This window comes from Streptantibioticus ferralitis, from assembly GCF_029223525.1.
Classification (GTDB): Bacteria; Actinomycetota; Actinomycetes; order Streptomycetales; family Streptomycetaceae; genus Streptantibioticus_A; species Streptantibioticus_A ferralitis.
Map to the genome: position 1 here is coordinate 1 of NZ_JARHTQ010000044.1, position 49445 is coordinate 49445.

The 49445-nt window shown below is 69.1% G+C and carries 48 protein-coding genes; 23 read left to right on the plus strand and 25 right to left on the minus strand.

From position 1 onward, the window contains the following. Nucleotides 1-95: 95 nt before the first annotated feature. The 3 genes from P2L57_RS36100 to P2L57_RS36110 are packed head-to-tail and all read right to left on the minus strand — an operon-like array spanning nt 96 to nt 1349. Nucleotides 96-311 carry a DUF397 domain-containing protein gene (locus P2L57_RS36100; RefSeq protein ID WP_275822068.1) on the minus strand — a complete coding sequence of 72 codons (216 nt, stop codon included), beginning with the start codon at nt 309-311 and terminating at the stop codon, nt 96-98. Beyond that, nucleotides 308-445, minus strand: a complete 138-nt coding sequence (locus P2L57_RS36105) for a DUF397 domain-containing protein (protein WP_275822154.1) — start codon at nt 443-445, stop codon at nt 308-310. The genes P2L57_RS36100 and P2L57_RS36105 overlap by 4 nt, the downstream gene beginning before the upstream one ends. After that, nucleotides 396-1349: a helix-turn-helix domain-containing protein gene (locus P2L57_RS36110; RefSeq protein ID WP_275822070.1), complete on the minus strand. Its 954-nt coding sequence runs from the start codon at nt 1347-1349 to the stop codon at nt 396-398. Before P2L57_RS36110 ends, P2L57_RS36105 begins: the two co-directional genes overlap by 50 nt. 260 nt (nt 1350-1609) lie before the next feature. Between P2L57_RS36110 and P2L57_RS36115 the strand changes: the two genes are divergently transcribed. After that, on the plus strand, nt 1610-1783 hold the full coding sequence (locus tag P2L57_RS36115) for a hypothetical protein (RefSeq protein ID WP_275822072.1): 174 nt from the start codon (nt 1610-1612) through the stop codon (nt 1781-1783). 543 nt (nt 1784-2326) lie between these two features. On the opposite strand, the gene P2L57_RS36120 is transcribed toward P2L57_RS36115, so the two are convergent. Then, a complete protein-coding gene (locus P2L57_RS36120) occupies nt 2327-3421 on the minus strand; it encodes a methyltransferase domain-containing protein (protein WP_275822156.1) in 1095 nt (364 codons plus the stop codon). Nucleotides 3422-4319: 898 nt separating this feature from the next. Between P2L57_RS36120 and P2L57_RS36125 the strand changes: the two genes are divergently transcribed. The 4 genes from P2L57_RS36125 to P2L57_RS36140 all read left to right on the plus strand — a co-directional run bounded on the left by P2L57_RS36125 (nt 4320) and on the right by P2L57_RS36140 (nt 6727). Further along, nucleotides 4320-4727 carry a hypothetical protein gene (locus P2L57_RS36125; RefSeq protein ID WP_275822074.1) on the plus strand — a complete coding sequence of 136 codons (408 nt, stop codon included), beginning with the start codon at nt 4320-4322 and terminating at the stop codon, nt 4725-4727. Then, complete coding sequence (locus tag P2L57_RS36130) at nt 4699-5223, plus strand: DUF6879 family protein (protein ID WP_275822076.1); 525 nt, start codon at nt 4699-4701, stop codon at nt 5221-5223. Before P2L57_RS36125 ends, P2L57_RS36130 begins: the two co-directional genes overlap by 29 nt. 40 nt (nt 5224-5263) lie before the next feature. Next, complete coding sequence (locus P2L57_RS36135) at nt 5264-6085, plus strand: helix-turn-helix domain-containing protein (protein WP_275822078.1); 822 nt, start codon at nt 5264-5266, stop codon at nt 6083-6085. A 285-nt stretch (nt 6086-6370) separates the two neighbouring features. Next, a complete protein-coding gene (locus P2L57_RS36140; RefSeq protein WP_275822080.1) occupies nt 6371-6727 on the plus strand; it encodes a hypothetical protein in 357 nt (118 codons plus the stop codon). Between the two features lie 248 nt (nt 6728-6975). On the opposite strand, the gene P2L57_RS36145 is transcribed toward P2L57_RS36140, so the two are convergent. Continuing rightward, on the minus strand, nt 6976-7569 hold the full coding sequence (locus tag P2L57_RS36145) for a CGNR zinc finger domain-containing protein (RefSeq protein WP_275822082.1): 594 nt from the start codon (nt 7567-7569) through the stop codon (nt 6976-6978). A 249-nt stretch (nt 7570-7818) separates the two neighbouring features. Here P2L57_RS36145 and P2L57_RS36150 point away from each other — a divergent pair, with 249 nt between their 5' ends. Next, nucleotides 7819-8535, plus strand: coding sequence for an alpha/beta fold hydrolase (locus P2L57_RS36150; RefSeq protein WP_275822084.1), 717 nt, complete (start codon nt 7819-7821; stop codon nt 8533-8535). Between the two features lie 80 nt (nt 8536-8615). Beyond that, entirely contained in the window at nt 8616-9470 is an 855-nt protein-coding gene (locus tag P2L57_RS36155) for an alpha/beta fold hydrolase (RefSeq protein ID WP_275822086.1), read from the plus strand. A 159-nt stretch (nt 9471-9629) separates the two neighbouring features. Here the strand turns inward: P2L57_RS36155 and P2L57_RS36160 are convergent, their stop codons facing one another. Continuing rightward, nucleotides 9630-10799: a steroid 3-ketoacyl-CoA thiolase gene (locus tag P2L57_RS36160; RefSeq protein ID WP_275822088.1), complete on the minus strand. Its 1170-nt coding sequence runs from the start codon at nt 10797-10799 to the stop codon at nt 9630-9632. A gap of 236 nt (nt 10800-11035) precedes the next feature. Here P2L57_RS36160 and P2L57_RS36165 point away from each other — a divergent pair, with 236 nt between their 5' ends. Together P2L57_RS36165 and P2L57_RS36170 are read left to right on the plus strand one after the other, a co-directional pair. Next, complete coding sequence (locus P2L57_RS36165; RefSeq protein WP_275822090.1) at nt 11036-12271, plus strand: cytochrome P450; 1236 nt, start codon at nt 11036-11038, stop codon at nt 12269-12271. Nucleotides 12272-12478: 207 nt separating this feature from the next. After that, on the plus strand, nt 12479-13618 hold the full coding sequence (locus P2L57_RS36170) for an acyltransferase family protein (protein ID WP_275822092.1): 1140 nt from the start codon (nt 12479-12481) through the stop codon (nt 13616-13618). Nucleotides 13619-13733: 115 nt separating this feature from the next. Here P2L57_RS36170 and P2L57_RS36175 read toward each other — a convergent pair whose 3' ends face one another. Further along, on the minus strand, nt 13734-15803 hold the full coding sequence (locus P2L57_RS36175) for an MDR family MFS transporter (RefSeq protein WP_275822094.1): 2070 nt from the start codon (nt 15801-15803) through the stop codon (nt 13734-13736). A 177-nt stretch (nt 15804-15980) separates the two neighbouring features. On the opposite strand from P2L57_RS36175, the gene P2L57_RS36180 reads away from it, so the two are divergent. From P2L57_RS36180 to P2L57_RS36190, 3 genes are all read left to right on the plus strand, one after another. Beyond that, complete coding sequence (locus P2L57_RS36180; RefSeq protein WP_275822158.1) at nt 15981-16496, plus strand: hypothetical protein; 516 nt, start codon at nt 15981-15983, stop codon at nt 16494-16496. 39 nt (nt 16497-16535) lie between these two features. Beyond that, the gene (locus P2L57_RS36185; protein ID WP_275822096.1) at nt 16536-16760 is read left to right on the plus strand and encodes a hypothetical protein; all 225 of its coding nucleotides are present in this window, start codon (nt 16536-16538) and stop codon (nt 16758-16760) included. A 263-nt stretch (nt 16761-17023) separates the two neighbouring features. After that, the gene (locus tag P2L57_RS36190) at nt 17024-17686 is read left to right on the plus strand and encodes an HAD-IA family hydrolase (protein ID WP_275822098.1); all 663 of its coding nucleotides are present in this window, start codon (nt 17024-17026) and stop codon (nt 17684-17686) included. A gap of 72 nt (nt 17687-17758) precedes the next feature. Here the strand turns inward: P2L57_RS36190 and P2L57_RS36195 are convergent, their stop codons facing one another. Further along, the gene (locus P2L57_RS36195) at nt 17759-18343 is read right to left on the minus strand and encodes a TMEM165/GDT1 family protein (RefSeq protein ID WP_275822100.1); all 585 of its coding nucleotides are present in this window, start codon (nt 18341-18343) and stop codon (nt 17759-17761) included. 224 nt (nt 18344-18567) lie between these two features. Next, nucleotides 18568-19353: an ABC transporter permease gene (locus P2L57_RS36200; protein WP_275822102.1), complete on the minus strand. Its 786-nt coding sequence runs from the start codon at nt 19351-19353 to the stop codon at nt 18568-18570. Nucleotides 19354-19472: 119 nt separating this feature from the next. Here P2L57_RS36200 and P2L57_RS36205 point away from each other — a divergent pair, with 119 nt between their 5' ends. Continuing rightward, complete coding sequence (locus P2L57_RS36205) at nt 19473-19907, plus strand: DoxX family protein (RefSeq protein ID WP_275822104.1); 435 nt, start codon at nt 19473-19475, stop codon at nt 19905-19907. 173 nt (nt 19908-20080) lie between these two features. Further along, nucleotides 20081-20704, plus strand: coding sequence for a DedA family protein (locus P2L57_RS36210; protein WP_275822106.1), 624 nt, complete (start codon nt 20081-20083; stop codon nt 20702-20704). Nucleotides 20705-20873: 169 nt separating this feature from the next. On the opposite strand, the gene P2L57_RS36215 is transcribed toward P2L57_RS36210, so the two are convergent. From P2L57_RS36215 to P2L57_RS36235, 5 genes are all read right to left on the minus strand, one after another. Then, entirely contained in the window at nt 20874-21668 is a 795-nt protein-coding gene (locus P2L57_RS36215) for a DUF6227 family protein (protein WP_275822108.1), read from the minus strand. A 282-nt stretch (nt 21669-21950) separates the two neighbouring features. Beyond that, nucleotides 21951-22610 carry a response regulator gene (locus tag P2L57_RS36220; protein ID WP_275822110.1) on the minus strand — a complete coding sequence of 220 codons (660 nt, stop codon included), beginning with the start codon at nt 22608-22610 and terminating at the stop codon, nt 21951-21953. Then, complete coding sequence (locus P2L57_RS36225; protein ID WP_275822112.1) at nt 22607-23830, minus strand: sensor histidine kinase; 1224 nt, start codon at nt 23828-23830, stop codon at nt 22607-22609. The genes P2L57_RS36220 and P2L57_RS36225 overlap by 4 nt, the downstream gene beginning before the upstream one ends. Further along, entirely contained in the window at nt 23827-24699 is an 873-nt protein-coding gene (locus P2L57_RS36230) for an ABC transporter permease (RefSeq protein WP_275822114.1), read from the minus strand. Before P2L57_RS36230 ends, P2L57_RS36225 begins: the two co-directional genes overlap by 4 nt. Further along, nucleotides 24696-25640 (minus strand): ABC transporter ATP-binding protein, encoded by a 945-nt coding sequence (locus tag P2L57_RS36235; protein ID WP_275822116.1) that lies wholly within the window; start codon nt 25638-25640, stop codon nt 24696-24698. Before P2L57_RS36235 ends, P2L57_RS36230 begins: the two co-directional genes overlap by 4 nt. Nucleotides 25641-25959: 319 nt before the next feature. Here P2L57_RS36235 and P2L57_RS36240 point away from each other — a divergent pair, with 319 nt between their 5' ends. Continuing rightward, entirely contained in the window at nt 25960-26415 is a 456-nt protein-coding gene (locus tag P2L57_RS36240; protein WP_275822118.1) for an ArsR/SmtB family transcription factor, read from the plus strand. 39 nt (nt 26416-26454) lie between these two features. Here P2L57_RS36240 and P2L57_RS36245 read toward each other — a convergent pair whose 3' ends face one another. From P2L57_RS36245 to pabB, 5 genes are all read right to left on the minus strand, one after another. Further along, nucleotides 26455-27804 (minus strand): ABC transporter ATP-binding protein, encoded by a 1350-nt coding sequence (locus P2L57_RS36245; protein ID WP_275822120.1) that lies wholly within the window; start codon nt 27802-27804, stop codon nt 26455-26457. 31 nt (nt 27805-27835) lie between these two features. Beyond that, nucleotides 27836-29590, minus strand: a complete 1755-nt coding sequence (locus tag P2L57_RS36250; protein ID WP_275822122.1) for an ABC transporter permease — start codon at nt 29588-29590, stop codon at nt 27836-27838. 49 nt (nt 29591-29639) lie between these two features. Next, nucleotides 29640-30503 carry a polysaccharide deacetylase family protein gene (locus tag P2L57_RS36255; RefSeq protein WP_275822124.1) on the minus strand — a complete coding sequence of 288 codons (864 nt, stop codon included), beginning with the start codon at nt 30501-30503 and terminating at the stop codon, nt 29640-29642. 63 nt (nt 30504-30566) lie between these two features. Next, a complete protein-coding gene (locus P2L57_RS36260; protein ID WP_275822126.1) occupies nt 30567-32306 on the minus strand; it encodes a pyruvate dehydrogenase in 1740 nt (579 codons plus the stop codon). A 98-nt stretch (nt 32307-32404) separates the two neighbouring features. Next, complete coding sequence (gene pabB / locus P2L57_RS36265) at nt 32405-34519, minus strand: aminodeoxychorismate synthase component I (RefSeq protein ID WP_275822128.1); 2115 nt, start codon at nt 34517-34519, stop codon at nt 32405-32407. A 472-nt stretch (nt 34520-34991) separates the two neighbouring features. Here pabB and P2L57_RS36270 point away from each other — a divergent pair, with 472 nt between their 5' ends. Further along, nucleotides 34992-35630, plus strand: a complete 639-nt coding sequence (locus P2L57_RS36270; RefSeq protein WP_275822130.1) for an HAD family hydrolase — start codon at nt 34992-34994, stop codon at nt 35628-35630. A gap of 270 nt (nt 35631-35900) precedes the next feature. Continuing rightward, nucleotides 35901-36734, plus strand: coding sequence for a pentapeptide repeat-containing protein (locus P2L57_RS36275; RefSeq protein WP_275822132.1), 834 nt, complete (start codon nt 35901-35903; stop codon nt 36732-36734). 70 nt (nt 36735-36804) lie between these two features. On the opposite strand, the gene P2L57_RS36280 is transcribed toward P2L57_RS36275, so the two are convergent. After that, nucleotides 36805-37701, minus strand: a complete 897-nt coding sequence (locus P2L57_RS36280) for a helix-turn-helix transcriptional regulator (protein ID WP_275822134.1) — start codon at nt 37699-37701, stop codon at nt 36805-36807. Between the two features lie 176 nt (nt 37702-37877). On the opposite strand from P2L57_RS36280, the gene P2L57_RS36285 reads away from it, so the two are divergent. Continuing rightward, on the plus strand, nt 37878-38843 hold the full coding sequence (locus P2L57_RS36285) for an SDR family NAD(P)-dependent oxidoreductase (protein WP_275822136.1): 966 nt from the start codon (nt 37878-37880) through the stop codon (nt 38841-38843). Nucleotides 38844-38941: 98 nt separating this feature from the next. Here the strand turns inward: P2L57_RS36285 and P2L57_RS36290 are convergent, their stop codons facing one another. Both P2L57_RS36290 and P2L57_RS36295 read right to left on the minus strand, forming a co-directional pair. After that, entirely contained in the window at nt 38942-39364 is a 423-nt protein-coding gene (locus tag P2L57_RS36290) for an NUDIX hydrolase (RefSeq protein ID WP_275822160.1), read from the minus strand. A gap of 142 nt (nt 39365-39506) precedes the next feature. After that, the gene (locus P2L57_RS36295; RefSeq protein WP_308292555.1) at nt 39507-39791 is read right to left on the minus strand and encodes a hypothetical protein; all 285 of its coding nucleotides are present in this window, start codon (nt 39789-39791) and stop codon (nt 39507-39509) included. A 311-nt stretch (nt 39792-40102) separates the two neighbouring features. On the opposite strand from P2L57_RS36295, the gene P2L57_RS36300 reads away from it, so the two are divergent. Continuing rightward, nucleotides 40103-40537: an OsmC family peroxiredoxin gene (locus P2L57_RS36300; RefSeq protein ID WP_275822138.1), complete on the plus strand. Its 435-nt coding sequence runs from the start codon at nt 40103-40105 to the stop codon at nt 40535-40537. A 149-nt stretch (nt 40538-40686) separates the two neighbouring features. Then, the gene (locus tag P2L57_RS36305; RefSeq protein ID WP_308292556.1) at nt 40687-41472 is read left to right on the plus strand and encodes a maleylpyruvate isomerase family mycothiol-dependent enzyme; all 786 of its coding nucleotides are present in this window, start codon (nt 40687-40689) and stop codon (nt 41470-41472) included. Nucleotides 41473-41973: 501 nt separating this feature from the next. On the opposite strand, the gene P2L57_RS36310 is transcribed toward P2L57_RS36305, so the two are convergent. Continuing rightward, the gene (locus tag P2L57_RS36310; RefSeq protein ID WP_275822142.1) at nt 41974-42600 is read right to left on the minus strand and encodes a TetR/AcrR family transcriptional regulator; all 627 of its coding nucleotides are present in this window, start codon (nt 42598-42600) and stop codon (nt 41974-41976) included. 228 nt (nt 42601-42828) lie between these two features. Here P2L57_RS36310 and P2L57_RS36315 point away from each other — a divergent pair, with 228 nt between their 5' ends. Both P2L57_RS36315 and P2L57_RS36320 read left to right on the plus strand, forming a co-directional pair. Continuing rightward, nucleotides 42829-43761: a zinc-dependent alcohol dehydrogenase gene (locus P2L57_RS36315; protein WP_275822144.1), complete on the plus strand. Its 933-nt coding sequence runs from the start codon at nt 42829-42831 to the stop codon at nt 43759-43761. 296 nt (nt 43762-44057) lie between these two features. Next, nucleotides 44058-45146 carry an RDD family protein gene (locus P2L57_RS36320; protein ID WP_275822146.1) on the plus strand — a complete coding sequence of 363 codons (1089 nt, stop codon included), beginning with the start codon at nt 44058-44060 and terminating at the stop codon, nt 45144-45146. A 242-nt stretch (nt 45147-45388) separates the two neighbouring features. Here P2L57_RS36320 and P2L57_RS36325 read toward each other — a convergent pair whose 3' ends face one another. Beyond that, nucleotides 45389-46018 (minus strand): cysteine hydrolase family protein, encoded by a 630-nt coding sequence (locus tag P2L57_RS36325; RefSeq protein WP_275822149.1) that lies wholly within the window; start codon nt 46016-46018, stop codon nt 45389-45391. A gap of 67 nt (nt 46019-46085) precedes the next feature. Continuing rightward, complete coding sequence (secY, locus tag P2L57_RS36330; protein WP_275822151.1) at nt 46086-47405, minus strand: preprotein translocase subunit SecY; 1320 nt, start codon at nt 47403-47405, stop codon at nt 46086-46088. Between the two features lie 1029 nt (nt 47406-48434). Here secY and P2L57_RS36335 point away from each other — a divergent pair. Continuing rightward, entirely contained in the window at nt 48435-49103 is a 669-nt protein-coding gene (locus tag P2L57_RS36335; protein WP_275822153.1) for a hypothetical protein, read from the plus strand. Nucleotides 49104-49445: the final 342 nt, after the last annotated feature.

Consider the following 49445-nt stretch of genomic DNA (forward strand, 5'->3'; position numbering starts at 1 on the left):
TGCTTCGCAGGGTCGCTGCGGGGACACCCCGGCACACCCCCTTGCGTGGCGCCCTGCGAAAAGGGTGGGTGGGTGGGTGGGGAAAATGCTGAACCTCAGCGGGCGGGCGGGAAGTCGCCTGCCTTGACCCCGGCCACAAACGCCGACCACGCATCGACGCCGAATATCAGGGCCGGGCCGCCCGGGTCCTTACTGTCCCGAACGGGGACGACGCCGGGGAAACCAGGGGCCACCTCGATGCAGTCGCCGCCGTTGTTGTCGCTGTAGCTGCTCTTGCGCCAAGTCGCCGCGCGGAGATCATAGTTGGTCATCGCCGGAAGTCCCCCGCCTTGACCCCCGCCACGAACGCCGACCACGCGTCAGCACCGAATATCAAGGCGGGGCCGTGCGGGTCCTTACTGTCTCGGACGGGGACGACGCCGGGGAAACCGGGGGCTATTTCGATGCAGTCCCCGCCGTTGTTGCCGCTGTGGCTGGACTTGCGCCAAGTCGCCGCGCGGAGATCGTGGTTCGTCATTATCGGCGTACCCTTCCATCGCATCGCTGATCAAGGTGGCAGAGTCACGGGCCGAGAGCGCGTCCGCCCTCAGGAGATCATAAGTGCGCGCATGCCGCGCGATCGCTGCCGGATCATCGCTGAAGTGCCCACGGTCCAAGGACTCCGAGTAGACCCACTCGTGGCCGTCGGGCAACGTGATCAGCGACATCGACGTGTTCGGTGGGACCAGGTGGGCGAGACTGAACGGCGCCACCTGGATCCGGATGTTGGGCCGCTCGCCGATCGCCAGCAGGTGAGCGCACTGCTTTCGCATCACGTCGGGTCCGCCCACCTCCCGCCGGATAGAGCTCTCGTCCAGCACCGCGACCAGGAGCGGTCCTTGGTCGCTGAGGAAGCGCTGTTGTCGGCTCATGCGAGCAGCAACGCGTTCCTCCAGCAGTTCTTCCTCGGACTCGACCTGAGCGAACAATGCGCGCGCGTAGACCTCTGTCTGTAACAGCCCCGGAATGAAGTGTTCTTGAAACACCCGCAACGCCACCGCCACCGCGTCCATCGACGCCCGCCGCCTGAACCAGTCGGGATGCTCCACGGCCGGATACCAGTCGATCCGGCGCCACAGCCGGAGAAGCAGCCCATCGGTGCCCAGCAGCTCGTCACACGCCTTCGCGAAGTCCTCCTGCGGCACCCGCGCACCCGTCTCAACCCGGGTGATCAACGACCGGTCGCACGGGATCTTCCCGGCCAGATCACCCTGGCTCCAGCCTGCCCGTTCGCGGGCATCCCGCAGCACTTCCCCGAAGACGGCTCCCGACGTGGCAGCTGGTCCACCCGCGCCGTTGCGACGGCCCATGGCAACTCCCCTTGGTGACAGATCTCCTGTGGCACCAGCTAAACCCTTTTCAGAGTACGCGCGCAGGGGAACGCTGTGGAAGCACACGATCACCGAGTGCATATCACGCGCAAAGACCCCGGCGGCCGCTGACACGGCCCCGGGGCATGGTCAACGCCGCACAGGAGCGTCAACATGCTTGAGTTTACCGTCCGTTGGTGTGTATGGGTCAGGGCGTGGTGTACGCCCCGGTCCACGGGGCAGCCCTCGGGGGTGGCGCGGTGAGCACTCCGCCCCTGCCGTACCAGGAAGCGTGCCAGGAGTGCGCACGGCTGCGCGCCGCCGAGAGGGCGGCGCGGTTGGACCGGAACCCGAGCAAGGAGGTGGACTACCGGGTGATGGCCCGGCGCCACCTGCGGGTGATCCACCGGGTGGTTTCGGTGGTGCGTGCATGACCGCCGAGCCCGAAGCGCCGAAGCGGGAGGACGGGCCGCCGTCGGCGGTGGTCGACCGTTCGCACGTCCCGTACCTGCCCCCGGGAGCCAAGGTCCCGCCGTGCCCGTTCCCGTGCTCCATCTGTCGGGCCAAGGGACGGCAGTGAGCCATCCGCGCCGCCCGTGAGGCCATGAGCACCCGCCCTGGTCGCCGCGGAGCAACATCCGGTGACCGGGGCGGGCCGATGCGGAGCGCTGCCGCGCCTGCGGCCATCCGGAATCGAACGCGCTTGATTCCAGACGACGTTGCGGCCCGGCATCCCACGGGGAGTGAGCACGGCCCTCCGGAGTCATCGGGCATGGATCTTGATACCGGTTGGCAGAAAGAGGACTTGTGCAAGGGGGCTGGCCCGCGAGTGCGGGGGCCAGCCCGATAGGACCGGTGCGCTACCTGGCGCTGTCGGCGCGATAGATCGACACGTCGCATGCGTCGGTGACGAATGCGCTGATCGGTGAGAGCAGCGCCCGGTTGGTGCGCAGGCTGCGGGTCACCGGCTCACCGGCTCACCGGCTCACCGTGGGTACGGGATGGTCTGGGGAGTCCAGCCATACCTGTTGGCCGTGCTGGTCGACGGTGAGGCCGAACCGGCCGCGCTCGGGCTGACCTTGTGATTCCCACCAGCGCCATGTCGCCTCTACCTCTTCCCAGAGGCGTCGCGGCCCGTACTGCTCGACCTCGAACTCCGACCGGCCCGGGACGTACTCGGCGGTCGCCCACGACTTCCCGTCGTCGGCAGTGATCCACAGGGTCGCCTCGTCGCTTCCGTCCTGTGCGAGGCCCAGGGTCGGCCAGGCGTCCCTCACCTGGGTGCCGATTGCGAACATCCCATCAGGGGAGTCGTCGATGTCGCGCGGGTCGATCCGGGTTGTGGACTTCTCGCCTTCCTCTCCGTGGTAAGCGTCATGGATGTTGCCGCTGCGTCCTCTTTGGGAGCGGCACCACATGAACGCCGGGCTTCCGGTGAACCGGCCGGTCGCGCTGCCGTCGCCCACGTCCAGGGTGGCGAAAGAATAGAAGTGGAAGGAGCCTCCCCAGGGGGTGACGATCCGGCCGCCGGGCGCCTGTTCCACCCACGCGTAGGGGATGTCCCGCACGGTGCAGGTGCATATGATCCGGTCGAACGGAGCAGCCTCGGGGATCCCCTTAGTGCCGTCACCGGTAAGAACCTTCACCTGGAGTCCGGCCGCTTTGAGGTTCGCTCGCGCCTGTTCGGCAATGGCGGGGTCTACGTCGATCGTGATGACGTTGCGAGTGCCGAGGCGTTTGCCGATCCATGCTGCGTTCAGACCGGTTCCGGCACCGATCTCGGCGACGGTGTAGTCCTCGCGTACGTCCAGGAGACCGAGCATCTGAAGCATCATCGACGGCATGGAGCTGGACGAGGTAGGCGTCCCCGAGCCGTCGCCGCCGTCATCGGTCTGGGTGACGACCGGAAGATCTCCGTACACCTTCTGTGCCCACCGTTGGTAGTCGCGGTCCTTGTCCCGGTCCTCGAAGACCGCGGGGCAGAACAGACCTCGGTCGACGCTGGCAACGGCATCAGCCCATTCGGGCAGGAGGGCACCCTTGTTGGTCAGGATCTCAACCAACCGTTTCATCGTGGTCAAGGCACATCACTTCTTCGGGTTGCTGATGGGCTTGTCCCACTTGCCGTCCGATTCCTTCGGCGACTGCTTCTTGTCGCCCTCGCTGCCACCCTTGCCATCTCCGTGTTTGGCCATCAGCTGTTCCTCCGTTGTGGAAGTGGCTGTCAGTTCGAGGTCTCATCGAGCGGGATCGGCGCCGGATCAGGACCGGGGCGTGGACCGGAGGGGCGCGGAGGACTTGGATTGCTCGGCGGTGTCGGCTTCCCGGGACTGAGGCCCAGTGCAGCCCGTATGAGGAGGTGGCCGAGCTTCGGGCTCTTGAGATCGGTCATGTGGCATCTGCCCTTCATTGGTGGGTGGCATCGCAAGGCCCCCCTTGCGGGTCGCCGCAAACCACACGCCGCGGCCCAGGGGCGCTCCGCTTCATCCCGGGCCGTGGGGCGGCCCGTGGTCACCGGAACTCTTCGATCGAATCTGGGTCAGTGGTCCAGTCCAGCCCGCCCTGCTCAGGCGCAAGCCATGCCAGTAGAGGGCCTTCGAAAGCACGATGACTGCGCCCACCCGTGCGCCGGTCGATGTCCAGAGCGATGGCCCCGCAGCACACCAACCCGGCCGCCGTGAGCGAGGTCCACGACGCGGCGCCCCAACCACGGATGCTCCAGGTGACGCAGCCCAAGATCGCGCCTGCTCATGCGGATCGGTGTCTGCTTCATCTGGGGCATGTGCATCGGTGGCTCCTCGTCACTCGTTGCTGTTTCACGTCGATGCGCAGACGACCGTAAGCGGCAGGTGCACCAAGTCCCAAGCAGATTGCGCGAGTTTGCAGCAAGTTGATTGACGGGCTCGGATGCCTCCCCGACGATCGACGTGTCGTGCAAACCCGCGCAAACGAGCAGACGGGAAAGCCGCCATGAAGTTACGGTTCCTTGGCAAGAACAGCACGCCGGGCGACAGCCCTACCCTGTATGCCAGCGACAAGGACAGCTACGTCATCCAAGGCTGGAAGATCTACGCCCAAGACATACTCAGCCAGCTCGGCGTGCCGACTGGTCAGACCGCCGTCGAGGTACCGACCGAACTGTTCGAGCACCTGACGAAGGACGGTCACACGTCCGGTGCAATCGCTAACTTCTCCGCCCCGATCATGCTCGTCACCGAGCACGGCACGTGCATCCTGCAAGGCCCCGAGATGGATGACCCCGAGGCCCTGAGCCAGATGCGCATGCCCGACTACGAGACCTGCATCGAGGTCCCCAAGTCCTCGATCACGGCCCTGCTGGAGGGAAACAGTGGACCTGATCACCCCGGCCGAGCGTGACGAGCTGTTCAACAGCTTCGAACGAGACGCCTTCCACATGGAGTTGAGGGACGACTACGGGTCACCCATCGAAGACACCCCCTATGCCCGGTGGCAGAGTGGCGAGCCCGACGACTACGCGTGGTTGGAGCCCTGGAAGACGCTGATGCGGCGTGTCACCAGCGAGGGAAAGACCGTCCGACGAGTGCGCGTCGTCACGCAACCCCACTCCCAGTACGTCGGCTGGGAGCACTCGCTGACCCACATCAACCTGGAGGTCGGCGAGGACATTCGATGGCTACCGCGGCACCGGCTGCCCGGGAACGTGGTCTTCCCCGTGAACGGCAACGACTGGTGGCTGTACGACGATCGCCTGCTAGCCGTCGGCCACTTCGATCCCGAGGGTAGCGTTCTGGGGTCAGAGATCATCGAGGACCCCGGCATCGTGTCCGAGTGCATCAAGGTGCGCGACCTGCTCTGGGGTGCCGCCATCCCACACTCCGAGTACAAGCCCTGACCCATCAGTGAGCAATCAAGCACAAGAAGCACGAGAGGCGTTGGGTGCCCGGCTTCGCGCGTTCCGCAAGGATGCGGGATTCGCGAGCGGCCGGGCATTCGCCATGGCCACAGGGTGGGCCGAGTCAAAGGTCTCTCGGATCGAAAACGGCAAGCAGAACGCCAGCGAAGAAGACATCCTCCTCTGGTGCATCAAGACCAACAACCAAGTACACACACAGGACCTGATCGCGACAGCCCGCCATATCGATGAGCTGTGGCTTGAGTGGCGCCGTCAGCTTCAGACGGGGGCCGAGAAGCGGCAGAGCAAGGCCCTACAGGTCTACGCCAAGACCAAGGTCTTCCGTATCTGGCACCCCACGGTCGTGTGGGGCACACTCCAGACGGCCGAGTACGCAGCGGAGACGTTCAAACAGGTCGTCGACTACTACGAGATCCCCAACGACACTGAAGCCGCCGTCGCCAAGCGACTTGAACGACAGCGATACCTGTACGAGGGCAACCGCATCTTCAACGTGCTCCTCGGCGAGCAGGCCCTCTACTCCAACTTCGGCGGCCCGGACGTGATGAAGGGACAACTCGACCGACTCTTGGCGGTGATGCGACTCCCACGACTGAGCCTGGGAATCATCCCGAGATCAGCACCGGTCAAGATCTGGCCCGGCAACTCGTTTTCCATGTTCGATGACAGGCTCGTCCTCGTTGAGACGTACTCGGCAGAATTTTCGGTCACCCAACCCCGAGAGGTCGATCTCTACGCCAAAGCATTCGTCCTTCTCAAACAGTCAGCCGTGTACGGGCGCGGAGCCAGAGAACTACTCCTGTCCGCAAGCCATCACTTTGACAGGCAGTCACGCAAGTAGAGGCGGCATCCTGCCCAGGCAGAACTGACGTGCCGTCGGCGGTGGTCGACCGTTCGCACGTCCCGTACCTGCCCCCGGGAGCCAAGGTCCCGCCGTGCCCGTTCCCGTGCTCCATCTGTCGGGCCAAAGGGCGGCAGTGAGCCATCCGCGCCGCCCGTGAGGCCATGAGCACCCGCCCTGGTCACCGTGGAGGGACAGCCGGTGACCGGGGCGGGCAGACGCCGTTTGACCTGTGGCCAGAGACAAGGCATCTCGGCTTCCATACGAGGACAGAGGGAGAACGAGATGACGGCGCACCCTGCTGACCACGACGGGCCGACCATTCCCAGACCCGAAAAGACGTTCACCGCGCTGCACGCCGCCCTCGCACAGGTAGCGCCTTCCAGGCTGCCGGAGATGACAGCCGAGCGTGACACCGTGTTCACGATGGCCACCCAGCACAACAGCTTCGGGTCGATCGCCATGTTCCAGCTCAAATGGGCCACTGTGATCGAGGTCGAGCGTCTTCCGGCCGTGGCCCGGCGCCTGCACGCCGCGGAGCAGGCCGCGCAGAATGCAGAAGACCGCGAGGCCCTTGATCACGCGATGCGTGAGATCCGGGAGATCATGGACCACGCGCGGGCACAGGTGGCCGGCGAGTGACTGGGCGTCTGGGAGTAACTCCCGGACGCGCACCATGTCATCGGCGATACCCCGAACCTCGCCCTCATTGCCCAGATCGAGGAGCGCGCGGACGAACTCGTTCGCGCGGCGGCGGTCGAATACCCGGACGGAACCGCCTACCAAGGCCACTCCCCCGGCCAGCGTGACGAAATCGTGCCCAATGGCATGTTCGAGTACCTGACGATCGTCAGGCACGAACGGATCCACATCACCCAGATCACGGCGTACTAGGCCCCGCGTGTGCGCTCGTAGTGGCGGGCGACCCTGACCCGGTTGCCGCACACGTTGGCCGCGCACCACGTCCGCCGCTTGGTCGCGGCGAGAAACAGCATCGAGCAGGACGGATTCGCGCATCGCCGCAGGGTGGCCAATCGCGCGGGCGAGGCGAGCAGTTCGATGGTCTCGTGGGCGACGGCGGCGAGGGCGGCGTTGCCGCCGTGCTCCGTGTGCCAGCGGGTCTGCGTGGTGGTGCCGGTCCCGGTCCTGACGATGCGCGGGCTCGTGGGCACGGCCGCCGCAGCCGCGTTGATGTCCTCGATGGAGGTGTCCTGAGGGGGCCGGCCGGCCAGGTGGGCGTCGAGTACGTCACGGATCGCGGCCCGAAGCGCTCGGGTGGCCTCAGGGCTGGGGGTGGGCCCTTCGGGTAGCCCTGGCGCCTGCAACTTCCACCAGGTCACGCTGGTCGCCAGCGAGTCGATCAGGTCGACCGGCGGTTGGGCAGCGAGCATCAGGGTGTCCGCAAGGTCCAGGGCGGCCAAGGGTTCGCCCCCCATCGGAAAGCCGGCGCGCTGCATGTCCTCAAGCCGAGGCCGTTTCGTCATGCACTCCATGTTACCCATTAGTTCCCTCCTCCTCGCCTTGAACCAGGCACGCCAGGAACCGCAGACCTAACAGGTAGAGACGACTGGTTGCCATTAGGCAGCTAACGCGTATAGCCTTTCGTTAGGCGTTAGCCAACGGCCAGAGCCATCAGTGGCGACCGGACCGCGTCCGGCGGGAGACCTCCGCCCGCCATCGATCAGGCCCGATGAAACGGCTCATCCGGGATGGCAAGAGCAAAGGAACGAAACATGTCCACCAACCGCGTCGACGTCGTACTCGTGCATGGCGCCTGGGCCGACGGATCGAGCTGGAGGAAGGTGATCGGACCGTTGAAGGCCGACGGCATCAACGTCGTCGCGGCGCCCTTGCCGCTTACCTCCCTGACCGACGACGTCGCGGCACTCGACCGCGTTCTAGAGCGGCTCGACGGCCCGGTCGTCCTGGTCGGCCACGCTTATGCCGGCGCAGTCATCGCGGCGACACGCGACCCGAAGGTCGCCTCGCTGGTCTACGTCGCAGCGCTTGCTCCCGACGAGGGAGAGTCCGCCGGCGACGTGTTCCACCGCGGTCAGCCGCACCCGAAGTCACCGAAGCTTGCGCCCGACCCCCACGGGATGGTCTGGCTGCCCGACGAGGTCTTCGCCAACGCCTTCGCGCAGCACGCCTCTTCCGAGGAACTGGCGATCCTGGCCGCTGCGCAGCGCCCCATCGCCGTGGCCTGTATCGGCGCCCCGATCGAGCGGCCGTTGTGGAAGGACCGCCCGAGCTGGTTCCTGATCGCCGAGGACGACCGCATGATCGCCCCGGAAACCCAGCACTTCACGGCCGAGCGGATGGGCGCCCGCGCCTGCACCCGCCCGGTCGACCACACGCCGCAGGTCACCGCGCCCCAAGACGTCGTGAACATCGTCCTCGACGCCGTGCGTGACGTGGTGACGACCGCGCACCCAGCCCGCAGAAGCTGACCAACAACCCGTGGGCGGGTACGAGGTGGCGACAACCAATCAGCTGCCCGCCTTGAACCGACACACAGGAGAGGCACACCATGACCCCGATTGCCTACCGCACCACCGAGGTGAACGGACTGAAGGTCTTCTACCGTGAAGCAGGGCCCTCGGACGCCCCGAAGCTACTGCTGCTGCACGGTTTCCCCAGCGCCGGCCACATGTTCCGGGACCTCATCCCGCAACTGGCCGACCGCTTCCACGTCGTCGCACCCGACCTGCCCGGCTTCGGGCAGTCCGACATGCCGGACCGTGACAGTTTCACCTACACCTTCGAAGCCATCACCGACGTCATCGAGGGCTTCACCGACGCAGTGGGCTTCGACCGGTACGCACTCTACGTGTTCGACTACGGCGCCCCCACCGGATTCCGGCTGGCCGTGCGGCGACCGGAACGGATCACCGCCATCGTCACCCAGAACGGAAACGCCTACGAGGAAGGGCTCAGCGACGGCTGGAACCCCATCCGCGCCTACTGGGAGCAACCCACCCAGGCCAACCGCGACGCGATCCGCACCCTGCTCCAGCCCGAGACGACGGTGTGGCAGTACACCCATGGAGTCGCCGACCCGTCGTCGGTCTCACCCGACGGCTACACACTCGACAACCACTACCTCGCCCGTCCGGGCGCGGACGAGATCCAACTGGACCTCTTCCTCGACTACGCGAGCAACGTGCAGCTCTATCCCGCCTTCCAGGAGTACTTCCGAACCCACCGGCCGCCGCTGCTCGCCACCTGGGGCCGCAACGACCCGTTCTTCCTTCCCGCCGGAGCCGAGGCGTTCAAGCGCGACATCCCCGACGCCGACGTCCGACTCCTGGACACAGGCCACTTCGCGCTCGAAACGCACGCGGGTGAAATCGCCGCCGCCATCCGCGGATTCCTCAAGGACTGAAGCGCGGTCCGGGCCGGGCCGGTGGCTACGGGCGGACCCAGGGACCACCGACGCGGGGCGCCGCCACTCCAAGGTCGCGCCCCGGTCACCGTGAAGGGACAGCCGGTGACCGGGGCGGGCAGATGCCATGGGGGGATTTGGGGGCAAGCCCCCAAACACCTACAGCCGCTGGATGATCGTCCCCGTCGCCAGCGCGCCGCCCGCGCACATGGTGAGCAGGGCGAACTCCCGGTCCGTGCGCTCCAGTTCGTGGAGCGCGGTGGTGATCAACCGCGCTCCCGTGGCGCCCACCGGGTGGCCCAGGGCGATCGCGCCGCCGTTCACGTTCACCTTGTCCAGGTCGGCGTCGAAGACCTGGGCCCAGGACAACACCACTGATGCGAAGGCCTCGTTGATCTCGACCAGGTCGATGTCCTTCAGCGACATCCCCGCCTTGCCCAGCACCGCCCGGGTCGCGTCGATCGGGCCGTCCAGGTGGAAGTGCGGATCGGCGCCGACCAGGGCCTGGGCCACGATCCGGGCCCGGGGCTTGAGCCGCAGTGCCCGGGCCATCCGCTTGCTCGCCCACAGCACCGCCGCCGCGCCGTCCGAGATCTGCGAGGAGTTGCCCGCCGTGTGCACGGCGGTCGGCATGATCGGCTTCAGGCCCGCCAGCGCCTCCGCACTGGTGTCGCGCAGGCCCTCGTCACGGTCGACCAGCCGCCACATACCGCTGCCCGCGAGCTGTTCCTCCTCCGTCGTCGGGACCTGGACCGGATAGGTCTCGCGCTTGAAGCGCTCCTCCGCCCAAGCGGTGGCCGCCCTCTCCTGGGACAGCAGACCCAGCGCGTCGACTCGCTCGCGGGTCAACCCGCGCCGTTTGGCGATGCGTTCGGCCGCCTGGAACTGGTTGGGCAGGTCGACGTTCCACTCGTCGGGGAACGGCCTGCCGGGTCCGTGCTTGGAGGCGCTGCCCAGCGGTACCCGGGACATCGCCTCGACCCCGCAGCCGATGCCGATGTCGATGACACCGCTCGTGATCATGTTGGCGACCATGTGGTTGGCCTGCTGGGAGGAGCCGCACTGGCAGTCCACGGTGGTGGCCGCCGTCTCGTACGGCAGGCCCATCGCCAACCAGGCGTTGCGGGCCGGGTTCATCGACTGCTCTCCGGCGTGGGTGACGGTTCCGCCGACGATCTGCTCCACGCAGTCGGGCTGGATGCCGGTACGCGCCAGGAGTTCGCGGTAGGTCTCGCCCAGCAGGTAGGCGGGATGGAGGTTGCTCAGCGCGCCGCCGCGCTTGCCTATGGGGGTGCGTACTGCCTCGACGATGACGGGTTCAGCGGCCATGAATCTCGTCCTCTCCTCGGCTCCGGGCGTCCCGGCGCCCGGAACCCACGGCGGAACTAGTACGCGTTCTAGTTCTCCTCGCAGTTGTATTACCCGCGGTACGGGTGCGCAAGGGGCGGTGCACGGCCAACGGGACGGTACGTAACGGAAAGCGCTGAATCCCTTGCCAGTTACAGAAGCCGTTACTAGCTTCAGCAGTCCCCACGCCTGACGAGCCGTCAGCTACGGAGTCGCCGATGTCCTGCCCAGCGCTGCCCGATGGCTTCGACTTCACCGATCCCGACCTGTACCACCAGCGGGTCCCGCTGCCGGAACTCGCCGCACTGCGGGGCACCGCCCCGGTGTGGTGGAACGCCCAGCCGCACAACATCGCGGGCTTCGACGACGACGGCTACTGGGTCGTCACCCGCCACCAGGACGTCAGGGAGGTCTCCACCAAACCCGAGGTCTTCTCCTCCAACCTCAACACCGCGATCATCCGCTTCAACGAGTCGATCACCCGCGAACAGATCGACGTCCAGAGGCTGATCATGCTGAACATGGATCCGCCGGAGCACACCCGGGTCCGCCAGATCGTCCAGCGGGGCTTCACCCCCCGCTCGATACGCGCCCTGGAGGACGCGCTGCGCGAGCGCGCACACCGGATCGTCGCCAGAGCCGGCGAGGCGGGCAGCGGCGACTTCGTCACCGACATCGCCGTGGAACTGCCGCTCCAGGCCATCGCCGAACTCATCGGCGTACCGCAGGACGAACGGGCCAGGATCTTCGACTGGTCGAACAAGATGATCGGCTACGACGACCCCGAACTGGCCATCACCGAGCAGATCGGCGCCGATTCGGCGATGGAGCTGATCTCGTACTCGATGAACCTCGCCGCCGCTCGCAAGGAGTGCCCGGCCAAGGACATCGTCAGCGCACTGGTGGCCGCCGAGGACGAGGGCAATCTGGCCACCGACGAGTTCGGCTTCTTCGTGCTGCTGCTGGCAGTGGCCGGAAACGAGACCACCCGCAACGCCATCACCCACGGCATGCACGCCCTGCTCACCCACCCCGAGCAGTGGGAGCTCTACAAGAGCGATCGGCCGAAAACCGCCGCCGACGAGATCGTCCGCTGGGCCACGCCGGTCGTCTCCTTCCAGCGCACCGCCGCCCACGACACCGTGCTCGGCGGCCAGCGGATCAGACAGGGCCAGCGCGTCGGCATCTTCTACTCGTCCGCCAACAACGACCCCGAGGTGTTCGACGCGCCCGAGACGTTCGACATCACCCGCGACCCGAATCCGCACCTGGGCTTCGGCGGCGGAGGCCCGCACTTCTGCCTGGGCGCCAACCTCGCCCGCCTGGAGATCGACCTGATCTTCAACGCCATCGCGGACGTCCTTCCGGACATCCGACTGACCGGTGCGCCACGCCGGTTGCGCTCCCCCTGGCTGAACGGGGTCAAGGAGCTTCGGGTTACCTACACTCCGTAACTTGTCTGCGCACCCCACCGCAACTCCCGCGCAGCGAAGCCGCTCCCGCGCAGGGACCCGCAACCCCGGGGTGGGGGCCCGCCGCAGGCGCGGGGGACAGTGGCGCGGAAACCCTGATGTGACCCCAAAGCATCACTGCTGGTAGCGTCCCGCAGGCCGTACGAGGTCCCCCACAGCCAGTACACAGCCACCCCGGAGCACGATGCCATGGGCACCGCCATGCCTGCCGCCGCCCCTACGGGCCGCCCGCTGCCCTTCACCGGCGCGGCACCGAAAGCGTCGCCGGTGCGGCGCCCGCGCCTCCACGTACTCGACGGACTGCGGCTGATCGCCGCACTGTACGTGGTCGCTTACCACTACACGGCGTTCGCCGAGCATGACCCGCGCCCATGGGGCAAACCCGTCCATGAGGTCTTTCCCGCCTTCGGACGGTTCAGCGCCTATGGCTACCTCGGGGTTCAACTCTTCTTTCTGATCAGCGGGTTCGTCATCTGCATGACGGCCTGGGGGCGCACCCCGAAGGAGTTCCTGATCTCCCGGGTGACCCGGCTGTTCCCCGCCTACTGGTTCGCCATCGCGGCAACCAGCATCGCCGTACTGCTGCTCGGCGGCCACTGGCTGCGCTTCGGCCGCAGCATCGACCAGGCGCTCACCAACCTGACGATGCTTCAGGATCCGCTCGGCGTCTCGGACGTCGACGGCGTGTACTGGACGCTGTGGTGCGAACTCGTCTTCTACCTGCTCTTCCTCGCGGTGGTGGCCAAGGGGCTGACCTACAAGCGGGTGGTCTCGTTCTGCGGCCTGTGGCTGATCGCCGGAGTGGTCACCGCCAACAGCGGTGACGGCGTGCTGAACACCATCACCATGCCCACCCAGGCCCCGTACTTCGCGGGCGGTGTGGCGATCTACCTGATCTACCGGTACGGGCCCGACCTGACGCTGGTCGGGCTGACCGGCCTCAGCTGGCTGCTCGCGCTGCACCAGACCGCCGGGCAGATGTCCGCGGTGAGCGGGCACGTCGGACACCGCCTGCACTGGGAGTACGCGGCAGGATTCGTCACCGCCTGCTACGCCGTGCTGATCGCGGCCGCCCTGGGCCGACTCGACTGGGTCCGCTGGGGAGGTCTGACGACGCTCGGCGCACTGACGTATCCGCTGTATCTGCTGCACGAGGACATCGGCTGGGCGGTGATCCTGCATCTGCACGGCGCGGTGCCGCCGTGGCCGCTGATCGGCGGGCTCACCGCGCTGTTCCTGTGCGCGGCCTGGCTGGTGCACCGGTTCGTCGAACGGCCGATGTCGCGGTACCTCAAGCGCGAACTGGGCAGGGCACGGGTCCTCGCCTAGGGCCTGCGCCCGACAGAACGTCCCGCCGCGACGGCAGGCATTCCCCCGCGGCGCGGACCGGCCGTGTCGAACCGCCACAACCGACCACGATCCGACGACCGGCCCCGAGGGGAGTTCAGGGCGCCCGTTCCGCTTCCGGTGGACGGCCCGCTGGTCGGTCGTGGTCGTCGCCGCACAGTTGGCCGCTCAACTTCCTGAGCAGGGCGTGCAGATCGTCCGTGGTGTGGCGGGGATCCCACCAGTCGCCGAGGAGTTCGGCCAGCACCTGGGTACGGGCCTCCACCAGCCCTTCCACGACCCGGCGCCCCTCCTCGGTCAGGAGCAGGAGCAGCCCTTCGCGGTGGGTCAGACCGCGCAACTCGGTCTCGGCGGCGGCCTGGTAGACGATGTGCCCCGGAACGGTGGTGCGTTCGGCCAGCAGTCGCGGCGCGGCGGACCCGTAGCGGTTGATCCGCAACAGCAGCCAGCTGGAGGCCGGGTGCAGATCCAGTCCGGCGAGGTCGGTGATCTTCTGGTAGAGGTTCCGGCGGCCTTCGCGGGTGCCCAGGGTGGACAGGGCGCGCGCCACCTCCTCGCGTGAGGAGCGCTCGACCGGGTTGGAGGCGTAGGTCTCGCTGCCGTCCGGAGCCCTGACCGAGCCGCGCAGCGGCTGTTCCCTGAGGAACCAGGACAGTACGAAGGCCACCGCGGCCACCGGCACCGCGTACAGGAACACATCGGTGATGGCCCCGGAGTACGCGTGCAGCACGGCGGCTCTGGTGGCCGGTGGCAGCGCGGCGATGCTGTGCGGACTGGACTGCAGCAGCCTGGGGTTGAATCCGGGCGGCAACGGCTTGCCGACCAGCGCCGATGTCATCTTGCCTGCCAGTTCGTTGGCGAAGATGGTGCCGAAGACCGCCACTCCGAACGAGGCGCCGATGGAGCGGAAGAAGGTCGCACCGGAGGTCGCCACGCCCAGGTCCTCGTAGCCGACCGCGTTCTGCACCACCAGCACCAGTACCTGCATCACCAGGCCGAGCCCGAAGCCGAAGACGAAGAAGTCCACGCTCATCGTCAGGGTGCCGGTGAACTCGTCGAGCCGGTGCAGCAGGAGCAGACCGACGATGATGACGGCGGTGCCGGTTATCGGAAACACCTTGTAGCGGCCGGTACGGCTGACGATCTGGCCGGAGGCGGTCGAGGACAGCAGCAGGCCGAAGACCATCGGCAGCATGTGGACACCGGACAGCGTCGGCGTGACGCCGTGCACCACCTGGAGGAACGTCGGCAGATAGGTCATGGCACCGAACATCGCGAAGCCGATGACGAAGCTGATGACCGAGCAGAGCGTGAAGGTCTGGATGTGGAACAGTCGCAGCGGGAGCACGGGTTCCGCGGCCCTGCGCTCGATCTCGACGAACACGGCCAGCAGTACGGCGCCGAGCACCGCGAGCCCGATGATCTGCGGCGAGCCCCATGCCCAGGTGGTGCCGCCGAGCGAGGCGACCAGCACCAGGCAGGTCGCCACTCCCGCGATGACGGCGGTGCCCGCGTAGTCGATGATGTGCTTGGTGCGGTGCCGCGGGATGTGCAGCGCGGCGGCGATGACGGCGAGCGCGACGACGCCGACCGGCAGGTTGATGTAGAAGACCCAGCGCCAGGACAGATGGTCCACGAACAGCCCGCCGAGCAGCGGCCCGAGCACGCTGCTGGCCCCGAACACCGCACCGAACAGCCCCTGGTAGCGACCGCGGTCCCGGGGCGGCACGATGTCGCCGACGATCGCCATCGACAGCACTATCAATCCGCCGCCGCCCAGCCCCTGGAGAGCCCGGAACCCGATCAACTCGCCCATGTTCCGGGACAGTCCGCACAGTGCGGAACCCACCAGGAAGATGACGATCGCCGTCTGGAACAGCTTCTTGCGCCCGTACTGGTCGCCGAGTTTGCCCCACAGCGGGGTCGCGGCGGTCGAGGCGAGCAGGTATGCGGTGACCACCCACGACAGATGCCGCATACCGCCCAGATCGCTGACGATGGTCGGCAGCGCGGTGGAGACGATGGTCTGGTCGAGCGCGGCGAGCAGCAGGCCCATGAGCAGGGCGCTCATCGCCACGAGGATGGTCCGCCGGGACTGGCCCTCGCCCGGTCCTTCGGCCGGGTGGGCGGCGGCGTCGTTGGAGGTTGTCGCGTCGTCCTGCGCCATCGACGCCTCCCCGGATCTCATCGGCTGCGTACGGCACGCTCTGGGCGCTTTGCCCATACTCACCCCACCGGCCGCCCGGCGCCTGTTGAAACCGCTACCAGGCGGCCGTGGCAAGCTGGCCGGGTGGCGATCGCGGACTTCGGCCCCGAGCAGTTCCAGCTCGTACTGCTGCGGCGGATGGCGGACCACCGGCCGGAACTGGTGGAGGAGGCGCTGCGCACGCTCGCCGCGACGCGCGCCGACCTGCGCGAAGCGCACCGCCGCTGGCAGGCCATGATCCGCTCGCGCACCTTTCCGCACGGTGAGCGCCGCTATCTGATGGTCCTCGGTCAGCCCGAGTCGGTCACCGAACGGCGGATCGGCGATCTGACCTGCCGGGCCCTGGGGTGGCGGCTGCCGCTCTGGCCGGATCTGCGGTTCGAGGTGATGGTGGCGCCGAACGGCAGGGTGTGGAACGAGTGGCTGGTACGGGCGCCCGGCGCCCAATGCCCCGCGCCGCGCACCCTGGAGGACCTCACGCCGTGGTGCTGCACGGTCGACGAGGTGGCGCGCGCCTTCCCGTCCGTTCAGCCGCTGGAGGGCGACGCCCCCACCCGTTGGCGGCTCGCCTTCACGGATCCGGCAACCGGCGGTCGCCATGTCGCGCACTTTACGTACGGGCTGTTGCAGTACGTGGACGAGTCAGCCTCGTAACTCTTCCGCCGGTGCCGGTCGAGGGCACACCGTGGGCCTATGGACCGAACCAGAAGACCGTGGTTACTGCTCGTTGTGCCGGTGCTCCCGCTGCTCGTACTGGTCCGGCTGCTGGCCCGCCGACGGGCTCGGCCCAGGCTGGGCGGCGGTCCGGGTGGCCCGCCCCCGGCGGGCGTACGGGAGCCGCGCCGTCCCAAGCCGTCACCGCCCGCCATCGTGCTCGCGCTGTCCGAGCCCGGCCGCAACGGCAACGGACCGCACTGACCTGCGCTGTTGGCAGGAGCCCGGAAGGTTTTGTATCGTTGAGAAACAAAGTGGCTCCACCCGCTTCCCCTGACCGGCGGGTGGGGCCACTGCCTTTTGCCGCCGACACCTCGGGCGGCGCTACGGCCAGACCGCCGCGACCTGGGCGTTTGGCGAGGCGGGGTCTGCTTTGTATCGTAGGGAAACAAAGTGGCTCCGTCCGCAACCCCCTGACCTTCGGACGGAGCCGCTTGCCTCGCCCGCCCGACTCCAGGAGTGCAGCTATGCGCAGGTCCACGACCGTAGGTGTGTTCAAGGCCGCGCTCCTCGACATGGACGGCACCCTGGTGAACTCCGATGCGGTGGTGGAGCGTTGCTGGCGGCGCTGGGCCGACGGACACGGGCTTGACCCGGCCGAGGTGCTGAAGGTCGTGCACGGCCGCCAGGGGTACGCGACCATGGCCGTGCTCCTCCCCGACCGGCCGATGGCCGAGAACCACGCGGAGAACGCCCGCATGCTGGCGGAGGAGACCGCCGACACCGACGGCGTGGTCCCGATCGCAGGGGCGCCCGCGTTCCTGGCCTCGCTCGCCGAACTGCCGCACGCCCTGGTCACCTCCGCCGACGAGGCCCTGGCCCAGGCCCGGATGACCGCCGCCGGGCTGCCGATGCCCGAGGTGCGGGTCACCGCGGAACGGGTGAGCGCCAGCAAGCCCGACCCCGAGGGCTTCTTGAAGGGCGCCGCCGAACTGGGATTCGCCCCCGAGGACTGCGTGGTCTTCGAGGACTCCGAGGCGGGCATCACGGCCGGCCTCGCCGCGGGTATGCGGGTGGTCGGCGTGGGGCCGCGGGCCGCCGCGCTGAACCCGACCGCGCACATCGACACCCTGGACCAGATACGGGTGGAGGCCGCCTCGGACGGCGGCTTCACCCTCCAGATCGGCTGAGTCGGCGCATCTCGGCCGAATGGCGGCGGCACACCCGTCCGTGTGCCGCCGCCGCAGCACAGCAGCCGGACGTCAGCCGGCGATCGCCTCGTACAGGCTGAATCCGGCCATCACCACCATCACCGCCGCCGCGATCTTCGTGATCAGCGGCAGCGGCACCCGCCGCATCAGCGCCCGTCCGCCGACGATGCCGATCGCGGCGACCGCCCACAGCGCCAGCACCGCGCCGACGCCGACGGAGAGCGGACTGCCGTAGCGGGCAGCGAGGTTGGCGGTCATGATCTGGGTCAGATCGCCGAACTCGGCGACCAGGATGAGCATGAAGCCGCTGCCCGCAACCCGCCAGAAGCTCTGGTCCTTCGGTGCGCTGACCGTCTCGTCATCGTCCCCGTCGTGGTGCCAGAGGATCATGGCCGCGCCCGCGAGGAAGAGCAGGCCCACCACGCCCTGCACCCACCGGTGCGGCAGCAGCGTCAGCAGGCTGCCCGCCGCGATGGCGATCACGACATGGACCGCGAAGGCGGCGGCGATGCCGCAGAAGACGTAGCTCGCCCGGAAGCGGGTGCCGAGCATCAGGCTGGCGAGTGCGGTCTTGTCGGGCAGCTCGGCGATGAAGATGACACCGAAGACGATCGCGGCGACGGTGAGGCTGAACACGGGGTGGGGCTCCTTGGGCGCTCAGGCGCCGCGCCGCAGTTCCTCCGGGAGAGAGGGGTCGCTTCGGCACGGCAGCGTCGGACACTGCGGCCGAAGGTCTCGCTGGCGAGATACGGGACGATCCGTACCAGCCTCCGGGCGCCGGCCGGTTCCGCGAGGTTCCGGCAGTATGTCGACGATCCGGCGTTGAGCTACTCCCCTTCTGCTGGGGACAGCCTAACGGCTCACCCGGTCGGGCTGTCCCGGGTGATCCGGCCGCGCGCCACCAGTTCCAGCACCACCGTGACCGCCACGGCCTGCACCGCGAGCAGCGCGATCAGCACGAAGAGCTGGACCACCCCCGCCTTCAACGGCGACGCGCCGCCGATGAGCATGCCGACGAAGGCGCCGGGCAACGTGACCAAGCCCACGGTCCTGGTCTGGTCGAGTCCCGGGACGAGCGCGGTCGCGGCGGCGGGCCTGGCGATCTCCAGCCGTGCGTCCCGGTCCAGCAGCCCGATCGCCAGCCCCGCCTCCACCTCGCCGTGCCGGGTGCGCAGTTCGTCCAGCGCGCGCTGCCCGGCCAGTACGGTCGCGGTGAGCGCGCCGCCGATCAGGATCCCGGCGATCGGGATCAGGGCCACGCCCTTCAGCGGCACCAGCCCCACGACGACGAGCAGCGCGACGACCGGCAGCGCGCCAGCAGCCACCGGCACGGCCGCCCACCACCAGGTGCGGTTCTTGGTGATACGGCGCCCGGCGGTATGTGAGGCGACGGCGTACATCACGAAGACGAAGCCGAGCAGCGCGGGCAGATAGTGCACCACCCAGCCGATGACCAGGGAGACCGCGGCCAGTTGGACGACCGCGCGCAGCCCGGCGAACACGATGGCGCGCGGATAGTTCTCCCGGTCGTCCATGAAGCGGGCGTGGAACGCAACGACGGTGGCCGCGATGAGCAGCGCGGCCAGTACGACGCCCAGCGTGTAGTTCACCGGGAGCAGCGTGGTGGACGAGGCGGCGGCGGACACCGGCCCACCGTATGGCAGTTGGCGCTTTGGCGACATACTTGAAACTTGCAGAATTTAGTTAGCGGGACCTAATCTCGGTATCCGTTCGGGTCCGTCCCCCACCGACCGAGGAGAACCCCGTGCCTTCCACCGAGACCGCCAAACCCCATGTGCTCGCGCTGTTCCGAATAGTGACCGGCGTCCTGTTCGCCTGCCACGGTGCCGCCGCCCTGTTCGGCATCCTCGGCGGCGCCGTCGGCACGCACGGCGGCACGGTGCCCACCGGCGTCTGGCCGTACTGGTACGCGGCGGTCATCCAGCTCGTCGGCGGCGCGCTGGTGGCCCTTGGGCTCGGCACCCGGATCGCGGCGCTGATCAGTTCCGGCTCCATGGCGTACGCGTACTTCACGGTGCACGCCAAGATGGCGCTCTGGCCGCTGCAGAACGGCGGCGAAGCCGCCGCCCTGTACTCCTGGGTGTTCCTGCTGATCGTCTTCACCGGCCCGGGCGCCTGGGCGCTGGACGCGCTCTTCTCCGGTCGGCGGAGGAACACCGCCGAGGTCGCCACCGCCTGATCCGGCGGACGGTGCGGGGCCGTGCCCGCGCTTGTGCGGACGCTGTGAGTCCGTTATGAGAACAACGTCACGCGGCCCCACACGACGACCGCCGCAGCCCCACGCGTACGCTGTACGGCTGTGGCGCGCAGACCGCCCGCCCCTACAGTGCGTGCGGACCAGGAGTGACGACGGTGCTCGAACGAGTGAGTTCACTGGTCGACTCGCCATGGGTCCTCGCACTTGTCGGACTCTCCGTCCTGCTCGACGTCTTCCTGCCGGTGCTGCCCAGCGGGGTGCTGCTGATATCCGCCGCCACCGCGGGCACGGCGAACTCCAACGGCGCCAAGGACTTCCGGGACGTCCTCGAACTGCTGGTGTGTGCGTCCGCAGCGTCCTGCCTGGGCGATCTGGCGGCCTACCGCCTCGCCTACCGCGGCGGCGACTGGCTCGACCGGCGCCTTGAGCGGTCACGCCGGCTGTCCTCCGCCCAGGAACGGCTCGGCCAGGTGCTGCTGCGCGGCGGCGGTGCACTGGTGGTGCTGGCGCGCTTCGCCCCCGCGGGGCGTTCCGTGGTGAGCCTGGGCGCGGGGGCGGCGCATCGCCGCCCCGTCGAGTTCCTGCCCTGGTCAGCTCTGGCCGGTCTGGTGTGGGCCGCCTACGGCGTCGGCCTTGGCTACGTCGGCGGCAGATGGCTGGGCGCCACCTGGCTGGCCACCGCGGTCTCCCTGCTCGCACTGTTCGGCGCGGGCGCGATCGCCGCCTACATCTTCCGCCGCGAACGCCGCGAGGAATCGGTCCCCGCCGAAGCGGGCTGATCCTTCGCGCGCCAGCGCGACGGGGCCCGGGGGCTCGCCCCCAGAAACGAGACCTCCTCGACGCCCGCCCGCCGAAATGGGGGTCCGGGGGCTCGCCCCCGGAGAAAAAGGAACCCCGTCGACGGCTGCCCCACCGTGGGGGCGAACCATGCGCGCTGAGCCGCCCGACTCAGCGCGCCTCGCGGCGATCCGCCGAGACGCGGGCCGCCATCTCGTCGAGGTAGACCTCGCAGATGGGGTGGCCGCCGGGCGTGATGGTGTGCTCCAGCTCCCACAGGCTGAGCTTGCCGCCGTCGGCGAGCAGGAACGCGTGCTCGTACAGCGCCCATTCGGCGATGACGCCCTCAACCCTGGTGTGCCGCATGGTCACCAGGGTCGTCTCATGTGCCACCGCCGACCGCAGCCGCTGCCGTACCGGCTCACCCGGGCGGTCGCCGTTCTCCGCGCGGCGCAGTACCCGCCAGGCGTGATCGGCGGAGTTGTCCTGCGCGTACTCGTGGCGCGCATCGGCGAGGCCCGCCTCGCCGCGTGGGCCGTCCCGGCCGACGTCGAAGTGGACCTCCGCGATCAACCGCTCCTTGCCGAAGTCGAATTCGGGGAAGACCGAGTCGCCGAACCGCTCACGCAGCCGCGCCTCCACCGACTCCTGGGCGGTGTGCAGCTCCCGCACCACCTCGCCGTCGGTGCCGGTGTCGTCCTCGATCTCCCACAGCGTCTCGCTGCTGCCGTCGGCGAGCAGGAAGACATGCTTGACCGTGCGATGGCCGCGGGTCCGGGTCGGCCCCTTGCAGAAGCGCATCGAGTGCAGATCGACACAGTGCATCAACGCGGTGCGCAACCGCCTCAGCAGCGTCTGGTCCAAATCGGCGGCGTTCCGTGCGCGGGCGAGCAGCCGGTCGAGGTGACTGGCCGGATCGTCGTCGTACGGCTCCAAGGCGTCGCCACCCGATCGCGTGTTGTCCATATGACCCTCCCGCGCCTCGCTCCGCCATTCCCCGCCGAGCGCTTCGTACACTTTTCGCACACTCACCGTAGCGGGTCAACTGCCGTACGTGTCCGATGTTTAACTCAAGACGCTTGTATTCGGCTGGGGGTCCGGGGGTCGCCCCCCGAGACTACGCAGCACTCAAGACGCTTGTATTCGGCTGGGGGTCCGGGGGTCGCCCCCCGAGACTACGCAGCACTCAAGACGCTTGTATTCGGCTGGGGGTGCGGGGGTCGCCCCCCCCCCGAGACTACGCAGTGCTCAAGACGGCTTGATGAGCCGGGTCTCGTACGCGAAGACCACGGCCTGCACCCGGTCCCGCAGTTCCAGCTTGACCAGGACGCGGCTGAGATGGGTCTTCACCGTGGCCTCCGCCAGATGCAGTTCCGCGGCGATCTCCGCGTTGGACTTGCCCTTGGCCACTTCGGTGAGGATCTCCAGCTCGCGGGCGGTCAGCCGGTCGAGACGGGAGTCCATCGGGCCGTCGGGGGTGGGCAGTTGATGCGCGCAGGTCTCCAGCAGCCGCCGGGTCACCCGGGGCGAGACCACCGCGTCGCCGGCGGCGACCGTGCGGATCGCGCTGAGCAGTTCCTCCGGCAGGGCGTTCTTGATCAGGAAGCCGGAGGCGCCCGCCCGCAACCCGGCGAAGGCGTACTCGTCGAGGTCGAAGGTGGTCAGGATCAGCACCCGGGTGTCCGGGCAGGCGGCGATGATCGCCTCGGTCGCGTCGATGCCGTCCATACCGGGCATCCGTACGTCCATCAGCACCACGTCCGGCTGGAGTTGCCGCGCGAGGCGCACCGCCTCCGCACCGTCCCCGGCCTCGCCGACCACGGCGAGATCGGACTGCGACTCCAGTACGAGGTTGAACGCGACCCGCATCAACGGCTGATCGTCGACGAGCAGGACCCCGATCGTCACGACTCCCCTTCCACATCCACCGGTTCCAGGTCCCCCAGTTTCAGACAGGTGGCCACCCGCCAGCCACCGCCGGGCAGCGGCCCGGCCTCAAGGTGCCCGCCGTAGGCGGCGACCCGGTCCCGCATCCCGTCGATCCCGTGCCCGCCCTCCCCGGACGACGGCACGGGGTGGCCGTCGTCGCGGATCTCGACCTCCACGCGATCGCCGGGGCAGCTTACGCGGACCGAGGCGCGCGCTCCGGCGGCGGCGTGTTTGAGGGTGTTGGTCAGTGCCTCCTGCACCAGCCGGTACACGGTGAGCTGCGCCGCCGCCGGAACGGACGCGGCATCGCCCTCGACCCGCAGCCGCACCGGCAGTCCCACCGCGCGGACCTGGGTGGCGAGAGCGTCCAGCTGGGCGATGCCGGGCTGCGGATGGCGCAGCGCGTCCGGTTCGTCGGCTCGCAGCACGCCGAGGAAGCGCCGCATGTCGGTCAGCGCCTGCCGTCCGGTGCCGGAGACCTGCTCCATGGCCGCGGCCGCCTTCTCCGGGGCGCGCGGCGCGGCGAAGGCCGCACCGTCGGCGAGCGCGACCATGACCGACAGGCTGTGGGTGACGATGTCGTGCATCTCGCGGGCGATCCGCGCCCGTTCACCCGCGACGGCGAGCTGTGCCCGCTGGTCGCGCTCCCGCTCCAGCCGGGCGGCACGGTCCTCCAGTGCCGCCAGGTACGCCCGGCGGTTGTGCATGTTGGCGCCGATCATCCCGGCGGCCAGCGCCAGCCCGCACAGCGCGACGAACACCTTCGTACCGCGCTCCGGGCTGGCCCAGCGGTACGCCGCCATCAGGTTGCCCACCGCGATCACCGCGAACGCGACGGCGGTACGGCGGCGTGAGCCGTGCGCGGCCACCGTGTACAGCGCCACCAGCAGCGCGACATCGCCCGGCAGCACCCGTCCCGCGTACAGCCACTGGGCCAGGGCGACCGCGGCGACCACCGCGAAGACCAGGTACGGTGCGCGGCGCCGCCAGGCCAGCGGCAGCAGCAGCGCGAACTGGTAGCACAACAGCTGCGGGTCGTGGCCGAACACCGGGTGCGCGGGCGCCGTGGTCACCATCGCCAGCAGCGCCACCAGCAGGGTGTCGCCCACCACCGGGTGGCGCCCGGCGAACTCGCGCAGCCCGGAGCCCCGGGGCGGCAGCACCGCCCCGGGGCTCTGGTCGTGTTCGATCCGCGTCACGCATCCCGCCGCTTGAGCAGCACCGCCGCGATCACCACGGTCACGGCCACGTACCCGGCGAACAGGCCGGCACCGGTCCACGGGGCGAGTTGGTGGGGTTCGGTGTGCAGGACGGTCAGTGCCTGCCCGGCGTTGCTCGGCAGGTACGGGCCGATGTTGTCCACCCAGGAGGACGGCAGCGCGTGCAGGATCAGCGGCAGCACGAACAGCATGCCGAAGACGCTCGCTATGCCGCCGGGCGTGGACCGGGTCACCGCGCCCATGGCGACGCCGAACAGGCCGACCAGGGTGAGGTAGATCGCCGTGCCGAAGACCACCCGGGGCACACCCGAAGCCGACAGCGTGGTCTGGATGTGCTGGGAGGAGAGCATCGACTGTCCCGCGAAGAAGGACAGCAGCGAGGCGACGGAGGCGAGGACCAGGGTCACACCGCCGAACACCGCCATCTTGGCCCACAGCACCGGCAGCCGCCGGGGCACCGCGGACAGCGTGGCCCGGATCATGCCCGTGGAGTACTCACCTGTGATCACCAGCACGCCGAGCACCCCGATGGCGAGCTGCGCGAAGACGTACCCGTCGATGCTGCGGCCCGCGGCGTCGAAGTTCGCCCGCTCCGCCATGGGCAGATGGTTCCAGCGGTTGGCGGCGGCCCAGCAGGCGAGCAGGGCGATGCCGATCATGGCGGCGACCGCGATCAGCAGGGTCAGGTAGGTGGAACGCAGCGAACGGAACTTGATCCACTCCGAGTTCAGGACTCGGCTCTGCGTCACCTTGCCACTGCGCGCGGTGGGGGCGGACACGGTCGAATCGGCACTGCGGCCCGCAGGGCCACCGTCGAGGGTGGTGGCGGGCGACGGGCGGGAGCTCATGCTGCGGTTCCTTCGGTCACGTTCGAGCGGGTGGCGGCGGGGATCGCCTGGTACTCCACCGCGTCACGGGTCAGTTCCATGAACGCCTCTTCCAGCGAGGCCTGCTGGGTGGCCAGCTCAAAGAGCACCACCTGGTGCTCGGCGGCGGTCCTGCCGATCTGCTCGCTGCTCAGCCCGGAGACCGTCAGCACACCGGCCTCCTCACTGGTGATCGTCACGTCGGGCCCGACCAACTGCTCGCGCAGCCGCTCGGCGTCGGGGGTACGGACCCGTACGGTGTTGGTGGACGCCTGCCGGGTGAACTCCTCGACCGAGGTGTCCGCGATCAGCCGTCCGCGGCCGACGATGATCAGGTGCTCGGCGGTGAGCGCCATCTCACTCATCAGGTGCGAGGAGACGAAGACCGTCCGGCCTTCGGCGGCGAGGCTCTTCAGCAGGTTGCGGATCCAGAGGATACCTTCCGGGTCGAGCCCGTTGACCGGCTCGTCGAGGATCACCGTCGCCGGGTCTCCCAGCAGGGCACTGGCGATGCCGAGCCGCTGGCCCATGCCGAGCGAGAAGCCGCCCGCCCGCTTCTTCGCCACATCGGCGAGCCCGACCAGCTCGATGACCTCGTCGACCCGCGACCGCGGGATACCGGTGGTGGCGGCGAGCGCCAGCAGGTGGTTGAAGGCGGTGCGCCCGGTGTGGATCGCGCGGGCCTCCAGCATGGCGCCGACCTCGTGCAGCGGCGCCGCGTGGTCGGCGTAGCTCTTGCCGTTGACCACGGCCCGGCCGGACGTCGGCGTGTCCAGGCCGAGCAGCATCCGCATGGTGGTGGACTTCCCGGCACCGTTCGGTCCGAGGAAGCCGGTGACCACGCCGGGCTTGACGGCGAAGCTGAGGTCCTCGACGGCGGTCTTGGGCCCGTAGCGTTTGGTAAGTGCGGTGGCTTCGATCATGCTGCTTCCTCGTCGGCGAGCGCCGCCCTCGGACAGGTCCGGCTGCGCCCCAACGCTAAGCGGCGTCAACCGGTCGGGACGATCCCCGCTGGACGGAATCTGCCGCCCGGGAGCATGCGCCCGGGGGCGGACACGCGTACTCCCGACGGTGTACGGGCAGCGGCGTCCGGGGGCGCCATGATCCACGTCGTGCCCGGGCTCGCGGTGCGCGGCCGTGCACGTCGACCACGTACTCGTGGGCGCCGGGGCACACGATCCGCACGAGGAGCTCGCACACCACACCGCGTGAAGCCGCGGGACGGCCGGTTAACCTCTTTGCATGGACGCGCAAGCTTCGTCACGGGGATCGGATGGCCTGGGTTCGGACGGCCCGCATAGCGACGGCGTCGAGGAAGCGGTCGCGGTACTGAAGGCGGTGGCGGATCCGACGCGCTTCCGTCTGCTGTGGGCGCTGAGCCAACAGGAGCTGCCGGTCGGCAAGTTGGCGGAACTGGTCGGCGCGCATGTCGCCGCGGTGTCGCAGCATCTGGCGAAGCTGCGGACCGCGGGCCTGGTGGCCTCGCGCCGTGACGGAACCCGGATCTTCTACCGCATCTCCGGCGAGCATGTCCGGGGGCTGCTGGAGGAGGTCGTGGTGGTGGCCGGTTCCGGCGGCGACGAGAGCACGGGGCCGGGCGGTTCCGCGCCCGCCTCGGCCACGGAGCCGGCACCGGCGGCGCGTACGCTGCGCTGGCCCAGGGCTGTCGGCCTGCGGCCGGTGCGCAGGTCCACGTGACCGCCGGGTCACCGGCCCGTACGCGGCAGCGGTAACGCCTCAAACGCCGGCGCGTGCGAACACCCGGGGCCCCGCGTCGTACTCGTACAGCTCCGCGTAGCGCCCCCAGTCCGTCGCCGTCTCCAGTTGCTGAGCGACCTGCTCGCTCGTGTAGTGATGGGCGAGCAGATCGCGGAAGAAGCCGTCTCGCAGCACTCCGTCGGCGGACCTGCGCAGGCTGGTGGCGATCAGCCGTACCAACGGCACCTCCCAGGCCGCCTCCGCGAAGATCTTCTTGGACTGCTGCACATCGGCGTTGGCGAAGCCCAGCCCCCGCGGGGTGAGCAGCAGGTCGTTGTCCTCGACCAACGCCATGCCCAGCGCCTCCAGCGCGTCGACGAGCGGCAGCAGGTCGTCGATCTCCAGGCCGAGGTCATCGGCGAGGTCCGCCAGATCGCTGCGGCCGTCGTGCTGGACGAGGATCTCGGCCAGACCGGACAGCCCGTCGACGCTGGCGCGCGGCAGCGGCACTGTGGCGATGGTGCGCCGGGTGTCGCCCGCCTCCGGGTACGCGGGACCACGGCCCGGCGGCCGCAGCGTGTCCTTCGGCCGCCCGGTCATCGTCTGGTACAGCGTGTCGATCAGTTCCTGGAAGGCCGCCGCGTTCCGATCACGGGGCCGCTCCAGTGGGACCGGGAACGCGGCACGCAGGGTGCCGGGGTGGGTGCCGAGGACGACCACCCGGTCCGCCATCAGCACCGCTTCCTCGATGTTGTGGGTGACCAGCACGATGGCCCGGGTCGGGAACTGACCCGACTCCCACAGCTCCATCAGCTCACCGCGCAGGTTCTCCGCCGTGAGCACGTCGAGGGCGGAGAACGGCTCGTCCATCATGAGCACGTCCGGCTCGACCACCAGCGCACGTGCGAAGCCCACTCGCTGCCGCATGCCGCCGGAGAGCTCCTTGGGGAACGCCGACTCGAAGCCGTCGAGGCCGATCAGATCAATGGCCTTGAGCGCGGCCTCGGCGCGTTCCCTGGGCGGAACTCCGCGTGCCGCCAGGCCGAGTTCCACGTTCTGCCGCACGGTCAGCCAGGGCAGCAGCGCGAACGTCTGGAAGACCATCGCGGTACCGGGGTTGGTGCCGGTCAGCGGCTTGTCACGGTAGGAGACGGTGCCGGAGCTGACCGGGATCAGCCCGGCCAGACAGCGCAGCAGCGTCGACTTGCCGCAGCCCGACTTGCCCAGCAGCGCCACCACCTCGCCGTCCCGCACGTCCAGGTCGATACCGGCCAGCACCGGCAGCTCGCCGTCGGCGCCCGCATAGGACTTGGTCACCCCGCGGGCGGAGAGCAGGATCTCGCCCCCGGCGGTCGTCGTGGTCGGCGCGGCCATCGCGGCCTCCTTCATGCGGTGCGGTGCTTCCTTACATGGTCACCGATCACCCCATGCTGTACCGCGTCTCCGCCAGCCGGTACAGGCGCCGCCACAGCAGCCGGTTGAGGGCGACGACGTACAGGCTCATCACCGCGACCCCGGCCAGCAGATGCGGATAGTCGCCGTCCGCGGTGGCGTGCGCGATGTACGCGCCGAGTCCGGTCGCGGTGAGGGCGGTGCCGCCGAAGGTGACCACCTCGGAGACGATGGAGGCGTTCCAGGCGCCGCCCGAGGCGGTGATGCCACCGGTGACGTACGCCGGGAAGATGCCCGGAATGATCAGCCGCCGCCAGCGCTGCCAGCCGCGCACCCCGAGGTCGTCCATGGCCTCGCGCAGGTCGGTGGGGATCGCCATGGCCCCGGCGATGGTGTTGAACAGGATGTACCACTGGGCGCCGAGCGCCATCAGCAGGATGCCGCCGATGTTCAGGCTCAGCCCGGTCCGCAGGAAGAACCAAGTGGCCAGCGGGAAGAGGAAGTTGGCCGGGAAGCTGGCCAGGATCTGCACCAGCGGCTGGGCGAGGCGGGAAAGCCTCGGCGAGAAGCCGATCCTCACACCGATCGGCACCCAGACCAGCGTCGCCACCGCGAGCACGATCAGCACCCGGGCCAGGGTGGCCAGCCCGAGCAGCAGGGGTTCACCGAACACCCCGAGCCCGGTGCGCTGTCGGAAGTAGCGGCCGAGGTCGACCAGGCCCCAGCAGACCAGTGAGGTGGCGACGGTGCCGAAGGCGAGGTCGCCCGCACGGCGCCGTACCGGACGCACCGCCAGCGGGCGGTCGTCCACGCCGAAGACCCGGCAGGCGCGGGCCAGCGCCCGCGCCGGGGGTGCCAGTACCCGGCCGAGCAGCCGCGGCCAGTACGAGCGGCGCAGCAGGTCAAGGACCACCGACCGCTGGACCTCGGTGGCCTCCGCCTGTTCGTTCTTGAAGCGCTCGACCCACGCGGTCAACGGCCGCCAGAAGAGGAAGTTGACCGCGACGACCATCACCGTCATGGTCAGCACGGCCCAGCCGACCTTCCCCAGGTCGCCTTCGGCGATGGCGGACCCGGCGTACGAACCCACGCCGGGGAGCGCGTACTTGTGGTGGGAGACGCTGATCTGCTCGGAGGCCACCAGGAAGAACCAGCCGCCGCCGAAGCTCATCATGCCGTTCCAGACCAGCCCGATGGCGCCGGACGGCAGCTCGATCCTCCAGAACCGCATCCAGCGGGTGCACCGCAACGACCGGGAGACCTCGTCGAGTTCACGCGGCAGCGTGATCAGGGACTGGTAGAACCCGAACGTCATGTTCCACGCCTGCGAGGTGAAGATCGCGAAGATCGCGGCACACTCCAGACCCAGCAGCGAACCGGGGAACAGGGCGACGAAGCCGGTGACGGCGACGGTGAGGAAGCCGAGCACCGGCACCGACTGCAGGATGTCGAGCGCCGGAATCAGGATCCGCTGAAGGCGGCGGCTGTGGGCCGCGGTGTACGCGTAGAGCAGGGAGAAGACGGTGGACGCGGCGAGCGCGGCGAACATCCGCAGCAGGCTGCGCGCCGCGTAGTACGGCAGGTTGGCCGGGTCGGTGCTGACGGTGACCGTCCGGCTGGGGGTGAACGACACCGCCGTACCGCGGCCGACCCGCAGCACGACATAGAGACCGACCAGTACGGCCGCGGCCACCACCAGGTCCACCCAGTTCAGCCGGGTCAGCCGATCGGCCGCCCGGACCGGCCTCGCGCCCCGCCCGGCGGCCGAGCGCGGCCACGACATCACACGACCACCACCACGACCGTCCGAGCGGCCTCGATCGGACGGGCCACTAGGCGGACGGTGCCTGGATGTAGTCCTCCAGGCGCGCCACCGCGAAGCCCTGCTCCTGGATCCGCCTGAGCAGGTCGCCGAACATCGCGGTCATCGTCGCGCCCTTGAGCTCCGTGGGTCCCCTGAAGTGGGCCAGGATGATGTCCCCGGGACGCAGCTTCTTGTCCCCTGCCTGGTACTGCATGTTGGCGATCTGCATCGACTCACGCCACCAGACGATCGCCCGGGGACCGCACTCGCCGACCGCGGTCCTGGTGTCGGCGTTGTACGCGCCGTAGGGCGGCCGGAACAGCAGCGGCGCGGTGCCGTACTGCTTGGTGAGGATCTTCTGGTCGCCGCACACCTCTTCCTTCTGGCGGGCGAGCGGGACGGTGTTCATCGGCGGGTGGTGCAGGGTGTGGTTCTGGATGTGGTTGCCCATCGCCTGCAACGGCTTGAAGTACCCGTAGTCGGACTTTATGGCGTCGTTCATCAGGAACATCGTGATCGGTATCTTGAGGTCCCGCATCATCTCGATGAACTTGGGGTCCTTCTCCGCTCCGTCGTCGAGGGTGACGAAGACGACCTTCTGGGTGGTCGGGATGTGCGTGAACACCGGGACGGTGCCGGTGGCGCTGAGCTTGACGGGTTTGTCGGCGGGCGGTGCGGGGGCGGCGGGCAACGGCTGCAGGCCCCACTTCTGCCATGCCGCCGCGTCCGCGGTGGCGCCGGACGGTGCGCTGTCGGGCGTGCTGCTGTTGGCCGCGGGCGCCGAGGAGGCGGGCGCCGGCCCTGACCCGCCGCAGCCGCTGACGGCCGCGACCAGCGCTATCGCGCCCGCCAGCGCCCCGTAGAACCTGCCTCGCCCGCTGTACCACTTCACCGTGCTGGTCTCCCGTACATGCTGTTCGTGTGCTGTGTAGGCGCTTGGGAACGTTACCCGCACTCAGGGACGGGGAATGTTGCGGAGGTTGGCCCGTGCCATCTCCAGCATCGTGCCCACCCCGCCTTCCAGTACGGTGCGGCCCGCGGACAGCGCGAAGCCCTTGACCTGGTCCGCGGTGATGCGGGACGGAATGGACAGCGCGTTGGGGTCGGTGATCAGCTCGACCAGCGCCGGGCCCGGCCGGTTCAGCGCCTCGGTGAGCGCGTCACGGATGGCGCCCGGCTTCTCCACGCGTACCGCGGGGATGCCGATGCCCCGGGCGATGCCGGTGAAGTCGACCGGCGGGTGATCGGTCTGGTAGCTCGGCAGTCCGTCCACCATCATCTCCAACTTCACCATGCCGAGCGAGCCGTTGTTGAAGACGATGGTCTTGACGTTCAGCTCGTGCTCCCGCACGGTGATCAACTCGCCGAGCAGCATGCTCAGTCCGCCGTCGCCGGACAGCGAGACGATCTGGCGGCCGGGGTCGGCGAAGGCGGCGCCGATGGCGTGCGGCAGTGCGTTGGCCATCGTGCCGTGGGTGAACGAACCGATCACCCGGCGGCGGCCGTTGGGGCTCAGATAGCGCGCGGCCCACACGTTGTTCATACCGGTGTCGACCGTGAACACCGCGTCGTCCGCGGCGAGTTGGTCCAGCAGGCTGGCCGCGTACTCGGGGTGGATGGGGATGTGGCTGTCGACGTTGCGGGTGTACGCGCCGACCACCTTGGTCAGCGCGCGTTCGTGCTTGCGCAGCATGTCGTCGAGGAAGCGCCGGTCACGCTTGGCGTCCAGCAGCGGCAGCACCGCCCGTAGCGTGGCGCCGACGTCCCCGTGGACGGCGAGGCGCAGTGGGGTGCGCTTGCCCAGGCGGCGGGCGTCGCGGTCGATCTGGATGGTGTGCGCCTGCGGCAGGAACGCGTCGTACGGGAAGTCGGTGCCCAGCATCAGCATCAGATCGGCGTCGTGCAGCGCCTCATGGCAGGCGCCGTAGCCCAGCAGACCGATCATGCCGACGTCGTACGGGTTGTCGAACTGGATCCACTCCTTGCCCCGCAGCGTGTGGCCGACCGGCGCCTTGACCGCCTCGGCGAGCCGCATCACCTCGGTGTGTGCGTCGCGTACCCCGGCGCCGCAGAACAGGGCCACCTTGTCCGCCTCGTTGAGCGCCTCGGCCAGCTCGCGGACGGCCGTCTCGTCGGGGTGCACGACACCGGGCGCGGCGGTCGGCGACGGCTGTCCGGTGGGGTTGGCGGCGGGGCGGTCGGCGATGTCGCCGGGCAGTACGAGAACGGAGACGCTCGGTGTCGCGATGGCGTGCTGGATGGCGATCCGCACGATGCGCGGCATCTGCTCCGGCTGGGAGATCAACTCGCAGTAGTCGGCGGCCTCGGCGAACAGCTTCTCCGGGTGGGTCTCCTGGAAGTATCCGGTGCCGATCTGCGCTGACGGGATGTGGGAGGCGATGGCGAGCACCGCAGCGGCACTGCGGTTGGCGTCGTACAGCCCCTGGACCAGATGGGTGTTGCCGGGTCCGCAGGAGCCCGCGCACACCGCGAGGCGCCCGGTGATCTGCGCTTCGGCGGCCGCGGCGAAGGCGGCGGCCTCCTCGTTGCGTACGTGCACCCACTCGATGCCGTCGGTGCGGCGGATCGCGTCCACCAGTGGGTTGAGACTGTCTCCCACCACTCCGTAGATCCGCTCGACACCGGCTTGCAGCAGGACGGATATGAACTGGTCCGCGATCTTGGGCGTGCTCAACGTGACGCCTCCTCACGAGGTGGCCGCGACAGGTCCGTGATCGAGACTACGCCGGGCGGCGGAACGCGGCCGTGCCTACAGGGCTATGCGAGTGGCGGTCACGTGGCGTGCCACTGGGCGCTGGTACCGGCCACGTGCCGCTGCGGGAACTCACCGCCGGTCAGCGCGAGCAGCGGGGCGGCCTTGACCGCGGTCTCCTCGAACTCCTCCGCCGGATCGGAGAGCGCCACGATGGCACCGCCGGTTCCGTACCGGATCCGGCCGGGGGTGAGCACGGCGGTACGGATCACGATGCTCAGATCGGCGGCGCCGGTGAGCGAGAAGTAGCCGATGGCGCCGGAGTAGACGCCCCGCGGGCCGCCCTCCAGCCGGTCGATGATCCGCATCGTGCGGATCTTGGGCGCGCCGGTCATCGATCCGCCGGGGAAGGCCGCACGCACGCAGTCCACGGCGGTACGGTCGGCGCGCAGCCGCGCCCGCACCGTGCTGACCAGCTGGTGCACGGTGTCGTAGGTCTCGACCTGGAACAGCTCACGGGCCTCGACCGAGCCGGTCTCGGCGCAGCGCCCCAGGTCGTTGCGGACCAGATCGACGATCATCAGGTTCTCCGAGTGGTCCTTCTCGTTGCTGCCGAGTTCCCGTCGCAGGGCGGCGTCCTGCTCGGGGGTCGCGCCGCGCGGCCGGGTGCCCTTGATCGGGCGGGACTCGGCGAGCCCGTTGGCCGTGACGCTGAGGAACCGTTCCGGCGAGGTGCTCAGTACCGAGACCCCGTCGAACTGCAGCAGTGCGCCGAACGGCGCGGGGGACGCCTGCCGCAGCAGCCGGTAGGACTGCCAGGGGTCGGCGACGGTGTCCACCTCGACCACGTTGGTGAGGCACACCTCGTAGGTCTCCCCGGCCGCGATCTCCTCCTGGGCGATGCCGATCAACTCAAGGTAGCGGTCCCGGTCATGGCGGAGCCGGACGGCGTGCGGCGCGGCGGGCCGCGGCACGGGGGCGGGGGTAGGGCCGGTCAGCCCGCCGAGCGCCGCTGCCGTCTCCCGCAGCCAGGCCCGGGCGGGGCCGTGCGCACCGGGCAGGGCGAGGGCCAGCAGGTAGCAGGTGCCGGTCGCGTGGTCGAGGACCACCGCACGGTCGGCGAAGACCATCGCCGCGTCGGGCTCCGACGAGCGGTGCGCCTTCCGCCCGCCGCACTGCGCCTTGAGCTCGTAGCCCAGGTAGCCGACCCAGCCCAGCGCGAAGCCGCAGGGCGGCAGGTCGTCGGGGGTGGTGAGGTGGGTGGCCCGCAGATCCCGGTCCAGCCAGTCCAGAAAGTCACCGGTGACCAGATGCTCGCCGCCCCGCTCGGCCGTCGACCGTACGGTCAGGGTGCCGGTCCAAACGTCGGCGGTGGCGACCCTGGCGAGCGGACCGGAGGCATCGCCCATGATCGAGAAACGTCCGGCCGCGGCATCAGGACGGCTGCTGTCGAGCCAGAAGGCGTACGGCCGGTCGCGGAAGAGCGCGTCGAAGGCGGCCTCGTCGTCCCAGCTGCTGGGTATGGACTCCACGAGGAGTTCGTACGTGGTGATCTCGGCCCTCGCGGACGGTGCGGCCACCGGACGCGGCGCGGGCACCGGGAGCGGCCGGGGGCCGTGGTGCCGCCGGACGAGTTCGGCGAAGTTCCGCATGAGCCGGTCGCCGTACTGCGTGCAGATCGACTCGGGGTGGAACTGCAGCCCCCACATAGGCCGGTGCCGGTGCTGGATGCCCATCAGCACACCGTCCGGAGTGTGGGCGATGGCCTCCAGTTCGTCCGGGAGGTCGGTAACGGTGAGCGAGTGGTAGCGCACCACCTCGAACGGGGACGGGATGCCGTCGAAGAGGCCGGTACCGGTGTGCAGTACCGGCGAAGTGCGGCCATGGCGCGGTTCCGGGGCCCGCGCGACCGTACCGCCGAAGCACGCGGCCAGCCCCTGGTGCCCCAGGCAGATGCCGAGCAGCGGCAGCTCGCAGCGTTCGATGACCTCGCGGCAGATGCCGAAGTCCGCCGCCCGCTCCGGAGTGCCGGGCCCCGGGGAGATCACCACGCAGTCGAAATCCGCGAGCCGTTCGGCCCGCCATTCCGGATCGTCGTTGCGGATGACAACGGGTTCCCGGCCGCTAGCGGCGGCGATCGCGTGCACCAGGTTGTAGGTGAACGAGTCGTAGTTGTCGATCAGGAGCGTGCGCATCGTGCCGGGATCACCTCAAGGCACCATTTTCCCACGTCCAGAGGGTGCCGGGAGGGCGGGGGTGCCGGAGGGGTACTCGGCGAGCTACGGGGCCTCGCGCGGGTACAGCGCACCGCATGAGTGGCGGAAGGGATCCGCCTCGGGCCGCCCGCACCCGTCCGAGGACTGCGCGGCCGCTTCCGGTTCGAGGTCCCGCCGGCACCTCGCCGTCGTCTCGCCGACCCGGACCAGGTGCCAGATCTTGACCCGCCCGTCCTTCGGCGAGACGAGTTCTTTCCCGCCGCGACGGCGAGCACCCCCACGCCGCAGCCCGGCGCCGCCAAACCGCCCACAGCCCAACCGGGCACACCGAAACGTCGAGGAATCCCTTCCCGCCACTACGGCGAAGGCCCGCACCTCACAGCCCGGCGCCGCCGAACGCACCGCACCCCAAACCGGCACAATCCACCGGAGAGGTCCTAGGCTGCCCGATGTGATTGAGGCCATCGTCTTCGACGTCGGCGAAACCCTGGTCAATGACGAGCGCTACTGGGCGGCCTGGGCGGACTGGCTGGGCGTCGCCCGTCACACCCTCTCCTCCCTGGTCGGTGCGGTGGTCGCACAGGGCCGCGACAACGCGGACGCCATCCGCCTGCTGCGCCCCGGCATCAACCTGCCCGCCGAGTACGCGGCCCGCGAGGCCGCCGGACGCGGCGAGCACCTCGACGAGTCCGACCTCTATCCAGATGTACGCCCCGCCCTCACCGCGCTGCGCGAACAGCGGATCGGCGTCTTCGTGGCAGGCAACCAGAGCGCCCGGGCAGCCGAGTTGCTGCGCGCCCTCGACCTCCCCGCGGACGGGGTCGCCACCTCGGGCGAGTGGGGCGTGGCCAAACCGCACCGGGAGTTCTTCGCCCGCGTAGTGGATCTCACCGGCCGCGAGCCGGAGCGGATCGTGTACGTCGGCGACTACCCCGCCATCGACATCGCCCCCGCCAAGGCCGCGGGCCTGCGCACCGCCCACATCCGCCGTGGCCCGTGGGGCCATCTGTGGGCCGACACCCCGGAGGCGGCGGCCGCGGACTGGCGCATCGACTCGCTGACCGAACTGACCGCGATCACCGCGGCCTGACCAGGACGGCCACACCCGTCTTTCCACCGGCGTCAGACCACGGCGCCGATCGCCAACCGCGAACACCGCGGTGTACGGTCTGGCGTTGGCCGGTAGCGAGGGAAGGCAAGGGTGGCGTCACGATGGCTCCGCAGCGGAGTGCTGGGCAGCGGAGTGCCGACCCCGACACGCTGACCTTCACCGAGCGGGCCCGCCGCCAGCAGCTCATGGAGTGCACGTGTGCCAGCGTCGACTGGGTCATCCAGAGCACTACGGGAAGCGGTACTCACCTTGACCCAGCAGCGTGAACTCCGTTCCACCGACGCGGCCCAGCTCAACCTGCAGGCAGACTGCGCGCGTTGCTTCGGTCTGTGCTGTGTCGCGCTGCCCTTCGCCGCCTCAGCGGATTTCGCGGTCGACAAGGACGCCGGTCAGCCGTGTACGAACCTGCGGGCGGACTTCCGCTGCGGCATCCACACCCGCCTGCGTGAGCAGGGCTTTTCCGGCTGCACCGTCTTCGACTGCTTCGGCGCGGGGCAGAAGGTCTCGCAGACGACCTTCGGCGGACAGGACTGGCGGCAGGCCCCGCACACCGCGCGGCAGATGTTCGATGTGTTTCCGGTGATGCGGCAACTCCACGAACTGCTCCGGTACTTGGCCGAAGCGCTGTCGCTGCCGTCGGCTCGCCCGCTGCACGCCGACCTGCGCCGCGCACTCGACGACACCGACCGCCGCACCCGCGGCAGCGCCGAAGCACTCGCGGAACTGGACGTGGCGGCCCTCCGCCACGACGTCAACGCACTACTGCTGCGTACCAGCGAACTGGTACGGGCAGGTGTCCCGGGCCGCAGGAAGAACCACCACGGAGCGGACCTGATGGGGGCCAAGCTCAAGGGCGCCAACCTTCGAGGCGCCAACCTCCGCGGGGCCTACCTCATCGCGGCCGACCTCAGCGGCGCCGATCTGAGAAACGCTGACCTGATCGGCGCGGACTTCCGGGACGCCGACCTGAGCGGCGCCGACCTCACCGGAAGCATCTTCCTCACCCAGTCCCAGCTCAACGCGGCCAGGGGCGATGCCGCCACCAAGCTGCCCCCGGCGCTCACCCGCCCCGCGCACTGGTAGCCGCGCCCACCGGGCGCACGGCGTCCAGGTCATCGACGGCGAGAGCCGGACGCACCGCTCCCGCTCGCCGTCAGTGCGGCGCCGATGGACGGGGGCGGTGCGGGGCGGCCGGTTCGCTGGTCCAACTGGCGAGCAGGCTCAGGGCCTGCTCGGAGGGGCTGCCGGGTTCGGCGGTGTAGATGCCGAGGACTTGCTCGGGGTCGCCGGTGACGGCCAGGGCCTCGTAGTCGAGGATGAGGTCGCCGACCAGCGGGTGGTGGAAGTGCTTGGTGCCGTAGGTACGGCGCTTGACGTCGTGGTCGGCCCACCAGGTGCGGAAGTCGGGGTCCCGTAGGGAGAGTTCACCGACGAGTTCGGCGAGCTGGGGGTCGTGGGGGTGCTGGCCGGCGTACAGGTGCAGGGCGGCGACGGCGGTGCGGGCGATGCCTTCCCAGTCGTCGTAGAGGGTGCGGGCGGCCTCGTCGAGGAAGACGAAACGGGCCATGTTCCGCTCGCGCCGGGGCAGGGCGTCGAAGTCGGTGTAGAGGGCGCGGGCCAGCCGGTTGGTGGCGAGGACATCGGTGCGGCGGCCGACGACCAGCGCCGGGACGTCGTTCATGGTCTCCAGGATCCGGTACAGGGCGGGGCGTACCCGTTGGGGCGGCATAGGGCGGGGCCGGGTTCGGGCGGGCCTGGCCAGGGCGAACAGGTGACTGCGTTCGTCGCCGGTCAGCCGCAGCGCGCGAGCGATGGCGTCGAGCACGGCCTCGGAGACGTTGATGTCACGGCCGCGCTCCAGCCGTATGTAGTAGTCGACGCTGACCCCGGCGAGCTGGGCTACCTCCTCGCGGCGCAGCCCCGGTACCCGGCGGGTGGTCGGCAGGGGCGTCAGACCGGCCTGCTCAGGGGAGGTCTTGGCGCGGCGGGTACGGAGGAACGCTCCGATTTCGGTCGTCCGATCGCTTGCCGCGGACCGGTGGGCATCCATGCCCTCCACGCTACGACGCTCACCGCGTCGGTACGGGCGGTAAAGGGGTACTGCCGGACCCCCGGCTGGACCATGCCCCTTCCACCGCTGTGACCAGCGGTTTCGGCTGCTTGTCTGGAAGGCGGACACGATCCGTTCCGCCGTTGGGCGGCGGGGCACGCAGAAAGGTTGATCCCATGACCGAGCACGGACGCATCACCACCCCGTTCGACGCGCAGACCACCGCAGCGGAGGTCGTGGCAGGCGTCGACCTGACCGGCCGCCGAGCGATCGTCACCGGCGGCTCCTCGGGCATCGGTGTGCAGACCGCACGCGCCCTGGCCGCCGCCGGGGCCGAGGTGACGCTCGCCGTCCGCGACACCGACGCAGGTGCGAGAACGGCCGCCGACATCACCGCCACCACGGGCAACGACCAGGTCCTGGTCGCCCCGCTCGACCTGTCCGACCAGGCGTCGGTCGCCGCTTTCGTGACCGGATGGCAGGGCCCGCTGCACATCCTGGTCGCCAACGCCGGTGTCATGGCCTCCCCCGAGACACGCACCGCGGAAGGGTGGGAGCTGCAGTTCGCCACCAACCACCTCGGCCACTTCGCGCTCACCACCGGTCTGCACCAGGCCCTCAAGGCGGCCGGTGCCGCCCGGGTCGTCGTCGTCAGCTCGGTCGGCCACATCAACGGCGAGGTCCGCTTCGACGACATCCACTTCGATCGCCACCCCTACGACGCCTGGGCCGCCTACAGCCAGTCCAAGACGGCCAACATCCTGTTCGCGGTCGAGGCCGCCAAGCGCTGGGCCGACGACGGCATCTGCGTCAACGCCCTCAACCCCGGCCGGATCGCCAGCACCAACCTCGCCCGGCACATCGGCGTGCCCACCAACGCCCCGGCCTCCTTCGAGCCCGGCCAGAGCGCCGGCGTGTCAGAGAAGACCATTGAGCAGGGCGCCGCAACATCCGTGCTGCTCGCGGCCTCGCCGCTGGTCGACGGCGTCACCGGCCGATACTTCGAGGACTGCGACGAGGCCGCCCCGCACCAGCCGGGCATCCGCCGCGGCGTGGCCGACCACGCCCTGGACGAGCAGAAGGCGGCACGCCTGTGGCAGGTCTCCCTCGACACGCTCACCGCGGCCAAGACCACCGCCTGACCGCACCATGCCGACGTCGACAAGGCCTTTCCCTCCTCACTCAGGCGGTGTCGGGAGTCACTCAGGGGGTGTCGGGAGTCACTCAGCGGTCTCGGGAGTCACTCAGGGGGTGTCGGGAGGAGCTTCACACCGTCATGCGCCCGCACCGCGGGCGGCGACGCCGCGTCAAGCGCGTCCAGGACCCGGATCGCGTAGGCCTCATCGGCGAGTTGGGCCACCTCCTCGCGGGTGGCCCAGCGCAGTGCGCGAGTCTCCTCGCCGATGGTGGGGCTGCCGTCGATCGCCTCGCAACGGAAGACCAGCGAGACGACCAGGCCCGTCATGTTCTTGTAGACGCCGGTGAGGGCCGCGGGGAGCGCGATCTTGATACCGGTCTCCTCCCACACCTCGCGCCGGAGGCCGTCCGGGACCGTCTCCCCCGCCTCCAGAACACCGCCCGGCGGCTCCCAATGCCCGTTGTCCCGCCGCTGGACCAGCAGGGCCCGGCCCCGATCATCGACGATGACTCCGGCAACGCTCACGGAGTGCGGACGCTGGATGCTCACGGTGCCCGGGCTCCTACCCGCCATTGTCATACCCCCCGCGTACCGTGCTTCCTGTCCCCGCTGCTGGCTGCTCGGGGTAGCCCCGCCGGTTCTCCGGCGGGGCAACATTCTCACCGGCCTACGCCGCCCAGGCACCGCGCCGGGCCGCCACCGCGTCCGTATGGGCCTGGGTCGTCAGCTCGTCCTCACCGATCCCCAACTCGGCGGGCACAGCGCGCAGATCGCCCGGCGCCGCCTGCAACTCCCCGTCCGGAACCAGCGTCTCGACCTCGATGCGCGTCCCGTCGATCTCCGTAACCCACACCCCAGTAGCCAGCATCCGACGACCGGCCGCCTCGAACTCGTAGCTGCGGCAACGCTTCTCGAACTCGATGGCCGGAACGTAGCCGGGACCGCGGAGCATCGCGTGACCGCGCCCGGATCCTCCACCGCGGTCTCGTGCTCGGGCTTCGACCCCGACGCCTGGTCCACCCGGGCTTCCTTGTAGGTGAGGACCGCCCGCGTCGCATCCGGACCGCACCCCGTCCGCACCTTCGATCGGGCGGGGACAGGCGGCTGGCGCCGTCGCGCACCCGGACCGCGGCGCCACCCGGACGGCAGCCTGTCGGCTGGTCGTGCGGTACGGCGCGTCGCAAGCCCGGGCCGACCGTCGTGGGGCGGACGATCGGGGAGACGCCGTCCGTCCACAGGATCCGTACACAGGAGGCATTCATCGTGGCCACCACGCGCATCGCGCACACCGAGTGGGAAGGCGAACTGCTCAAGGGCTTCGGGGAGGTCACGTTCGACTCCTCGGGCGTCGGCCACTTCCCAGTGACCTGGGCTTCTCGCGCCGAGGACCCCAACGGGAAGACCAGCCCCGAGGAACTGATCGCCGCCGCCCACTCCAGCTGCTTCTCGATGGCTCTGGCGAACATTCTCACCAGGGCCGGGACTCCGCCGACGCAGCTCACGACGAAGGCCGCGGTCACCTTCGAGCCGGGCCCCGGCATCACCGGAATCCATCTCACGGTAGAGGGCCAGGTGCTCGGTATCGACGAGGCCGCATTCAAGGCGGCGGCCGAGGACGCGAAGGCCAACTGCCCGGTGAGCAAGGCCCTCGCGGGCACGCCGATCTCGCTCACCTCCGCCCTCTCCGCCCTGTCCTGACACCGCGCACGCGGCACCGCGCCCCCTCCGCACTTCGGCCTGAGGGGGCGTTCGCGCGACCGGGGTGCTGGTCGTTCGCCGTCCCTGGACAGATGTACGGGTCTGGTCCATGCTCGTCGTCCATGACCGCCCCCCATCATGAGCCTTCGGTGCGATCAAGGCTGTCCAAAGCCATCGGCGCCGTAGCGGAGGACATCGCCGAGTTGCTCCGGTCGTGTACAGACGCCGCGGTGCCCATTCCCGGCGCCGAGTGGACCGTCGCGGAGTCCGCGGCACATCTCGTCCTGGCGAACGAGCTGATGGCGGCTCTCGCCGCGGGACGCGAGCAGACCTACGGCGATGGCACCCCGCAGGGCCTCGCGGCGGCCAACGCCGCTTCGCTGGCCGACTTCACCGAACGCGACCCGGCCGTCCTGGCGGCCGGGATCGTCCAGCACGCGCAGGCGTTCACCGAGGCGGCAGACCTGCGGTCAGCGGACGAACCGACGGTGACCCCGCTCGGGCCCATGGACCTGGGAACCCTGGGCTCCTACCTGCTGACCCACATGCTCGGCCACGGCTACGACATCGCCACGGCCCTGGGGCGACCGCACATGATCGACCGCGACCGGGTCGATCTGGCGCTGCCGTTCCTGATCACGGCGATGCCCTGGGTCAGCGACGCGCGTGCCGCCGCCGGGCACAGCGCCTGTTACGAGCTGCGGGTGCGCGGCCTGTCCCGATTCGCGGTGACGTTCACCGACGGCGCCGCGGTCGTGAGCGTCGAGCCCCCGCGCCGCCCCGACTGCACGATCGCGTCCGAGCCGGTCACGTTCTTCCTGCTCGCCCTCGGCAGGCGCAGCGCCACGGGTGCCATCGCCCGCGGCAAGATCCTCGCCTGGGGGCGCAAGCCCTGGCTGGCCCCTCGCTTCCCCACGCTGTTCAGGGCGCCGTAGCGAAAGGCCCCGAGGCTTCCGCGCTTCGGGGCTTCGCCTCTGGTGGGCACGGACAGAACGGATCCGGCACACCAGCCGACAGCGCTGGCGCCAGCGCAGGGCTGTCGGCGCACGTCGAGAGTGCGACGGGCACATCCCGACTGCAGCCCGTACAGACGCGGCGACGCTGAACCCAGCCAGTGGCCTCGGCGTACGCCTCGCAGCGGGGGATACCGTGATGCTCGACGGCTGTGACGAGCTCGACCGGAATCGAACCCAGCCCGAAGCTGAGCATCCTGTCGTGCGGCACGCCGCGTTCCGTGCAATCCGAGTCGTCCGGCCTGCCAAATTTGGGTGGACGAAAGGTGTTTGGCTTGGTCACGGCCGTCATCTTCGGGTCGCAGTCCTGCGCCGGGCCAATCCGAGGCCGCCGCTGGACTGGGATCATCCACGCCGCTGTGCTTGGAGCGGAGGGAGCCGGGCCAAACTCTCCCGGATCGCGCCACTGAGCTACAGGGCGGGTCAGCGCGTTTCTTCGACCAGCGCGCGGAATCCCGTGAGCAGCGCGTTGAGACCGACTTCGAACTCGTCGTCACTGCCGACGTCGGCGAGTTCGTCGGCATGCCGGACGAGCAGCGGAAGCGCTGAGCCGTCCCGTGAGCCGAACAGCAGGCGGCGGTGACGGCGCTCGTCGGCTTCCGACGCGTCCAACCTTTGGTTGAACTGCACCGAGCCGACGATGAACGTGGCGAGCGAGGACGCGGCGGCGTACGCGTGGCGGGGGCTCAACCCGGCGCGGATGAACAGTTCAAGGGCGTACTCCTGCCCGGCCAGCGAGTTGGGCCCGAGTCGTTCGGTCCCGCTCAGGAGCGAGGCCAGGCCGGGGTGCCGCCGCAGGTGCGCACGGAACAGGCGTGCGGACCACGCCGCCTTGCCCGTCCAGTCCAGGGTGTCGGGCGGGGGTGCGCTCGCCACGTCCAACGCCCGGTCGGCGAGCAGGGTGACGAGTTCCTCCCGGTCGCGTACGTGGTGGTAGAGCGACGATGGCTTGCAGCAGAGCACTTGGGCGACGCTGCGCATCGTCAGCGCAGCCGCTCCCTGGGCATCGAGAAGCGCCATGGCCGCGTCGAGGATGGCCTCGAGCGTCAAGGATCTGCGTCGCCGGTGCTGAGCAGGCTCCTTTTCGCGCGCCAGCCACCATGCCGCCGTTCCCGGCCTCGGCTCGGTCGGCGCTTCTTCCAGCGGGGCCGTTCCCGCTGCTGCGGTCGTCGTCGGTTCGTGCACCCGGCCAAGGCTAGTGTCCGGCGGTGCCGTTATCCTTAAACGAACGTTGTTCGGATAACATCCGGACGCCTTAAGCCTTGAGGGGAGCAGGACATGCGCGCTGTAGTGAACACCGCCGAGGGAATCCGCGTCATCAACGCCGACGAGCCGGATGGAGTAGGGGCACGGCTGTCGGTCGCGTCAGCGGGGATCTGCGGTACCGACGTCAACTTCGTCGCCGCGGGCATCACCGGATTCGTCTACGGCCACGAATTCGCAGGCGTCGACGAAAGCGGCGCGGCCTACTTCGTCGAACCGAACATCTACGGAGGGCAGTGCGAGGAGTGCAAGGCCGGTGACACTCAACGTTGCACCGAAGCGGGTCACGCCTACCTGGGGATGTTCGCCGACGGAGGCATGGTCGAGACGATCATCGTCCCGGAGTTCACCCTGCTGGAGCTGCCTGAACACCTGGACGTCAGGGATGCCTGCCTGGTCGAGCCGGGCTCGATCGCCTGGCATGCGCTGCGCCGGGCGCAGGTACGCCCCGGGGAACGCCTCCTCGTGGTCGGCGGCGGCTCGATAGGACTGCTCGCGGCCGCGGCGGCCCGGCACCACGGACTCGACGTCGACCTGGACACTCGGCATGACCACCAGACAGCGGCCGCCGAGCGGCTGGGGGCGGGTCGGCCGAACGGCTTCTACGACGTGGTACTCGACGCCGCGGGCAGTGAATCCAGCTTGGTCGCCGCCGCGCAGGCGGCGCGGCCGGGGGGCCGGATCGTCTCCCTCGGCGTGTACATGGACGCCATGCCGATCCCCGGCATCCTGAGCCTCAACAAGGAGCTCACATACATCAACAGCATTTCCTACGGACGGTGGGACGGAGTACGCGAGGTCGAAGAAGTCGCATCCATGCTGGCCGAGAACCTGGAAATCGCACAGACCATCATCACGCACCGATACCCCATCGCCGACGCCCGCGAGGCGTTCCGTGTCGCGGCCGACCGAAGCGCTGGCGCGATCAAGGTGGTCATCGAGCCCTGACCTCTGATGAAAGCCCTCCCCATGGCCCCTCCCCGATCTCCGGCATGGTCAGGTTGGCAGACAGGCAGCGCAGTACCCGAATCTCACTGTCGCTCAGCGGCTCTGGTGTCCTGAGTCGAGAAAGCCACGGCGGAAGAAGCGCCACAGGCGGGTGGCGGTGGCTCGTTCGCCCCGCCGCGGTGCGCTTCCAGTGGCTGGCTGAGCGGTCGAGATTGAACTGCCGTGACTGCTGGGCTGCGTATGTCAACTATCGCTATCGTGACGGGTTGGTCGAGTAGTCGCTTCGGGGGGATGCCGTGTCAGCAGACATACCGGACTTGGGGACACCGGGCTCGAAGGTTCCGACGGGTAGGCCGTCACCATGGCGTCGCCTGCTCGCGTGGTTGCTCGACTTCGCCATCGTTCTCACCGTGGCGGTGCTGATCGGCAGCTTCACCTTCCACCGGATCGCCGGCCAGGTGACCGGCCTTGGCGTGGTCGGGGAGAGCGTCTGGCGGATCCTCAGCTCTCGTGGGAACCTGCCCGGGACAGCCGAGGGCGTCGGTTTGTCCATTTGGGACACCACCGTCCTCGATGTCGAGGAGGCTTTCGGCGCCCTGCTGCTCTTCGCCTTCCTCTACCAGTTCGTGGCCCTCATGTGGACCCGCCGCACAGTGGGCAAGGCGCTGGCAGGTCTGCGCGTCGCACCTGACGGACCGCGGATGTCGGGCCCACTGGGACGGCGGCGTGCGGCTGTACGCGCCCTCGTCACCGCCGTGACCGATGTCGGCTGCTATGCCGTGGCCTGCTGCGTACTGCTCGACGGCGACTTCGCACTCGCCGTGCTGTGCTGGGTGATCGCGGTTGTCATTTTCTGGCTCAATGCCCTGGCCACGCTGTTCGGTACCGGCCGCTCCCTCGCCGACCGCTTGGCCGGCACCTCAGTCACCGGCGTGCAATTGTTGCCCTCCGTCGCGTACGCCGCCGCCGAGAGGGGCCAAACCGTGTGGCGAGGGGGCCGCCAGGTTGCCCAGCAGGTCGCCGACCATGAACGGCTGCGCCAGATCACGGAGTCGGACCAAGCCCGCCGCGTGGCCGACCTCGGCCGGGCGGCCGCTCGCGGCGGTAGGAGCGCATGGGAGGGGACTCGCCAAGGCGCGCAGGGAGGTGCGCAGCGGGCGACGGACCGTGCCCGCCAGATCGCTGAGTCCGAGCTCGGACGTGCAGCGGCCGACAAGGGTCGCTCCGCTCTCGTCCGAGCCAGATCCGCCGCCCGCCTCCGGCGAGCCAAGCCGGAACAGCATCCTCTGCCCCCGCCCCCGCCCGGCAGCTTCGGTCCCCCTCCGCCGCCTGGCTTCGGCCCGCTGCCAGCCTCGCCCCCGCCGGACCTGCCGCCGGAGCAGTAACCGCCTCGAACCTCCTACTCATCGCTTCAGTACGGGATCGGCCGAGCCAACTCGTCGCAAACGACATGGTGTTCACCACTCGCGCCAGCCGGGCCCGTCGAAGTCAGCAACGACTTGCGAGGCGCTGACGACCGCCTCCGGCCACCCCGTTGATGTCGGACGCGGAGGTCGAAGGCCCCGAAGCCTGATCGCCGTGATGGCGGCCAAGTAGGCTGCCCCACCGGCCAGTTGCCCGGCCAGGATCACGACCGCGCTTCCTTGAACGCGGTGACAAGTTGGTCCGTGTGGACGATGGCGTGCGCGAAGGTGGGGCCGTTCAACTCATGGGCGGCGTACAGCATTTCGGGGAGGAAGGCGGCGGTGGCGTCGCGGACCAGCGTCACGTGGTAGCCGAGTTCCATGGCGAAACGGCTGGTGGACTCGATACAGGTGTTCGCCAGCAGGCCGACGACCACCACGTGGGTGATGCCGTGCTGCTTGAGCTGGAGGTCCAGGTCGGTGTTGGCGAACCCGCTCTGCGCCCAGTGCTCGTGGGCGACGATGTCGCCTTCCTGCGGCTGGAAGTCGGGGTGGAACTCACCACCCCAGGTACCGCGGGCGAAGCTGTGCCGCTTCATGATGGCCCGCTGGGTCGGGTTCGGGTGATCCCATGTCTCGTAGTCGCCCGGCTCCCAGCGGCGGTGCGGGACGAACACCACTTGTACGCCGGCCTCGCGGGCGGAAGCGATCACGGAACGCAGGTGGTCCAGCAGGCCGACCTCCTTCGCCACGGGCTCCAGCCTGGGCCAGATCTTGCCGCCCTCGGAGAGGAAGTCGTTGTAGGGATCGACCAGCAGAACCGCCGTGCGGCGGGGGTCATAGGTCTGGGCCACGGTCTCTCCTCAGATCTGGTGCCGCCCTCGCCGCCGGTCGCCAGCAGGCCCAACCAGGACGTAAGCGTCAGCGGAGGAACCCTTCGTAGCTGCGCTGCTGGAGCTGGCTCTCGATCTGCTTCACGGTCTCCAGGCCGACACCCACGATGATGAGGATGCTGGTGCCTCCGAAGGGGAAGTTGTTGGCGCTTCCCTGGAAGAACGCGATCGCCACCGTGGGCACGAGGGCGATCAGGCCCAGGTAGAGCGAGCCCGGCCAGGTGATCCGGTTGAGCACATAGCTCAGGTACTCCGCCGTGGGGCGACCGGCCCGGATACCTGGGATGAAGCCGCCATACTTATTCATGTTGTCGGCAACTTCCGCGGGGTTGAAGGAAATGGACACGTAGAAGAAGGCGAAGAAGACGATCAGCAGGAAGTACAGGGTCAGGTAGATCGGGTGGTCACCCTTGGTCAGGTTGGTACTGATCCACTGTGCCCACCCGGACGTGGAGTTTCTGCTGAACTGAACGACCAGGGCCGGAACGTAGAGCAGCGACGACGCGAAGATGACCGGGATGACACCGGCCTGGTTGACCTTGACCGGGATGTACGTCGCTGTACCGCCGTAGGACCGGCGGCCGATCATGCGTTTCGCGTACTGGACCGGGATCCGGCGCTGGGCCTGCTCGACGAAGACCACCAGGCAGACCATGACCAGGCCGACCGCGATCACGATGGCGAACTCGCCCCAACCGCCGACGATCTTGCCGGACTTCTTGATCCCCCACAGCGCGCTGGGGAACCCGGCCGCGATCGAGGTGAACATCAGGATCGACATGCCGTTGCCGATACCGCGGTCGGTGATGAGCTCACCGAGCCACATGACCAGGACAGTGCCCGCGGTCATCGAGATGACCATGATCGCGGTCCGGAAGATCGAGGTGTCCGGGATGATCTGGCCGCTGACCGTACAGGTGCGGAAGAGCGTGCCGCTCTGCGCGGTCGCGATCAAGCCGGTGCCCTGCAGCACGGCGAGTGCCAGCGTCAGGTACCGGGTGTACTGGGTGATCTTCGTCTGGCCCGCCTGGCCCTCCTTCTTCAGGGCCTCCAGGCGCGGAATGACCACGGTGAGCAGCTGCAGGATGATGCTCGCCGTGATGTACGGCACGATGCCGAGTGCGAAGATCGTCAGCTGCAGCAGCGCACCGCCGCTGAACAGGTTGACTATGCCGAAGAGGCCGCCGTTGCCCCCGGCCTCCTTGATGCATGTGTTGACATTGTGGTAGTCGATGCCCGGCACCGGAATGTGCGCGCCGAACCTGTACAGCGCCAGGATGCCGAGCGTGAACAGCAGCTTTTTGCGCAGGTCAGGCGTCTTGAACGCCTGGGCAAAACCGGTAAGCACGTGGTACCTCCTGCGCCTACCAGATCGCGCCGGGAGGAGAGGCCCGTCGCGAGGTGGACAGGTTCCTATCAGCCAGTGTCCGCCATTGGCGCCGCGTACGCACAATCTCCGTCCCGCGCAATCTCCGTCCCGCACAATGTCCGTCCAGAGCTGCCGGTGCTCGCCGCATTTCCCGGTCGTGGACCCCGGAGAGAAGTGGCCGACGGAGAATCCGAGTCCAGCGCCTCTGCGCGAGGATTTCGGGGAACACCCGCCAGGGCCTTTCAGAACCCGGGCTACAGTTCCCGGCTCCGCCGCATGAGCCAGCTCCACAACTGCCGTGACCTGGTCCATGGAGCATCAGCTTGGGAACTGAGATCCTGGGCGATTCGCTGAGGTACGCAGCCGTTGATGTCAGACCTAGATGTCGGCTTGGTCCTCGTATGGAACAACGCTGTCAGTCCTCGGCGTTGGCAGACCGGTCAGTAGATCCATCGCCTGATTGTGGAACTGACGCTCGGCACGAAGACAGCCTCTACTCGGCTGCAGCCGTGGTCTTTCAGGTACTGCTGCAGCGCGTCTCTATCGCCGGTGGTCTCCCACACCGGCCGGGCCGCCTCAACCATCTCGGCAATGCGCGCTTCCCGTGCTGGGCCCAGAGCCACGTGACCCCCTCTGACAATGAAAGCCACGATACCGGGCGGCAGCCGACGGGTACCCGCACGTGATGCCACACGTAGCTCCGCGCCGTCGTTGCAGCTGCCGCCGTCGGCGGTGCCAGGACCGCCGCCTGCCGTTCTCTCCGTCACGAGGGTGTCCTCCGACAACTGCCGCACTCTCTCGCGGTAGCGCTGGGATGGCCAACGCCCCCTCAGGTGCCCGGCAGACGCGAAGCCGAGGCCAGCGGGCCATGCGGGTGGCGTCTCGGCGATGTCGCGCGACATCGGGGGTGGGTGCCGACTTGAATGATTCGGTAATCACACAATTGCGGTCTGTGTTGGCGCTGCGGGTGTTGTGCGCGGGTCACTTTGTCATGGAGAGGAGTCGTCGGTGCCTAAACGCAACGGCCTGCAGCCCGCCTCGGGTGGGCTGCGGCACGAGACCGGGGAGTCGCAGTCGTGGTCGCGGCTATGGCTGGCGGCGTTGGTGCTGCTGGCGGGGCTGGCCCTGCCTGCGCTCACGCCGGTCCAGCCCGCCCACGCCGCTACCGGGCGTACGTCCGCCTCGGCGCGGGTGTCCGTGCAACCGAGTCAGCCGTCGTTGGCCATCGCCAAAACGCACGAGGGGAGGTTCGTGCAAGGCAGGAAAGGCGTGTACACGATCAACGTGGGCAACGACGGGTCCGGCCCGACCGACGGCACCCCGGTCATCGTCCACGACACGCTTCCCAGAGAACTCGTCCCCGTCAGCATGACCGGCGCGGGCTGGGACTGCACCTTGTCCACCTTGACCTGCACGAACAGCGCTGTCCTTGGCGCCGGGTTTGCCTACACGCCCATCACCTTGACAGTAAAGATCACCTGTCACGCCCGTGGCACGGTCACCAACCGCGCCACGGTGACCGGTGGCGGTGACACCACCATCCACACCGCCACCAACACCACCACCATCAGGCGAAGCGAACGCTGCCACCACCACCATCATCATCACCACCGCCACCACCATCACCGCCACCACCATCACCGCCACCACCACCGGGACGGCTGGCATCGGCACTAGGGCAAGGTCCGCTGCAGACACTGGCGGCCGCAGCGCACAAGCAAGTCCCAGCGCGGGAACTGGTCCCCCAACAGGAACTGGCCCCACAACGGCGCGGCCCAACCCCAGGGGCGCAAATAGGGGCTCGAATGACGGTCCCCAACCCCCAGACGACCGCACGCTGAAGAGCTCAACACCAGCCGCCGCCCGCGCCCCCCTGCAAGGGGCGCGGACGGCGGGTCTGACACGAAAATAGAGCTGTTCCCGCGCTCAGGTAGCTGCGATCGGTTCGAAGCGGACGGTCAGCCCGAGGCTGTTGGCTTCCCTCATTATGCGGCGCATGGCGCGCTCGGGGTCACGCTT

What these genes read in the sequence shown, in the direction of transcription:
- P2L57_RS36100 (WP_275822068.1), bottom strand. Translation starts at nt 311, where the DNA reads ATGACCAACTATGATCTCCGCGCGGCGACTTGGCGCAAGAGCAGCTAC.
- P2L57_RS36110 (WP_275822070.1), bottom strand. Translation starts at nt 1,349, where the DNA reads ATGGGCCGTCGCAACGGCGCGGGTGGACCAGCTGCCACGTCGGGAGCC.
- P2L57_RS36120 (WP_275822156.1), bottom strand. Translation starts at nt 3,421, where the DNA reads ATGAAACGGTTGGTTGAGATCCTGACCAACAAGGGTGCCCTCCTGCCC.
- P2L57_RS36125 (WP_275822074.1), top strand. Translation starts at nt 4,320, where the DNA reads ATGAAGTTACGGTTCCTTGGCAAGAACAGCACGCCGGGCGACAGCCCT.
- P2L57_RS36140 (WP_275822080.1), top strand. Translation starts at nt 6,371, where the DNA reads ATGACGGCGCACCCTGCTGACCACGACGGGCCGACCATTCCCAGACCC.
- P2L57_RS36145 (WP_275822082.1), bottom strand. Translation starts at nt 7,569, where the DNA reads ATGACGAAACGGCCTCGGCTTGAGGACATGCAGCGCGCCGGCTTTCCG.
- P2L57_RS36150 (WP_275822084.1), top strand. Translation starts at nt 7,819, where the DNA reads ATGTCCACCAACCGCGTCGACGTCGTACTCGTGCATGGCGCCTGGGCC.
- P2L57_RS36155 (WP_275822086.1), top strand. Translation starts at nt 8,616, where the DNA reads ATGACCCCGATTGCCTACCGCACCACCGAGGTGAACGGACTGAAGGTC.
- P2L57_RS36160 (WP_275822088.1), bottom strand. Translation starts at nt 10,799, where the DNA reads ATGGCCGCTGAACCCGTCATCGTCGAGGCAGTACGCACCCCCATAGGC.
- P2L57_RS36165 (WP_275822090.1), top strand. Translation starts at nt 11,036, where the DNA reads ATGTCCTGCCCAGCGCTGCCCGATGGCTTCGACTTCACCGATCCCGAC.
- P2L57_RS36170 (WP_275822092.1), top strand. Translation starts at nt 12,479, where the DNA reads ATGGGCACCGCCATGCCTGCCGCCGCCCCTACGGGCCGCCCGCTGCCC.
- P2L57_RS36175 (WP_275822094.1), bottom strand. Translation starts at nt 15,803, where the DNA reads ATGGCGCAGGACGACGCGACAACCTCCAACGACGCCGCCGCCCACCCG.
- P2L57_RS36180 (WP_275822158.1), top strand. Translation starts at nt 15,981, where the DNA reads ATGGCGGACCACCGGCCGGAACTGGTGGAGGAGGCGCTGCGCACGCTC.
- P2L57_RS36185 (WP_275822096.1), top strand. Translation starts at nt 16,536, where the DNA reads ATGGACCGAACCAGAAGACCGTGGTTACTGCTCGTTGTGCCGGTGCTC.
- P2L57_RS36190 (WP_275822098.1), top strand. Translation starts at nt 17,024, where the DNA reads ATGCGCAGGTCCACGACCGTAGGTGTGTTCAAGGCCGCGCTCCTCGAC.
- P2L57_RS36215 (WP_275822108.1), bottom strand. Translation starts at nt 21,668, where the DNA reads ATGGACAACACGCGATCGGGTGGCGACGCCTTGGAGCCGTACGACGAC.
- P2L57_RS36230 (WP_275822114.1), bottom strand. Translation starts at nt 24,699, where the DNA reads ATGAGCTCCCGCCCGTCGCCCGCCACCACCCTCGACGGTGGCCCTGCG.
- P2L57_RS36235 (WP_275822116.1), bottom strand. Translation starts at nt 25,640, where the DNA reads ATGATCGAAGCCACCGCACTTACCAAACGCTACGGGCCCAAGACCGCC.
- P2L57_RS36240 (WP_275822118.1), top strand. Translation starts at nt 25,960, where the DNA reads ATGGACGCGCAAGCTTCGTCACGGGGATCGGATGGCCTGGGTTCGGAC.
- P2L57_RS36245 (WP_275822120.1), bottom strand. Translation starts at nt 27,804, where the DNA reads ATGAAGGAGGCCGCGATGGCCGCGCCGACCACGACGACCGCCGGGGGC.
- P2L57_RS36250 (WP_275822122.1), bottom strand. Translation starts at nt 29,590, where the DNA reads ATGTCGTGGCCGCGCTCGGCCGCCGGGCGGGGCGCGAGGCCGGTCCGG.
- pabB (WP_275822128.1), bottom strand. Translation starts at nt 34,519, where the DNA reads ATGCGCACGCTCCTGATCGACAACTACGACTCGTTCACCTACAACCTG.
- P2L57_RS36280 (WP_275822134.1), bottom strand. Translation starts at nt 37,701, where the DNA reads ATGGATGCCCACCGGTCCGCGGCAAGCGATCGGACGACCGAAATCGGA.
- P2L57_RS36285 (WP_275822136.1), top strand. Translation starts at nt 37,878, where the DNA reads ATGACCGAGCACGGACGCATCACCACCCCGTTCGACGCGCAGACCACC.
- P2L57_RS36295 (WP_308292555.1), bottom strand. Translation starts at nt 39,791, where the DNA reads ATGCTCCGCGGTCCCGGCTACGTTCCGGCCATCGAGTTCGAGAAGCGT.
- P2L57_RS36315 (WP_275822144.1), top strand. Translation starts at nt 42,829, where the DNA reads ATGCGCGCTGTAGTGAACACCGCCGAGGGAATCCGCGTCATCAACGCC.